The organism is Phenylobacterium sp., from assembly GCF_037189685.1.
Taxonomy (GTDB): domain Bacteria; phylum Pseudomonadota; class Alphaproteobacteria; order Caulobacterales; family Caulobacteraceae; genus Phenylobacterium.
In genome coordinates this window covers 56,196-112,222 of the sequence record NZ_JBBCIT010000003.1, presented here as the reverse complement: position 1 = coordinate 112,222, position 56,027 = coordinate 56,196, and the positions used below count along the sequence as shown (strand labels likewise).

Annotated in this window: 56 protein-coding genes (2 of these 56 cut by a window edge); 33 read left to right on the top strand and 23 right to left on the bottom strand. The window is 69.6% G+C overall.

The window, feature by feature from the left end:
* Positions 1–885, bottom strand: partial view of an anthranilate phosphoribosyltransferase gene (trpD, locus tag WG212_RS01920; protein ID WP_337185372.1) — the 5' portion only. Its footprint begins 144 nt before the window's first position; only the first 885 of its 1,029 coding nucleotides appear in the window; the start codon lies at positions 883–885; the stop codon falls past the left edge of the window.
* Between the two features lie 19 nt (positions 886–904).
* Positions 905–1,495, bottom strand: a complete 591-nt coding sequence (locus WG212_RS01915; RefSeq protein ID WP_337185371.1) for an aminodeoxychorismate/anthranilate synthase component II — start codon at positions 1,493–1,495, stop codon at positions 905–907.
* Between the two features lie 51 nt (positions 1,496–1,546).
* Between WG212_RS01915 and WG212_RS01910 the strand changes: the two genes are divergently transcribed.
* The gene (locus WG212_RS01910) at positions 1,547–1,750 is read left to right on the top strand and encodes a hypothetical protein (protein WP_337185370.1); all 204 of its coding nucleotides are present in this window, start codon (positions 1,547–1,549) and stop codon (positions 1,748–1,750) included.
* Positions 1,751–1,903: 153 nt separating this feature from the next.
* Positions 1,904–2,476: an AAA family ATPase gene (locus WG212_RS01905; protein ID WP_337185369.1), complete on the top strand. Its 573-nt coding sequence runs from the start codon at positions 1,904–1,906 to the stop codon at positions 2,474–2,476.
* Between the two features lie 49 nt (positions 2,477–2,525).
* Here the strand turns inward: WG212_RS01905 and trpE are convergent, their stop codons facing one another.
* Complete coding sequence (gene trpE, locus WG212_RS01900) at positions 2,526–4,058, bottom strand: anthranilate synthase component I (RefSeq protein ID WP_337185368.1); 1,533 nt, start codon at positions 4,056–4,058, stop codon at positions 2,526–2,528.
* Positions 4,055–5,995, bottom strand: coding sequence for a SurA N-terminal domain-containing protein (locus WG212_RS01895; protein WP_337185367.1), 1,941 nt, complete (start codon positions 5,993–5,995; stop codon positions 4,055–4,057). Before WG212_RS01895 ends, trpE begins: the two co-directional genes overlap by 4 nt.
* Before the next feature lie 142 nt (positions 5,996–6,137).
* Between WG212_RS01895 and tpiA the strand changes: the two genes are divergently transcribed.
* The gene (gene tpiA / locus WG212_RS01890) at positions 6,138–6,881 is read left to right on the top strand and encodes a triose-phosphate isomerase (RefSeq protein ID WP_337185366.1); all 744 of its coding nucleotides are present in this window, start codon (positions 6,138–6,140) and stop codon (positions 6,879–6,881) included.
* On the opposite strand, the gene WG212_RS01885 is transcribed toward tpiA, so the two are convergent.
* Entirely contained in the window at positions 6,878–7,273 is a 396-nt protein-coding gene (locus WG212_RS01885) for a VOC family protein (RefSeq protein ID WP_337185365.1), read from the bottom strand. The two genes, tpiA and WG212_RS01885, sit on opposite strands and share 4 nt — an antisense overlap.
* Positions 7,274–7,478: 205 nt before the next feature.
* Between WG212_RS01885 and secG the strand changes: the two genes are divergently transcribed.
* Together secG and WG212_RS01875 are read left to right on the top strand one after the other, a co-directional pair.
* On the top strand, positions 7,479–7,898 hold the full coding sequence (secG, locus tag WG212_RS01880; protein WP_337185364.1) for a preprotein translocase subunit SecG: 420 nt from the start codon (positions 7,479–7,481) through the stop codon (positions 7,896–7,898).
* Between the two features lie 77 nt (positions 7,899–7,975).
* On the top strand, positions 7,976–9,616 hold the full coding sequence (locus tag WG212_RS01875; protein ID WP_337185363.1) for a CTP synthase: 1,641 nt from the start codon (positions 7,976–7,978) through the stop codon (positions 9,614–9,616).
* A 6-nt stretch (positions 9,617–9,622) separates the two neighbouring features.
* Here the strand turns inward: WG212_RS01875 and WG212_RS01870 are convergent, their stop codons facing one another.
* Positions 9,623–10,030: an MAPEG family protein gene (locus tag WG212_RS01870; protein WP_337185362.1), complete on the bottom strand. Its 408-nt coding sequence runs from the start codon at positions 10,028–10,030 to the stop codon at positions 9,623–9,625.
* A 175-nt stretch (positions 10,031–10,205) separates the two neighbouring features.
* Positions 10,206–10,376, bottom strand: a complete 171-nt coding sequence (locus WG212_RS01865) for a hypothetical protein (protein WP_337185429.1) — start codon at positions 10,374–10,376, stop codon at positions 10,206–10,208.
* On the opposite strand from WG212_RS01865, the gene rpmF reads away from it, so the two are divergent.
* Positions 10,333–10,515, top strand: coding sequence for a 50S ribosomal protein L32 (gene rpmF, locus WG212_RS01860; RefSeq protein WP_293359783.1), 183 nt, complete (start codon positions 10,333–10,335; stop codon positions 10,513–10,515). The genes WG212_RS01865 and rpmF overlap by 44 nt on opposite strands.
* A 130-nt stretch (positions 10,516–10,645) precedes the next feature.
* Positions 10,646–12,082, top strand: a complete 1,437-nt coding sequence (locus tag WG212_RS01855) for an alkaline phosphatase PhoX (RefSeq protein WP_337185361.1) — start codon at positions 10,646–10,648, stop codon at positions 12,080–12,082.
* A 24-nt stretch (positions 12,083–12,106) separates the two neighbouring features.
* On the opposite strand, the gene WG212_RS01850 is transcribed toward WG212_RS01855, so the two are convergent.
* A complete protein-coding gene (locus WG212_RS01850; protein ID WP_337185360.1) occupies positions 12,107–12,880 on the bottom strand; it encodes an enoyl-CoA hydratase in 774 nt (257 codons plus the stop codon).
* Positions 12,881–13,062: 182 nt separating this feature from the next.
* Between WG212_RS01850 and eno the strand changes: the two genes are divergently transcribed.
* A complete protein-coding gene (gene eno / locus WG212_RS01845; RefSeq protein ID WP_337185359.1) occupies positions 13,063–14,343 on the top strand; it encodes a phosphopyruvate hydratase in 1,281 nt (426 codons plus the stop codon).
* On the opposite strand, the gene WG212_RS01840 is transcribed toward eno, so the two are convergent.
* Together WG212_RS01840 and WG212_RS01835 are read right to left on the bottom strand one after the other, a co-directional pair.
* A complete protein-coding gene (locus WG212_RS01840) occupies positions 14,340–15,167 on the bottom strand; it encodes a hypothetical protein (protein WP_337185358.1) in 828 nt (275 codons plus the stop codon). The two genes, eno and WG212_RS01840, sit on opposite strands and share 4 nt — an antisense overlap.
* Positions 15,168–15,220: 53 nt before the next feature.
* Positions 15,221–16,339 (bottom strand): helix-turn-helix transcriptional regulator, encoded by a 1,119-nt coding sequence (locus WG212_RS01835; protein ID WP_337185357.1) that lies wholly within the window; start codon positions 16,337–16,339, stop codon positions 15,221–15,223.
* 114 nt (positions 16,340–16,453) lie between these two features.
* Here WG212_RS01835 and WG212_RS01830 point away from each other — a divergent pair, with 114 nt between their 5' ends.
* The 7 genes from WG212_RS01830 (at position 16,454) to lpdA (ending at position 23,888) form a co-directional block, all read left to right on the top strand.
* Complete coding sequence (locus tag WG212_RS01830; RefSeq protein WP_337185356.1) at positions 16,454–17,638, top strand: hypothetical protein; 1,185 nt, start codon at positions 16,454–16,456, stop codon at positions 17,636–17,638.
* 112 nt (positions 17,639–17,750) lie between these two features.
* Entirely contained in the window at positions 17,751–18,047 is a 297-nt protein-coding gene (locus WG212_RS01825; RefSeq protein WP_337185422.1) for a septum formation initiator family protein, read from the top strand.
* Between the two features lie 51 nt (positions 18,048–18,098).
* Positions 18,099–19,175, top strand: coding sequence for a pyruvate dehydrogenase (acetyl-transferring) E1 component subunit alpha (gene pdhA / locus WG212_RS01820; RefSeq protein ID WP_337185355.1), 1,077 nt, complete (start codon positions 18,099–18,101; stop codon positions 19,173–19,175).
* Positions 19,172–20,620: a pyruvate dehydrogenase complex E1 component subunit beta gene (locus WG212_RS01815; RefSeq protein WP_337185354.1), complete on the top strand. Its 1,449-nt coding sequence runs from the start codon at positions 19,172–19,174 to the stop codon at positions 20,618–20,620. Before pdhA ends, WG212_RS01815 begins: the two co-directional genes overlap by 4 nt.
* Positions 20,621–20,771: 151 nt before the next feature.
* Entirely contained in the window at positions 20,772–21,179 is a 408-nt protein-coding gene (locus tag WG212_RS01810; protein WP_337185353.1) for a GFA family protein, read from the top strand.
* Positions 21,176–22,492, top strand: a complete 1,317-nt coding sequence (locus WG212_RS01805) for a pyruvate dehydrogenase complex dihydrolipoamide acetyltransferase (RefSeq protein ID WP_337185352.1) — start codon at positions 21,176–21,178, stop codon at positions 22,490–22,492. The genes WG212_RS01810 and WG212_RS01805 overlap by 4 nt, the downstream gene beginning before the upstream one ends.
* A 10-nt stretch (positions 22,493–22,502) precedes the next feature.
* Positions 22,503–23,888 (top strand): dihydrolipoyl dehydrogenase, encoded by a 1,386-nt coding sequence (lpdA, locus tag WG212_RS01800; protein ID WP_337185351.1) that lies wholly within the window; start codon positions 22,503–22,505, stop codon positions 23,886–23,888.
* Between the two features lie 23 nt (positions 23,889–23,911).
* Here lpdA and WG212_RS01795 read toward each other — a convergent pair whose 3' ends face one another.
* Entirely contained in the window at positions 23,912–25,465 is a 1,554-nt protein-coding gene (locus tag WG212_RS01795; RefSeq protein WP_337185350.1) for an AMP-binding protein, read from the bottom strand.
* A 151-nt stretch (positions 25,466–25,616) separates the two neighbouring features.
* Here WG212_RS01795 and lipA point away from each other — a divergent pair, with 151 nt between their 5' ends.
* The gene (lipA, locus tag WG212_RS01790; RefSeq protein WP_337185349.1) at positions 25,617–26,579 is read left to right on the top strand and encodes a lipoyl synthase; all 963 of its coding nucleotides are present in this window, start codon (positions 25,617–25,619) and stop codon (positions 26,577–26,579) included.
* 10 nt (positions 26,580–26,589) lie between these two features.
* Positions 26,590–27,072 carry an SRPBCC family protein gene (locus WG212_RS01785; protein ID WP_337185348.1) on the top strand — a complete coding sequence of 161 codons (483 nt, stop codon included), beginning with the start codon at positions 26,590–26,592 and terminating at the stop codon, positions 27,070–27,072.
* Here the strand turns inward: WG212_RS01785 and WG212_RS01780 are convergent.
* Positions 27,045–27,536: a CinA family protein gene (locus WG212_RS01780; protein WP_337185347.1), complete on the bottom strand. Its 492-nt coding sequence runs from the start codon at positions 27,534–27,536 to the stop codon at positions 27,045–27,047. The genes WG212_RS01785 and WG212_RS01780 overlap by 28 nt on opposite strands.
* Positions 27,537–27,608: 72 nt before the next feature.
* On the opposite strand from WG212_RS01780, the gene WG212_RS01775 reads away from it, so the two are divergent.
* The gene (locus WG212_RS01775) at positions 27,609–29,897 is read left to right on the top strand and encodes a fused MFS/spermidine synthase (RefSeq protein WP_337185346.1); all 2,289 of its coding nucleotides are present in this window, start codon (positions 27,609–27,611) and stop codon (positions 29,895–29,897) included.
* A 12-nt stretch (positions 29,898–29,909) separates the two neighbouring features.
* Here the strand turns inward: WG212_RS01775 and WG212_RS01770 are convergent, their stop codons facing one another.
* Complete coding sequence (locus WG212_RS01770; RefSeq protein ID WP_337185345.1) at positions 29,910–31,055, bottom strand: bifunctional 2-C-methyl-D-erythritol 4-phosphate cytidylyltransferase/2-C-methyl-D-erythritol 2,4-cyclodiphosphate synthase; 1,146 nt, start codon at positions 31,053–31,055, stop codon at positions 29,910–29,912.
* 100 nt (positions 31,056–31,155) lie between these two features.
* Here WG212_RS01770 and dusB point away from each other — a divergent pair, with 100 nt between their 5' ends.
* From dusB to WG212_RS01715, 11 genes are all read left to right on the top strand, one after another.
* Entirely contained in the window at positions 31,156–32,163 is a 1,008-nt protein-coding gene (dusB, locus tag WG212_RS01765) for a tRNA dihydrouridine synthase DusB (protein ID WP_337185344.1), read from the top strand.
* Positions 32,160–33,293 carry an ATP-binding protein gene (locus WG212_RS01760; RefSeq protein WP_337185343.1) on the top strand — a complete coding sequence of 378 codons (1,134 nt, stop codon included), beginning with the start codon at positions 32,160–32,162 and terminating at the stop codon, positions 33,291–33,293. Before dusB ends, WG212_RS01760 begins: the two co-directional genes overlap by 4 nt.
* Entirely contained in the window at positions 33,290–34,711 is a 1,422-nt protein-coding gene (gene ntrC, locus WG212_RS01755) for a nitrogen regulation protein NR(I) (RefSeq protein WP_337185342.1), read from the top strand. The genes WG212_RS01760 and ntrC overlap by 4 nt, the downstream gene beginning before the upstream one ends.
* Before the next feature lie 98 nt (positions 34,712–34,809).
* Positions 34,810–37,032 carry a PAS domain-containing sensor histidine kinase gene (locus tag WG212_RS01750; RefSeq protein WP_337185341.1) on the top strand — a complete coding sequence of 741 codons (2,223 nt, stop codon included), beginning with the start codon at positions 34,810–34,812 and terminating at the stop codon, positions 37,030–37,032.
* 3 nt (positions 37,033–37,035) lie between these two features.
* Positions 37,036–38,427, top strand: a complete 1,392-nt coding sequence (locus WG212_RS01745) for a sigma-54 dependent transcriptional regulator (RefSeq protein ID WP_337185340.1) — start codon at positions 37,036–37,038, stop codon at positions 38,425–38,427.
* A 226-nt stretch (positions 38,428–38,653) separates the two neighbouring features.
* Entirely contained in the window at positions 38,654–39,517 is an 864-nt protein-coding gene (locus tag WG212_RS01740; protein ID WP_337185339.1) for a D-amino-acid transaminase, read from the top strand.
* Positions 39,518–39,617: 100 nt separating this feature from the next.
* Positions 39,618–39,863, top strand: coding sequence for an RNA chaperone Hfq (gene hfq / locus WG212_RS01735; protein ID WP_111274395.1), 246 nt, complete (start codon positions 39,618–39,620; stop codon positions 39,861–39,863).
* Positions 39,860–41,179, top strand: a complete 1,320-nt coding sequence (hflX, locus tag WG212_RS01730; RefSeq protein WP_337185338.1) for a GTPase HflX — start codon at positions 39,860–39,862, stop codon at positions 41,177–41,179. Before hfq ends, hflX begins: the two co-directional genes overlap by 4 nt.
* Positions 41,180–41,288: 109 nt before the next feature.
* Complete coding sequence (locus WG212_RS01725) at positions 41,289–42,371, top strand: histidine kinase (RefSeq protein WP_337185337.1); 1,083 nt, start codon at positions 41,289–41,291, stop codon at positions 42,369–42,371.
* The gene (locus WG212_RS01720; RefSeq protein WP_337185336.1) at positions 42,372–43,172 is read left to right on the top strand and encodes a LytTR family DNA-binding domain-containing protein; all 801 of its coding nucleotides are present in this window, start codon (positions 42,372–42,374) and stop codon (positions 43,170–43,172) included.
* 111 nt (positions 43,173–43,283) lie between these two features.
* Positions 43,284–43,961: a PEPxxWA-CTERM sorting domain-containing protein gene (locus tag WG212_RS01715; protein WP_337185335.1), complete on the top strand. Its 678-nt coding sequence runs from the start codon at positions 43,284–43,286 to the stop codon at positions 43,959–43,961.
* Between the two features lie 8 nt (positions 43,962–43,969).
* Here WG212_RS01715 and mazG read toward each other — a convergent pair whose 3' ends face one another.
* The 3 genes from mazG to WG212_RS01700 form a co-directional block, all read right to left on the bottom strand.
* Positions 43,970–44,803, bottom strand: coding sequence for a nucleoside triphosphate pyrophosphohydrolase (gene mazG, locus WG212_RS01710; protein WP_337185334.1), 834 nt, complete (start codon positions 44,801–44,803; stop codon positions 43,970–43,972).
* Positions 44,804–44,903: 100 nt separating this feature from the next.
* A complete protein-coding gene (locus tag WG212_RS01705) occupies positions 44,904–45,407 on the bottom strand; it encodes a hypothetical protein (RefSeq protein WP_337185333.1) in 504 nt (167 codons plus the stop codon).
* A gap of 75 nt (positions 45,408–45,482) precedes the next feature.
* A complete protein-coding gene (locus tag WG212_RS01700; RefSeq protein WP_337185332.1) occupies positions 45,483–46,196 on the bottom strand; it encodes an SIMPL domain-containing protein in 714 nt (237 codons plus the stop codon).
* Positions 46,197–46,468: 272 nt separating this feature from the next.
* Here WG212_RS01700 and WG212_RS01695 point away from each other — a divergent pair, with 272 nt between their 5' ends.
* On the top strand, positions 46,469–47,455 hold the full coding sequence (locus WG212_RS01695; protein ID WP_337185331.1) for a PEPxxWA-CTERM sorting domain-containing protein: 987 nt from the start codon (positions 46,469–46,471) through the stop codon (positions 47,453–47,455).
* 127 nt (positions 47,456–47,582) lie between these two features.
* Complete coding sequence (locus tag WG212_RS01690) at positions 47,583–48,428, top strand: hypothetical protein (protein WP_337185330.1); 846 nt, start codon at positions 47,583–47,585, stop codon at positions 48,426–48,428.
* A gap of 17 nt (positions 48,429–48,445) precedes the next feature.
* On the opposite strand, the gene WG212_RS01685 is transcribed toward WG212_RS01690, so the two are convergent.
* The 7 genes from WG212_RS01685 to WG212_RS01655 form a co-directional block, all read right to left on the bottom strand.
* Positions 48,446–49,069 carry a phosphoribosylglycinamide formyltransferase gene (locus WG212_RS01685; RefSeq protein WP_337185329.1) on the bottom strand — a complete coding sequence of 208 codons (624 nt, stop codon included), beginning with the start codon at positions 49,067–49,069 and terminating at the stop codon, positions 48,446–48,448.
* Positions 49,066–49,887 (bottom strand): MBL fold metallo-hydrolase, encoded by an 822-nt coding sequence (locus WG212_RS01680; protein ID WP_337185328.1) that lies wholly within the window; start codon positions 49,885–49,887, stop codon positions 49,066–49,068. The genes WG212_RS01685 and WG212_RS01680 overlap by 4 nt, the downstream gene beginning before the upstream one ends.
* A complete protein-coding gene (locus WG212_RS01675; protein ID WP_337185327.1) occupies positions 49,884–50,660 on the bottom strand; it encodes a TatD family hydrolase in 777 nt (258 codons plus the stop codon). The genes WG212_RS01680 and WG212_RS01675 overlap by 4 nt, the downstream gene beginning before the upstream one ends.
* A gap of 17 nt (positions 50,661–50,677) precedes the next feature.
* On the bottom strand, positions 50,678–51,679 hold the full coding sequence (locus WG212_RS01670; protein ID WP_337185326.1) for a DNA polymerase III subunit delta': 1,002 nt from the start codon (positions 51,677–51,679) through the stop codon (positions 50,678–50,680).
* Positions 51,672–52,319, bottom strand: a complete 648-nt coding sequence (tmk, locus tag WG212_RS01665) for a dTMP kinase (protein WP_337185421.1) — start codon at positions 52,317–52,319, stop codon at positions 51,672–51,674. The genes WG212_RS01670 and tmk overlap by 8 nt, the downstream gene beginning before the upstream one ends.
* Before the next feature lie 68 nt (positions 52,320–52,387).
* The gene (locus WG212_RS01660; RefSeq protein WP_337185325.1) at positions 52,388–53,389 is read right to left on the bottom strand and encodes a septal ring lytic transglycosylase RlpA family protein; all 1,002 of its coding nucleotides are present in this window, start codon (positions 53,387–53,389) and stop codon (positions 52,388–52,390) included.
* A 173-nt stretch (positions 53,390–53,562) separates the two neighbouring features.
* Positions 53,563–54,456 carry an alpha/beta hydrolase gene (locus tag WG212_RS01655; protein WP_337185324.1) on the bottom strand — a complete coding sequence of 298 codons (894 nt, stop codon included), beginning with the start codon at positions 54,454–54,456 and terminating at the stop codon, positions 53,563–53,565.
* A 119-nt stretch (positions 54,457–54,575) separates the two neighbouring features.
* On the opposite strand from WG212_RS01655, the gene WG212_RS01650 reads away from it, so the two are divergent.
* Together WG212_RS01650 and WG212_RS01645 are read left to right on the top strand one after the other, a co-directional pair.
* The gene (locus WG212_RS01650) at positions 54,576–55,469 is read left to right on the top strand and encodes a LysR family transcriptional regulator (protein ID WP_337185323.1); all 894 of its coding nucleotides are present in this window, start codon (positions 54,576–54,578) and stop codon (positions 55,467–55,469) included.
* Positions 55,470–55,813: 344 nt separating this feature from the next.
* On the top strand, positions 55,814–56,027 hold the 5' portion of the coding sequence (locus WG212_RS01645; RefSeq protein ID WP_337185322.1) for a hypothetical protein. The gene runs 44 nt beyond the window's last position; only the first 214 of its 258 coding nucleotides appear in the window; its start codon is at positions 55,814–55,816; its stop codon lies beyond the right edge, outside the window.

The following is a 56,027-nucleotide window of genomic DNA, read 5'->3' as shown; positions in this document are numbered from 1 at the left end:
GGCGTTCAGGAGGACGATGTCGCGATAGGCGCCGGGCTCGCCGTCCAGCAGCCGGCGCAGGGCCTGCGCATTCTCGGCCGGGGAGCCGCCGGTGAGGTCGGCCAGCGCCGCGCGCTTCAGGCCCACGGCCTCGGGCGTGACGGTGAACAGTCGCACCTGGCCCTCGCGATACTCGGCCACGCTGGTCTCGCCCGTGGTGGTCATCTCGTCCAGGCCGCCACCGTGGACCACCCAGGCACGTTCCGACCCCAGCGCGCCCAGCACCTGGGCCAGCGGGGCCACCCAGCGCTCGGCGAACACGCCCACCACCTGCCGCTGGGCGCCGGCCGGATTGGTCAGCGGACCCAGGAGGTTGAAGATGGTCCGGTAGCCGAGCTCGGCGCGGATCGGCGAGACGTGGCGCATGGCGCCGTGGTGGGCCGGGGCGAACAGGAAGCAGATGCCGGCCTCGTCCAGCGCCTCGAGCTGGCGTTCCGGTCCCGCGTCGATGGCGACCCCCAGTTCCGACAGGACGTCCGCCGCGCCCGACTTGGACGACAGCGCCCGGTTGCCGTGCTTGGCCACCTTCAGCCCGCCGCCCGCCGCCACGAAGCCCACGGCGGTGGAGATGTTCAGCGTGTGCTGCCCGTCGCCGCCCGTGCCACAGACGTCGATCGTCGGGAAGGGCGGTTCGATATGCGCCGCCGCCCGGCGCATGGCGCGGGCGCAGGCGGTGATCTCGCCCAGGGTTTCGCCCCGCATCCGCATGGCCGTGAGCGCCGCGCCCACCTGGGCCGGCGTGGGCTCGCCGCGCAGGCAGGCCGCGAAGAACTCCCCGGCGTCCTCCTCGGACAGCGTGCCGCCGTCGGCGAGGCGCGACAGGAGGGGCTTGAAGGCGGCGGACATGGCGGGCGGGCCCGGACGGTCAGACCTGGGCCAGGCGCTTCACGCCAGCCCGGTCGAGGAAATTGGCGAGCAGCTCGTGGCCGCACTCGGTGGCGATCGATTCGGGATGGAACTGCACGCCGTGGATCGGACGGGTCCGGTGTTGCAGGCCCATGATCTCGCCGTCCTCGGTGCGGGCGGTGACCTCGAGCGCCTGCGGCAGATCGGCTTCCTGCACGGAAAGGCTATGGTATCGGGTCGCGGTGAAAGGGTTCTTCAACCCGCGGAACACACCTGTGTCGGTGTGATGGATGAGACTGGTCTTCCCATGCATGAGGGCGCGGGCGCGGACGACCGTGCCGCCGAACGCCTGGCCGATCGACTGATGGCCCAGGCAGACCCCCAGGATCGGCAGGGATTCCGGCGCTTCGCGGATGAGGTCGAGGCAGATGCCGGCCTCGTTCGGCGTACACGGCCCGGGGCTCAGCAGCACCGCCTCGGGCCGCAGGCCCACCGCCTCCTCGACGGTGATCGCATCGTTGCGATGGACAAGCGTCTCCGCCCCCAGCTCGTTCAGGAAGTGGACGAGGTTGTAGGTGAAGCTGTCGTAGTTATCGATCACCAGGATCATGGGCGTTCCATAGGCTTTGCCGGCGCGAGCGCCAAGTCGGATGCTGCGGATATGGCGCTGAGCGATTCTGCCCTGGATGTGGATGCGGTGGCCCGAGCGCGGAGTCTCGTGGCTCCGGCCCAGCGCCGCGATTCCCTCTGGCCGGTCCTGGCGGCGGCCACGGCCCTGGCGGCGACCTCGGTGGCCTTTGCGGCGACTATGGTGCTCGCGCCGCCGGTGACCACGGAGCCGGTGGCGCAGCGCGCGATGGATTAGGCTGTACGCGCCCGAGGGGCGGGGACAGGACGGGCTCGTGATCTGTCGAGGCGGTCATCCGCTCGTTGCGGGCGCTGCTCAAGCGCGTACGCTCGAAACGTGACGAACCGCCGGCCGCCCTGGTGTCTCCGGCGAGGGAACGCCGAGGGCGCAATGCAAAATGTGATCGTCTACCTCGTGGGCCCTCCCGGCGTGGGCAAGTACACGGTGGGGAAGCTCGTCGCGGAACGTCTCTCCGCCAAGCTCCTGGACAATCATTTCTGGAGCAACCCGATCTTCGAGGTGGTCGAGCCGGACGGGAAGACCCTTCCCGCGGGCGTGTGGGACAGGACCAACGACGTCCTGTCAGCAGTGCTGGAGACGGTCGCGCGCTTCGGGCCGCCGGGGCGGAACTATGTCTTCACCCATGCGGTCTCGGACCCGGGCGGACATCCGATCGACTGGGTCATAGCGGGTCAGCTTCTCTGGGTGGCCGAGCGGAGGCGGGCAAGCCTGCTCGTGGTCCGTCTCGCGTGTGACGAAGAACAGCTTCGGGAACGGATCGCCAGCGCCGGACGACGCGAAAGGTTCAAGACCACGGACGCCGGAAAGGCGCGTTCGCTGGCTTCCCTCGGTCCTTTCCCGATCCGCCACGACTGGATTCTCGACCTGAACACCAGCGGTCTGGGCGCAGCCGAGACGGCGGAGCGGATCGAGGGAGAGCTCATGTCCCGTTTGCATCCCTAGGAGCGGTCGGCGGACCACGAAACCGGGCCGTCCGCTCCGAAGGCCTCGGCTACACGAACCGCCAACTCTCCACGGCGGCGTCGCGAAGCGCGCGGGCCTTGTGCAGGGTCTCGTCGTATTCGGCGTCGGGGTCGCTGTCGGCCACCACGCCGCCGCCGGCCTGGACGTACATCATCCCGTCCTTGAACAGCGCCGTGCGCAGGATGATGCAGGTATCGACCGAACCGTCCGAGCCGAAGTAGCCGGCGGCGCCGGCGTAGCCCATGCCGCGCTTCTCGATCTCCAGCTCGTCGATGATCTCCATGGCCCGGACCTTGGGCGCGCCCGACAGCGTGCCGGCGGGCAGGGCGGCCATCACCACGTCCACCGGATCGAGTCCGTCGGGCGCGTCGCCCTCGACGTTGGACACGAGGTGCATGACGCGGGCGTAGCGTTCCACGAAGAAGCTGTCGGTGACGCGGACGCGCGGGACGTGGGACGCCTTTGGCGGCTCGTTGGCGCCGGCCTGCTTGAGCATCGCCACCCGGCCTACGTCGTTGCGGCCCAGGTCCAACAGCATCAGGTGCTCGGCCCGCTCCTTGGGGTCGGCGATCAGTTCTTCCTCGAGGCGCCGGTCCTCCTCGGGCGTGGCGCCGCGCGGGCGGGTGCCCGCGATCGGGCGGATCGTGATCTTTCCGTCGCGCAGGCGGACCAGGATCTCGGGCGACGAGCCCGCGAGCTGGAAGTCGCCGAAGTTCAGGTAGAACAGGAACGGCGAGGGGTTGGCCCGGCGCAGCGAGCGGTAGAGCGCGAACGGATCGTCCTCGAAGGGCGCGCGGAAGCGATGGCTGGGCACCACCTGGAAGATGTCGCCGGCGCGGATGTAGCCCTTCGCTTTCTCGACGATCTCCCGATAGGCCTCTCGGCTCACGGGCGTGGTGAAGCGGTCGGGCTCGGGGCGGGCGTCGCCGCGCAGCGGCGGCGCGGGCTTGCGGAAGTCGTCCGTGACGGCCTGGAGGCGCGCCCGGGCGGCCTCATAGGCGTCCTGCGCGGAGCCCTCGCCGGGACGCACGGGCGTCGCCAGCAGGATCTCCTGAGCGATGCCGTCGAAGATGGCGATCACGGACGGCCGCGTCAGCACGCCGTCCGGCAGGCCCAGGGGGTCGGGATTGACGTCGGGCAGGGTCTCGACCAGCCGGATGGTGTCGTAGCCCAGGGCGCCGAACACGCCGGCGGCCATCGGCGGCAAGCCGGGCGGCAGTTCGATCCGCGAGGCGGCCAGCACGTCGCGCAGGCTGTCCAGGGCGCCGCCGGGCTGGGGCGTGAATCGGCCCTGGGCGATGTCGTCGCCCGTGGCGATCTCGGCCCGGTCGCCGTGGCAGCGCCAGACGAGGTCGGGGTTCAGGGTGATGATCGAATAGCGCGCGCGGAACGCGCCGCCCTCCACCGACTCGAAGAGGAAGGCGTAGGGCCGGCCGTGGCCGATCTTCAGATAGGCGGAGACCGGCGTCTCCAGGTCGTCGATGAGGCGTGTCCAGACGACCTGGGGGGCGCCGCCGTCGTAAGTCGAGCGAAAGGCGTCGAACGGCGGCTCGGGCGTCACTTCTTCTTCTCCGCGTTCTTCCCGGCGGCCGCGTCGCCGCCCTTGGGCAGGGGCGGGAAGCCCAGGACCGTACGGGCCTTGTCGCGGTTGATGCGGACCTTCAGCTTGTTGCGCGCATAGACCTGGGCGGCCTCGCCCATCTCCCGGAACAGCACCTGGGTCAGTTCCCCGCGGCTGGCGTCGGCCAGGCGGGCGGTCGTGGGGCCGCCGTCGGCGCGGACGGCTTCGACCCGGCCCACGACGAGGCCCGTCGGCGCGCCTGCGGACCAGGCCTCGCCGGTCTTGGCGGAGAACGCCTGCGACAGCACCTGGCCGCCCAGCGCCTGCTGGTGCTGGCCGGCGTTCTGGCGCGTCAGGCCGGGCAGCCGCGACACGGACAGTCCGGACGAAGCCGCGACCGCCTCCAGCGTCTCGCCCTTGGCCATGCGATCGGTGAGCGACTTGGCCCTGGCCTCCAGGGCGCGGACCACCTCGCGCTGCATCCAGAACTGGGTGACCGGGCCACGGATGTCGTCCAGCGGCGGCACGCGGGCCGGGACGACACGTTCGACGCGCACGGCGAAGTACGAGCCGTCGCCGAGGTCGGTGAGGTCGCTTTCGCTGCCGGCGCCCAGGCCGAAGGCCGTCTCGAGGATCTTGGGTGGAAGGCCGGCGATGGGCTGGCCGTTCTCGTCCTGGCCCTGGGCCGTCACCGGACCGATCGCCAGGACGTTCACGCCGGCCTTGCGGGCCGAGTCGGCGAGGCTGGCGCCGCCCTGGTGGGCTTCCTCGTAGGCTTCGGTCTGGGTGTGGACCTTCTCGGCCACCATGTCCTTGCGGATCTCGGCTTCGAGCATGGGACGGGCGTCTTCCAGCGAAACCTCCCGGCCCGGGGTGACCGACAGGACCTTGACCACCGAAAGGCCCAGGTCGCCCTGCACCGCCGCCACCTGGCCGTCGGCCATCCGGAACGCGGCCTCGCCGACCTTGCGGTCGGACACCGCCGTCAGGGGCCGCTGGTCGAAGCGGACGGCCTCGACGCCGATCGACTTCGCGACCGCCGCGGGGTCCTCGCCCCGGGTCAGCCGGGCCGCGACCTGCTGGGCGCTCGCCTGATCCTTGACCGGCACCTGGACGATGGATCGCGTTTCGGGGGTCGAGAGCGTATCCTTGCGGAATTCGTAGCGCTTCTGCAGTTCCTCGGCGTCGATCGGGCCCAGGCCCGCCTGGGCGCCCGCCGTGGTGAACGGCGCCACGGTCAGCACGCGCATCTCGGGTATCGTCAGCCGCTCGGCGTTTTCCTTGATGAAGGCGTTGAGCTGTTCGTCGGTCGGCGCGGCCGGGCGCGGCACGCTGTTCGGATTCAGCGTCACATAGGCCAGGTCGCGCGACTCGGTCGCGAAGACGGCCGCCACGGCGCCGTAGGTGCGCGGCGCGGCCAGGCCGTTCTGGATCGCCACGATGAAGTGCTGGGCGGCCATCTGGTCGCGCAGTTCGTCGTCGAAGGCTTCCGGCGTGAGCCCGTTGTCCCTGAGCCTGGCCTCGAAGGTCTGGCGGTCGAACCGTCCCGAGACGGGATCGAAGAAGGCGGGGATCTGCTGGATCTGCTCGAGGATCAGCTTGTCGGACGGTTTTACCCCCATGCGCGAGAGGAGTTCGGCGAACGCCTCCCGGGTCGCGAGGCCGTTCAGCAGGTTGGCGTCGAGGTTGTTTTCCTGGGCGATCTCGGGGGTCACCGGCTGGCCGGACTGCTCCTCGAGACGGCGGCGGAAGTTGTCGTACTCGCGGCGGAACTCGAACGCGTTGACCGACCGGGAGCCGGCCTTGACGATCTGGTCGCCGTCCAGCGCCAGCAGGCCGCCCTGGTTCGCGCCCACTGTGACGAGGCCGAGCGCGAGGAGGATCAGCAGGATCCGGGCGGGCCAGGACTTCGCGAACTGGCGGGTGGCGGCGAGCATGCGGGTTCCTTCCCCGGCGACGACGTAGCGCGCCGGTATAGGGGAACGGGCTTCTGTCCCGCAAGCGCGCGACCGAGCGCGTGACAGGACGAGCGGCATGGCTTAACCGCCCGGCTCGACTGCGACCATTGCCGGAGGACCGATGACTGCGCCGACGCCCCTGATCGCCGGAAACTGGAAGATGAACGGCCTCGCGGCCTCGCTGGGCGAGGCGAGGGCGATCGCCGCCGGTCTGGCCGGCGCCCGGGCGCGCGTAGCGCTCTGTCCCCCGGCCGTACTGCTGCACCGCATGGCCGAGGCGCTCGCGGGAGGTCCGGTTCTCGTCGGCGGTCAGGATCATCATGCGGAAACGGCCGGCGCCTTCACGGGCGACATCTCCGCCGAGATGCTGGCCGACGCCGGCGCGACCCTGACGATCCTGGGGCATTCCGAACGCCGGGCGGGTCATGGCGAGACCGACGCGGTCGTGGCCGCGAAGGTCGGGGCGGCGTTGCGCGCGGGCCTGGAGCCCATCGTCTGCGTCGGGGAGACCCTGGACGAGCGGAAGGCCGGGGACGCCCTGACGGTCGTCACCGGGCAGGTGAGGGGTTCTCTGCCGGCCGACCTGGCCGGGCGGCCGTTCTCGGTGGCCTATGAGCCGGTCTGGGCGATCGGCACCGGCCTGACGCCCACGACGGCCGAGATCGAGGAGGTCCACCGGGCCATCCGCGCGACGCTGGTCGACCTGTTCGGTGAGGCGGGGCGGCCGGTTCCGATCCTCTATGGCGGTTCGGTGAAACCGTCGAACGCTGCCGAAATCCTGCATGCCGACGAAGTGGGCGGCGCCCTGGTGGGCGGCGCCTCGCTGAAGGCCGAAGACTTCCTGGGGATCGTGCGGGCGCTTTAGGCGGGCGGCCCCTTGAGTTCGACCATGTTGCCTTCGGGATCGAGGACGTACAGCGAGAAGCCGTCCCCCTCGGCCCCGTAGCGCAGGCCTTCCCCGACGACTTCGACACCGTGCGCGGCGAGATGGTCGCGGATGGCGGCCTCGTCGAACGGGCGCACCTGGAGGGCGAAATGGTCCAGGTTGCGGCCGCCGTCCGCAGGTTCCGAGCCGGGGTCGCGGACGACCAGGTCGATCATCTGGCCGCCCGCCCGGATATGGGTGAGGCCCAGTTCCGGCCGGTCGCGGTCGACCGACAGGCCCAGGACGCGCTGGTAGAAATCGAGCATCCGGGCCTTGTCGCGGATGCGCAGGACGATGTGGTCGAAGCCCGTGACGGCGATGGGATGGCTCATGGCCTCCACATAGGCGCCCCGGTCCCGAAGGGCCAATCGTCGTAGGGCGCGCGGGCGCCCTCAGGCCGCGAGTGCATCCTGTTTGTGCTTCGGGGTGCGACGCACTAGCTATGGCCTTGGGACGGTCGCGGTGATAGAGCGCCCGCTTCGTTTGCGTAGGATGTTGCGGCGTCAACTCGCCCTGGCGCGCCGGAAAGATGCAACCATGCTGTTGAACCTTCTGCTGGTGATCGAGGTCATCGTCGCCTTCTTCCTCGTGGTCGTGGTGCTGCTCCAGCGCTCCGAGGGTGGCGGCCTGGTCAGCGGCGGCGGCGGTTCGATGATGTCGGTGCGCGGCGCCGGCGACCTTCTGACCCGTACGACCTGGATCCTGGGTACGATCTTCTTCATCCTGGGCCTGCTGCTCACGATCCTGGCGGGCCGTGAACGGGGCGCCTCGTCGGTGGTCGACCGACTGAAGGTCAACGCCATCAACCCGGCCGAACTCACGCGTCAGCCGACCGAGACGCCCGCCCAGCCGCAGGGCCCTGCGCCGCTGCAGGCTCCGACCCCCACCATCAACAGCCCGTTCGGCGCCCTGCCTGCCGAATCCGCCCCCGCGCCGGCTCAGCCCGCGCAGAAATAGGCGCCGTCCAAGAAGACTGGGGACAGCGGCGATTCGCGCCGCGAAACGCGCGCGAATCGGAGCTAATCTGGACGCCCATGGCCCGGTACATTTTCATCACCGGCGGCGTGGTCTCCTCATTGGGTAAAGGTCTCGCGTCCGCCGCCCTTGGCGCGCTTCTTCAGGCGCGAGGATACAACGTCCGTCTCCGCAAGCTCGATCCGTATCTGAACGTCGATCCGGGCACCATGAGCCCGACCCAGCACGGCGAGGTGTTCGTCACCGACGACGGCGCCGAGACCGATCTGGACCTGGGCCACTACGAGCGGTTCACCGGCGTGAACGCCACCCGCGGCGACAACATCACCACGGGCCAGATCTACAAGACGATCATCGAGAAGGAACGTCGGGGCGACTACCTCGGTGCGACCGTCCAGGTGATCCCGCACGTGACCGGCGAGATCAAGGACTTCGTCCTGGCCGATCCCGGCGAGGGCGTCGACTTCGTGCTGGTCGAGGTGGGCGGCACGGTGGGTGACATCGAGGGCCTGCCGTTCTTCGAGGCGATCCGCCAGCTCGGCCAGGAACTGCCCCGCGGCCACGCCTGCTTCATCCACCTGACGCTGCTGCCCTACATCAAGACCGCCGGCGAGATGAAGACCAAGCCGACGCAGCACTCGGTGAAGGAGCTGCGCTCGATCGGCATCCAGCCCGATATCCTGCTCTGCCGCTGCGAGATCCCGATCCCGGAGAGCGAGCGCCGGAAGCTGGCGCTGTTCTGCAACGTGAGGCCCGGCGCGGTCATCCAGGCGATGGATTCGGCCAACATCTATGCGGTGCCGCTGGACTATCACGCCCAGGGTCTGGACACCGAGGTGCTGGACGTCTTCGGCCTGAAGGACACCGCGCCCGCGCCCGACCTGTCGCGCTGGCAGGACATCTCCCACCGTCTCAACCACCCCGACGGCGAGGTGAACATCGCCATCGTGGGCAAGTACACGGCGCTGACCGACGCCTACAAATCGCTGATCGAGGCGCTGGTCCACGGCGGGGTGGCGAACAACGTCCGGGTCAAGTTCGACTGGATCGAAGGCGAGGTCTTCGAGAAGGAGGAGGCCGTCATCGCCGAGCGGCTGAACAAGATGCACGGCGTGCTGGTGCCGGGGGCGTTCGGAGAGCGCGGCTCGGAGGGCATGATCCGCTCGGTCCAGTTCGCCCGCGAGCACGAGGTGCCGTACTTCGGAATCTGCTTCGGCATGCAGATGGCGATGATCGAGGCGGCGCGGAACCTGGCGGGCATCCGGCAGGCGTCGTCCACCGAGTTCGGCCCGACCTCCGAGCCCATCGTCGGCCTGATGACCGAGTGGGTGCGGGGGAACGAGAAGGAGTCCCGCAGCGAGGGCGGCGAACTGGGGGGCACCATGCGCTGCGGCGCCTATGACGCCGTTCTGACCCCCGGCAGCCGCGTCGCCGGGATGTACGGCGGCACCACGATCTCGGAACGGCATCGCCACCGGTACGAGGTGAACATCGCCTACCGCGAGGCCATCGAGAAGACGGGCCTGAAGTTCACCGGCCTGTCGCCCGACGGCGTCCTGCCCGAGGTGTGCGAACGCCAGGACCATCCCTGGTTCGTGGGCGTGCAGTACCATCCCGAGCTCAAGAGCCGGCCGTTCGACCCGCACCCGCTGTTCGCCAGCTTCATCGGCGCGGCGAAGGAACGCAGCCGGCTGGTCTGACCCGGGCTATACGAAGAACAGCACCCAGAAGGCCATCAGCGCCACGTTCGAGAGGGCGAAGGCTGTCAGACGGTGGATGACGTCGTTGTAGGTCAGGTGGATCACCGAGTGGATGGCCCGGAGCGCGACGTAGGTCCAGGCAAGCGTCAACGACGCCGGATCCAGGCGTCCGGCCACGTGGTACATCAGCCCCGCCACGTAGAAGAGCGTCGGCAGTTCCAGCAGGTTCATGTAGTTGCGGTTGGGGATCGCGACGTCCCCGGGCACTGAGGGTGATTCGCCGAACCTGAAGTCGTCGGCCTTTACGCGGCCGGCAAGCGCGGCCCCAAGCCGGCGGATCGGAATAAGGCCGAGGACTGCGAAGGTCAGAAGCGCCATCGCCGCCATCGGGCCGAAGATGAGGTCCTGCGACATGAGGGTCGCTCCCAGAGATAATGACGGCAGGCTATCCTAGTGTGGCGATTCAGAAATTCTCCGGCGCTCGTAGCGGGGCTCGGAGCGGATTTCCGGATCTTGAGCCACACCAGAAAGTCCATGTTTGCCAGTGTGCTTTCTGGACCTGAAGTTCGCTCCGCGCCCGATCCGACAATCAGGCGAACTTCAGATCCGGCCCACCAGCCGGCTTGATCGGATGCAGGGTTTCATGCATAAGCCCCCGCTCACGTGGCGGCCCCGTTTGGCCGCCGCTCTCGTTTTCACGCCGCAGAGATCCTCCGATGGCTGTTCCCAAAAGAAAAACTTCGCCGTCGCGGCGGAACATGCGCCGCTCGCACCACGCGCTCGGCCCCAACACCTTCCACGAAGACAAGGAAACGGGCGAACTGAAGCGCCCGCACCACGTCGACCTCAAGACCGGCATGTACAAGGGCCGTCAGGTCCTGACGCCGAAGGAAGACTGACCGCGCCCGTCGAGGGTTCGGAACTCCGGACGCCGGCCGCAAGGCCGGCGTTTTGCATTTCGCGCGCCGCGTTTTGTCATGCCCCCGAAACAGTCGCCGGGAATAAGGTGGCGCGCACGAGGGGATTTCCATGACGCTGTCTCGCCGCCACCTCCTGTCCGCCGCCACGGGCGTGGCCTTCGCCGGGCTCTCCCGAATGGCCGCCGCCCAGCCGCAGGCTCCGGCAGGTGATTCCTATCTCAACGAGGTCACGGGCTACGGCCCGCTGAGGGAGGACCCGCAGCGCATCTTCGACCTCCCGGAGGGGTTCTCGTACACCGTCGTATCGCGCGCGGGAGACCCGATGAGCGACGGTCTGGTCACGCCGCACAAGATGGATGGCATGGCGGCGTTCCCCCTGTCTCGCGGCCGGGTGGCGCTGGTGCGCAATCACGAGCTGCGCTTCACCGACTTCGACTATGGGCCTTTCGGCAAGGGCCAGGCGCTGGCCGGCAAGGTGGATCGCGCCAGGGTCTTCGACGCCGCCGCGGACGGCCGGCTGATGACCGGCGGCACCACGACCCTGGTCTACGACCCGAAGTCGAAGCGGCTGGAGTCGTCCTGGCTCAGCCTGACCGGCACGAACTACAATTGCGCAGGCGGCGCCACGCCCTGGGGGTCGTGGCTCACGTGCGAGGAGACCACCCGGGTCGGCGGCGCAGGTCCCGACAACCTCGACCTGGGCAGGTCGCACGGCTGGGTGTTCGAGGTGCCCGCGCGCCACAAGGGCCTGGTCGATCCGGTTCCCCTGACGGCGTTGGGCCGGTTCAAGCACGAGGCCGCCTGCATCGATCCGCGCACGGGGATCGTCTACCTGACCGAGGACGAACCCGACGGCCGCTGCCTGTTCTATCGCGTCCTGCCCGAGGACCGCCGTCGCCTGGAGCGGGGCGGGCGCATGCAGGTGCTGGGCTTCCCCGGCCGGGCCGACAGCCGCAACTGGACCGAGGTCACCTGGGCGCCGGGCGACTGGCGCGACGTGGTCTGGATCGACCTGGAAGGCCCCGAGAATCCCCACACCGACCTGCGCGACCGCGGCCACGCGAAGGGCGCCGCCTGGTTCGCCCGCGGCGAGGGCATCCATTTCGGCGACGGCGAGATGTTCTTCACCTGCACCAGTGGCGGCCCGAAGCGCCTGGGCCAGATCCTGCGCTATCGCCCCAGCCGTTTCGAAGGGGATGCGCGGGAGGCGGGCGAACCGGGGCGGATGCAGCTCTTCCTGGAGTCGTCGGACAACCGGGTGATGAACATGGCCGACAACCTCACGGTCGCGCCGTGGGGACACCTGATCGTCTGCGAGGACAAGGTGGAGCCGAAGGGCGTGAACTTCCTGAAGGGCGTGACGCCCGAGGGGAAGACCTATGCGCTCGGCCGGGTGGTGCGCTCCGAGACCGACGGGCCGCTCCTGCCCACGACCGAGCTGGCCGGCGCCTGCTTCTCGCCGGACGGCTCGACGCTGTTCGTCAACTCGTACTGGCCGGGGATGACCCTGGCCATCACCGGCCCCTGGAAGAGCTTCAGGACGTGATCTTCTCTCCCACGGCGTGGGAGGCTACTGACTGCGTCCCCGCGCCTGGACCTTCTCGCGGCGGGCGGCGACCATCTCGGGCGTGACCTCGCGGTTGTGGATGACCGATCGCTCGTGCTCCAGCTTCAGGCCGGCGCCCAGGGTCGTGTCGTAGCCGTCGTCGATCATGGCCTTGTAGGTGACCAGCATGTCGAGATCGATGTCGGCCATCTGGCGCGCCAGCTCCAGGGCGGCGGGCATCAGGTCTTCGGGCGCCACGACGCGGTTCACGAGCCCCCAGTCGTAGGCCTGCTGTGCGGACAGGAAGTTCCCGCTCAGCGACAGCTCCTTGGCGCGATAAGGGCCGATGCAACGGCTGAGCTTCTGGGAGAGGCCCCAGCCCGGCGTGATGCCGACGCGGGCGTGGGTGTCGGCGAAGCGGGCGTTGGTCGAGCACAGCAGGACGTCGCAGGCCAGGGCCAGTTCGAAGCCGCCCGTGATGGCCACCCCGTTGATCGCCCCGATGATCGGTTTGCCGCACGACAGCACCGCCTGGGCCGGGTTCTGCGCGGGATCGGTGGCGTTGGCCGCGCCCATGCCCAGCGGATCGGCGGACAGCTCCTTCAGGTCCAGGCCGGCGGTGAAGGCGCGCTCGCCGGCGCCGGTCAGCACGATGACCCTCACGGCGGGGTCTGCGTCCAGCTCGGCGATGGCGGTCTGCAAGGCCGCGCGCAGCGCGCGGGACAGCGCGTTCATGGCCTCGGGCCGGTTGAGGGTGACGACGGCGACGCCTTCGGACGGCTTCTCGACCAGGATCATGGAACGCTCCCTTTCAGCGGCCGACCGGATGGGCCGCTGACGCAGGGGGCGTCAAGATGGGTCGCCGCGACCGCCACGGCTCAGACCGTCGTTCCAGGCCGCCGTTCCAGGCCGCCGTTGCCCCCGGCGGGCGGCTTGCGCTAAGGCTCGCCCCCACTTCAGAGGAGCCCGCAGCCGCCGCCATGACCGAGATCGTCGATATCACCGCCCGCGAGATCCTGGATAGCCGGGGCAATCCGACCGTCGAGGTGGACGTGATCCTCGAAGATGGGTCGATGGGCCGCGCGGCGGCGCCGTCGGGCGCGTCCACGGGCGCGCACGAAGCGGTCGAGAAGCGCGACGGCGACAAGGGTCGCTATCTCGGCAAGGGCGTGCGCCAGGCCGTCGAGGCGGTGAACGGCGAGATCTACGACGCCCTGTCGGGCTCGGACGCCGAGGACCAGCGCCGCATCGACCGGCTGCTGATCGATCTCGACGGCACGAAGAACAAGAGCCGGCTGGGGGCCAACGCCATCCTGGGCGTCAGCCTGGCGACGGCCAAGGCGGCGGCCAGCTCGGCGGCGCTGCCGCTCTACAAATATGTGGGCGGCGTCTCGGCGCGGGTCCTGCCGGTGCCGATGATGAACATCATCAACGGCGGCGCGCACGCGGATAACCCCATCGACATCCAGGAGTTCATGATCCTGCCGACCGGCGCGGACACCTTCGCCGAAGGCCTGCGCATGGGCGCCGAGATCTTCCACGCCCTGAAGGCCCAGCTCAAGGCCGCGGGCCACAACACCAACGTCGGCGACGAGGGCGGCTTCGCGCCCAACATCGGTTCGGCCGAGGAGGCCCTGGCCTTCATCGTCAAGGCTGGCGAGAGCGCGGGCTACAAGGCCGCCAAGGACTTCCACCTGGGCCTCGACGTGGCCTCCACCGAGTTCTTCAAGGGCGGCAAGTACGTCATGGAGGGCGAGGGCAAGACGGTCGATCCCGCCGGCATGGTCGACTACCTGGCCGGCCTGGTGGCGAAGTTCCCGATCGTGACGATCGAGGACGGTTGCGGCGAAGACGACTTCGAGGGCTGGAAGCTGCTGACCGACAGGATGGGCGGCACGGTCCAGCTCGTCGGCGACGACCTGTTCGTGACCAATCCCGAGCGCCTGGGCATGGGCATCGGCAAGGGGCTGGCCAACTCGATCCTGGTGAAGGTCAACCAGATCGGCACCCTGAGCGAGACGCTCGACGCCGTCGATCTGGCGCATCGCAACAGCTACACGGCCGTGATGAGCCACCGCTCGGGCGAGACCGAGGACTCGACGATCGCCGACCTCGCGGTCGCCACCAACTGCGGCCAGATCAAGACGGGCTCGCTGGCCCGTTCGGACCGTACGGCCAAGTACAACCAGCTCCTGCGCATCGAGGAGGAACTGGGCGACCAGGCGATCTACGCCGGCAGGGGCGCGCTGCGGAACCTCTAGATTCCCCTCGGAAGGATGGCTGACGCGTCCAGGCCGGCGTCGCGGGCCAGCCGCTTCGCCGCCTCGGCTTCCAGCGCCGTGGGCCAGGGCGCGCCGCTCCGGGCGGCGAGCGCGCGGGCCCGCGAGAGGAACTCTATCGCATACCGCCGGTTGGCCTCGAGGATCTCGTTCCAGTCCGCGCGGGGGATCGGAAGCGCCGCCAGCAGGGCCACATCCTCCGCTGGAAGGAGCCGTGACAGGGACAGGGCGCCCATGGGCGCCGGCGGCGCCTGGGCCTCGACGAGCAGGTCCTGCAACAGACCGCGCAGCAGGGTCACGCCCGTCACCGCCAGCACCGGCTCGTCGCGGCCCATGGCCACCGGAAGCAAGCCGATGATGCGGAGAAACTCCTCCACCAGGCTCGCGATCTTCCGGGGATCGGGTTCCCGGGGCGGATAGGTGGCCGGCAGGCCGCCGATCAGGTCCTGTGGATCGTAGAGCGCCCGCACGCGGTCGCGCGCGCCCGTGACATGCCCGGGTATGGTGACGGTGACGTCCAGCCGGAGCCAGCCGGGCAGGACGGCCATGAAAAGGGGATGGGGCGGAAAGGTCTGTCGCCACAGGACGGGGCGCGCGATGGCCGACACCCAGGCCTGAAGGCCTTGCACAACGGCGGCGTGACGGTCCGGCGGGGTCACGAGGATGGTGTCCACGTCGCTCCACCGGTCGCCGCCGCCGGCGCCCAGGCTTCCGCCCAGCAACAGGGCGATCACGTCCGGATCGCGCGCGGCCGCCGCCTGGAGCGCCCGGATCAGTTCGTCGCGGGCCAGATCTTCGCGGGTCAAGAACGTGCCTCCGCCGATGGCGGGAGCAGCATGGCCCGGCGTGACGGCCGCCGCTAGCGGCGGATCAGCCCGGCGACCAGCGACACGAGCTCGGCCTGCCGGTGCGCGCCCGCCTTGTCGAGGATGCGCTTCAGGTGCGTCCTGGCCGTGGCCTCGGACATCTCCAGTTCGACCGCCGCCTCACGAGGGGAACGGCCCCGGGCCAGGACCGCGGTGAGCGCCGCTTCCCGTGGCGTGAGGCCGAAGGCGTCGGCCAGCGCGTCGGCGTCCGCCGCGAGGGCCGCGCCGGGGTCGTCGATGAAGATCCCCACACATGCGCCACCGGCCCGCAGGCCGGGTGTTTCCAGCCGCTCGACCTGCAGCAGGAGCGGGAAGGGGGACGTCGCGCGCGCGACGCGCAGGCGCAGCGGCCGGTCCGGAGGCGCCCGATCGCCGCCGGCCGCCAGCAGCATCGCCGAGAGTTCGCGCGCCGGCCGGGGCGACCGCAGCCGCAGGCCTCGCTCGTCGAGCGTGAAGACGTCCGACCTCTGCGCCAGCGCCAGCGCCTCGCGGTTGGCGAAGATCAGTTGCAGGCGACGGTCGAGAAGCACCACCGCACTGGAAAGGCGGTCGAGCATGCCGAACGCCGCGAAGAGGCCGTTCTCGGCCTCGGCCAGTCGCCGCGCCAGCCGGAAGGCGCGGGCCAGATGGGGCCGCACGCCTTCCAGCACCTGCATCGCCTCGGGCTCGTAGTCGCCGAGCCGCTCGGGCCGGAAGACGGAGAGGAAGCTGCGGGTTTCACCAAGGTCGACCGAGGTGAGGGCGGCGTGATGGCCGTCCAGGGGCTCGACGAAGTCGGCGTAGAAGCGGCTGGCGTAGAGCGCGCGGCTCAGCGGCGTCTGGGTGGGCACCAGCCGGCACATCCGGTCCCAGCCCGCCTGGGGGAAGCGGCTCAGCCAGACGCGCACCGGATCGCTGTCCAGGGCCCCGACCATCCGGCCGCTGAGCGCGGGATCCATGTTGCCGGCCACGGCGCCCCATCGGCCGTCACCATGCCCTTGCTGCGCCGTGACGGCGTGGTGGCCTCCCGCGGCGAGGGCCAGGGCCGTGAGGGCATGCGGCATGGCTTCAGGGTCCTCGACCGCCTCGTAGAAGCGGTCCGCCAGGCTGAAGACGACGTCGGCTGGGCCCATCGTTCCGCGCTCCACATCCCCTGATTGGGGTATTACCAACTTTAGATTGAGCTGTACGTCGCGTCATCGGGAGCTGCGCGGGCATCGCGCAAACTTGATGAACGGAGACAACCCATGCCCTCTGAAACCTTGACCCGCCCCGTGACCGCCACCCTGGCGCGATCGCCTTCACTCGTGGTCGTCGACCCCCAGCCGCCCGCGGCGCCAGAGGTCCGCGCTGTGCTCAACGACGTGGCCGACCGGCTGAAGCTGGGCTTCGCCATGGCCGCCGCCGGCGTGAAGCCCGCCGAGGCCACCGACGCGGATCGCCTGTTCCAGGCGATGGTGGCCAGCCGGCCGGCCGCCGCCCGCGAAAAGGGCCAGGCGCGGGCGCAGAGCATGCTGGCCGCCCCGGCCGCGACCCGCGCCAACTTCTTCGGGCGCTATGGGGTGATCGACAGCGCCCGTTACAAGGGCCTCGACGACGCCGGGCGCACCGTCGGCAAGGTCGCCGTCGACGGCGCCAGGCTGCAGGGCGCGCTCGCGAAGTTCGGCGACAACGACGCCGTGCGCATCGAAGGCGCGCCGAGCCTATTCAAGGCCCGCACGCTGAAGGCCATCGACCTCAAGGCCCTGCGCAAGCTGAAGGCCATCGACCCGGACGTCCTGGCGGGCGCGAAGTACAAGAAGCTGGGGCTCTTCCTGAACAGCGTCCACTGCCTGGAAGAGACCGACGAATGGTCGGCCTCGGACGAGATCGCGATGGGGGGCACGGCCACGGCTCCCGACGGGACCACCCGCAAGATCCCCGAGTTCATGGTCTCCAACGACTTCGACGCCGGCGAGAAGAAGGTCTACGGCGGGCGCGGGCGGCTGCTTCACGAATGGAGCATCTTCACCAACTCCAACTGGCCGCACGTCTATTCGGCGGTCCTCGTCATGGCCGAGAAGGACGAGGGCGGCTTCGGCAAGTTCCTCCAGGAACTCTGGGACAAGGTCGGCGCCGAGGTGAAGAAGGCGATCGCCGGGGCGGTCGGCAGCGCGATCGGCGCGGCCCTGGGCTCGTTCTTCGGTCCCCTGGGCGCGGGCCTCGGCGCTGCGGTGGGCTGGCTGGTCGGCCTGCTGGTCGACTGGATCCTGAGCTGGTTCAAGGACGACCTGATCGCCATGAAGGTGATCCAGCTCAGCCTGGGGGCGGCCACCAAGTCCTACTATGACTGGGCGGGGCTGACGGCCAATCCGGCCCGCCAGTTCAGCATGAACTTCAACGGCGACGGCGGCCGCTACCGGGTCTGGTGCAGCCTTTCGGTCTACCCGTAGCCGCCGGGCGGGTGGCGCGGCCGGCGGCCAGGTCGCGCCACCCTCTTTGCTGCAACGTTTCGTTAATCATGAGGGCCGCTATGGTCGGATGTCGGAAACCTTCGTGATTCCCGTGCTCGACCGCCTCCGCCCCTATCTCTCGACCGCGTTCCTGGCGCTCCTGATCGCCTATTTCGCCTATCACGCCTTCACGGGCGAGGGCGGCCTGCTGCAGTCCGACAGCCGGGACGCGGCCTTGGCGGCGAAACGCGCCGAACTGGCCGACCTGACCGAGCGGCGGCACGATCTGGAGGTTCGCGCCCGCCTCCTGCGCGACGAAAGCCTTTCCGCCGATCTCCTGGAGGAAAGGGCGCGCTCCCTGCTAGGCTTCGCCGACCCGAGGGACTATGTGATCCGCATGCAACCCTGAGGCTGGTTCGTCGGTCTTCAGGGGACGAATCAGGGATCACGGGAGCAACGCATGGCGCGCGGGCAGACCGCTTCGGCCGGTCGGCGGAAAACCACCAGCGCACCCCGCCGGGCCGGCGGGAAAGGGCACAATTCCAGCCCCGACGCCGGCAAGGACGAGCTGCTCGAATATTATCGCCAGATGCTGCTCATCCGCCGGTTCGAGGAACGCGCCGGCCAGCTCTACGGCATGGGCCTGATCGGCGGCTTCTGCCACCTCTACATCGGCCAGGAAGCCATCGCCGTCGGCTGCGAGGCGGCCAAGAACCCTGGCGACCAGTTCATCACCGGCTACCGCGACCACGGCCACATGCTGGTCGCCGGCATGGACCCGCGCGAGGTGATGGCCGAGCTCACGGGGCGCATCGGCGGCTCGTCCAAGGGCAAGGGCGGGTCGATGCACATGTTCTCGACCGAGGCGGCCTTCTACGGCGGCCACGGCATCGTGGGCGCGCAGGTGGCCCTGGGCACCGGCCTGGCGCTGGCCAACAGCTACCGCGAGGACGGCAAGGTCAGCTTCGCCTTCTTCGGCGACGGCGCCGCCAACCAGGGCCAGGTCTACGAGAGCTTCAACATGGCGGCGGTCTGGAAGCTGCCGGTCGTCTATGTGATCGAGAACAACCAGTACGCCATGGGCACGGCCATCGACCGGTCCACGTCCGAGGTCGAGCTCTACAAGCGCGGCATCTCGTTCAACATCCCCGGCGAGCAGGTGGACGGGATGGACGTGCTGGCCGTGAAGGCGGCGGCCCAGCGCGCCTGCGAGCACGCCCGCGGGGGCAAGGGGCCGTACATCCTGGAGATGAAGACCTACCGCTACCGCGGCCACTCCATGAGCGACCCGGCCAAGTACCGCACCCGGGAAGAGGTGGACGAGGTCCGCAAGACCCGCGACCCCATCGAGCATGTCGAGCACCTGCTGGAGACGAACGGCTGGGCCGACGCCGAGGCGCTCAAGGCCATCGACGCCGAGGTGAAGAAGATCGTCGCCGACGCGGCCGAGTTCGCCCGCACCTCGCCCGAGCCCGACCCGTCCGAGCTCTATACCGACGTCTACACGGAAGCTTCTGTCCAAGGAGTGGGCGCGTGACCGACATCCTGATGCCGGCGCTCTCGCCCACCATGGAGGAGGGCACGCTCGCCAAGTGGTTCGTGAAGGCGGGCGACACGGTGAAGTCCGGCGACGTGATCGCCGAGATCGAGACCGACAAGGCGACCATGGAGGTCGAGGCCGTGGACGAGGGCGTCGTCGCCGAGATCCTGGTGGCCGAGGGGACCGAGGAGGTGAAGGTCAACACGCCCATCGCCCGACTGGACGGCGAGGGCGGGACGGCCAAGCCCGCGCCCGAGGCCCAGGAGGCGCGGGCCGAGGAAGCGCCCGACGAGACTCCGGTCGCCGACGCGTCGCCCGGCAAGGGCGAGGGCAAGGCGTCCGCCGGCGACCCCGAGAAGAAGCCGCCGGAAGAGGCCGAGACCCGGCCGGAAGGCGAGGGGCCGGCCGCCGTCACGCCGAAGGAGACGCTCAAGGACCCCGAGCTGCCCGAGGGCGTGACCCTGGTGAAGACCACGGTCCGCGACGCCCTGCGCGACGCCATGGCCGAGGAGATGCGCCGCGACCCCGACGTCTTCCTGATGGGCGAGGAGGTGGCGCAGTACCAGGGCGCCTACAAGGTGAGCCGCGGCCTGCTGGACGAGTTCGGCGCCAAGCGGGTGATCGACACGCCGATCACCGAGCACGGCTTCGCCGGCCTGGGCGTGGGGGCGGCCATGGCCGGCCTGAAGCCGATCGTCGAGTTCATGACCTTCAACTTCGCCATGCAGGCGATCGACCACATCATCAATTCGGCGGCCAAGACGCTGTACATGTCGGGCGGGCAGATCCGGACGTCCATCGTCTTCCGCGGCCCGAACGGCGCCGCCGCCCGCGTGGCCGCCCAGCACAGCCAGGACTACGCCGCGTGGTACGGCCACGTCCCCGGCCTGAAGGTGATCGCGCCCTACGACGCGGCCGACGCCAAGGGCCTGCTGAAGGCGGCGATCCGCGATCCGAACCCCGTGGTCTTCCTGGAGCACGAGATGCTCTACGGCCAGGAGTTCGACGTGCCGGAGGTCGAGGACTGGGTCGTCCCGATCGGCAAGGCCAAGGTCCGGCGCGAGGGGAACGGCGTCACCCTGGTGGCCTACTCGCGGATGGTGGGCTTCTGCCTGGCCGCCGCCGAGGAGCTGGCGAAGGATGGGATCGAGGCCGAGGTCGTCGACCTGCGCACGATCCGGCCCATGGACATCGAGACCGTCGTCGAGAGCGTGAAGAAGACCAACCGCCTGGTGACGGTGGAGGAAGGCTGGGGCCCGATGGGCGTCGGCGCCGAGATCGCGGCCAAGGTGACGGAGCTGGCCTTCGACTATCTCGACGCCCCGCCGGCGCGGGTGCATCAGGAGGACGTGCCGCTGCCCTACGCGGCGAACCTCGAGGCGCTTTCGATGCCCTCGATCGAGCGGATCGTGAAGGCGGCGAAGGCGGTCTCGTACAGATGACCGCTCCACAAGATTCCGCTCATCCCCGCGCATGCCGGGACCCAGATCGCCGAACGCCGAGGCGGACTGGATATCTGCTGAGCCTCTCGAACCCACATCTGAGTCGTTCCATCTGGGTCCCAGCATGCGCGGGGATGAGCGGAGCTCGGGAATGACCGACAGCCCCTTCACCTGGCGCGCGGGCGGGTGCCACTGTGGCGGGGTGCGCTTCGAGGTGGCGTTGCCGCAGCGCGTCGAGGCCCAGAGCTGCAACTGCTCCATGTGCGCCAAGGCGGGCTTCGTGCACATCATCGTGCCGGAAAGCCGGTTCCGCATCACGCGGGGCATCGACCGGCTGGCCGAGTACACGTTCAACACGCGGGTGGCCAAGCACCTGTTCTGCTCGGAATGCGGGATCAAGAGCTTCTACCGGCCGCGCTCCAACCCGGACGGCTGGAGCGTCAACGCCCGCTGCCTGGATACGACCGACGGGCTGGACCTCGTCATCGAGGCCTTCGACGGCCAGAACTGGGAGGCCAACGGCGCTTCCCTCGCGCATCTCTCCAAGGAACACGCATGACGGACATCCTCATGCCCGCGCTTTCTCCGACCATGGAGGAGGGCATCCTCGCCAAGTGGTTCGTGAAGGCGGGCGACACGGTGAAGTCGGGCGACGTGATCGCCGAGATCGAGACCGACAAGGCGACCATGGAGGTCGAGGCCGTCGACGAGGGGGTCGTTTCCGAGATCCTGGTGGCCGAGGGAACCGAGGGCGTGAAGGTCAACACCCCCATCGCGCGGCTGGGGGAGGAGGGCGGTGCGCCGGCCAAGGCCGAACCTGCGAAGGCCGAACCCGCCAAGCCCGAGACACCGAAGGAGGCGCCGAAGGCCGGGCCCGAGACGCCCCGGAACGCCCCCGCCAGGGCGGAGGACAGCGGGAAAAAGCCGGCTCCGTCGGCCACGACGCATGACGGCGGCGGCCAGCGTATCTTCGCCTCGCCGCTGGCGCGCCGGCTGGCCGAGCAGAAGGGGATCGACCTGTCCGCCGTGAGCGGCTCGGGCCCCCACGGCCGGATCGTCAAGGCCGACATCGACGCGGCCAGGCCGGGGCAGGCCAAGGCGCCCCCTGCGGCCACCGCGGCGCCATCCGCCGCACCCGCGCCCCGCGAGCACAGGTCGCTGGAGCAGATGGGCATTCCGGCGGGCAGCTATGACCTGATCCCGCTGGACGGCATGCGCAAGACGGTCGCGCGGCGGATGACCGACAGCTTCCGCGACGTGCCGCATTTCCCGCTGACCGTCGACGTGGAGCTGGACGAACTGCTGGCCGCCCGGACCAAGATCAACGCCTTGCTGGAGAAGCAGGGCGTGAAGGTCAGCGTCAACGACCTGGTGCTGAAGGCCGCCGCCGTGGCCCTGATGCGCGTGCCCGAAGCCAATGCGTCCTACACGCCCGAGGGCATCGCCATGCACCACCACGCCGACATCGCCATGGCCGTGGCGGTGCCCGGCGGCCTAATCACGCCCATCATCCGGGCCTGCGAGACCAAGGGCCTGGCGCAGATCGCCACCGAGGCGAAGGACCTGGCCGAGCGGGCGCGGAGCAAGAAGCTGAAGCCCGAGGAGTTCCAGGGCGGCACCTTCTCGGTCTCCAACCTCGGCATGTTCGGGATCAAGACCTTCAGCTCGATCATCAACGAGCCGCAGGGCGCGATCCTGTCGGTGGGCGCGGGCGAGAAGCGGCCGATTGTGCGCGGCGACAAGATCGAGATCGCCACGGTGATGTCCGTCACCCTGACCTGCGACCACCGGGTGGTGGACGGCGCCACCGGCGCCCGCTGGCTGGCCGCGTTCAAGCCGCTGCTCGAAGATCCCATCACCCTGATCGTCTGAGGCCCGAAGCATGGATTTCGACGTTATCGTGATCGGCTCGGGTCCCGGCGGCTACGTCACCGCCATCCGGTCCAGTCAGCTCGGCTTCAAGACCGCCATCGTGGAACGCACGGAACTGGGCGGCGTCTGCCTGAACTGGGGCTGCATTCCGACCAAGGCGCTTCTGAAGTCGGGGGAGGTCTACGAGCAGCTCGACCACCTCAAGGATTATGGCCTTTCGGTCGAGAAGCGCGGCTTCGACTTCGACGCGGTCGTGCAGCGATCGCGGAAGGTGGCGGCCCAACTGAATTCGGGCGTGGCCTTCCTGATGAAGAAACACAAGGTCGAGGTGGTGGAGGGGGCCGCCCGGCTGGAGAAGGGCAAGGACGCCCCGACCGTGGTCGTCGGCGATCGTAAGCTGACCGCCAAGCACGTGATCCTGGCGACCGGAGCCCGCGCCCGGACCCTTCCGGCCATCGGCCTTGAACCGGACGGCGAGCGGGTCTGGACCTATCGCGAGGCGCTGGTCCCCAAGGCGGCCCCGAAGTCGCTGGTGGTGATCGGGTCGGGCGCCATCGGCATGGAATTCGCGAGCTTCTACAGAGCTCTGGGGTCGGATGTTACGGTTGTCGAGATGATGCCGCGCATCCTGCCGGTGGAGGACGAGGAAGTCTCGAAGGCGGCGCACAAGGCGTTCGAGAAGCGGGGCATCAAGTTCCGCGTGCCGGCCAATGTGAGGAAACTCTCGAAGTCGAAGACGGGCGTCAGCCTGGAGATCGAGGCCGGCGGCAAGGCCGAGATCCTGAGCGCCGATGTCGCCATCGTGGCCGTGGGCATCGTGGGCAACGTCGAGGACATGGGCCTTGAGGCCCTGGGCGTGAAGATCGAGAAGACCCACGTGGTCACCGACGGCCATGGCGCCACGGGCGTGCCGGGCCTCTACGCCATTGGCGACGTGGCCGGTCCCCCCTGGCTGGCGCACAAGGCCAGCCATGAAGGTGTCCATTGCATCGAGCATATCGCGGGGGAGGCGCCCACGAACCTGAGCGCGCCGATTCCCGGCTGCACCTACACCACGCCCCAGATCGCCTCGGTGGGCCTGACCGAGGCTCAGGCGAAGGAGAAGGGGCTGGAGCCCAAGGTGGGCCGCTTCCCGTTCCGCGTGAACGGCAAGGCCATCGCTGCGGGCGAGACCGAGGGGTTCGTGAAGACGGTCTTCGACGGCAGGACCGGCGCGCTCGTCGGCGCCCACATGATCGGGGCCGAGGTCACCGAGATGATCCAGGGCTTTGCCCTGGCCATGACCCTGGAGGCCACTGAAGCCGAGCTGCACGCCACCGTCTTCCCTCATCCCACCATGAGCGAGGCGATGCACGAGGCGTCGCTCGACGCCTACGGGAAAGTCCTGCACATCTGATCCCCCCATGAAGAGGGGAGGGACTACGCTCCCCGCTGCATCTCCGCGTCGACGATGCGCTGGAGCGCGACATAGTCGGTCTTGCCCGTGCCCAGCACCGGGATTTCGGGCACCTTGATGATCTTGCGCGGCACGGCGATCTCGGGCGCGCCGATGGTTTGCGCGTGCGCCAGCAACGCCGCGGCGTCAGCGTCGCGACGGTCGGTCACCAGGACGATCCGCTCGCCCTTCTTCGGATCGGGCAGGGCGATCACGGCGTGGCGCCCGTCCGGCCACACGGCGACGGCCAGGTCTTCGGCGGCGGTCAGCGACACCATCTCGCCGCCCACCTTGGCGAAGCGCTTCACCCGGCCCAGGATCCTGATCCAGTCGTCGTCGCCCAGCGAGACGACGTCGCCCGTATCGTGCCAGCCCCCTTCCGGCGGGTCGATGCCCCCGTCCGCCCGCAGATAGCCCGACATGATGTTGGGCCCGCGGACCAGAAGCTTGCCGCCGCCCGGAATGCCCTCCACCGGCTCCAGGCGGGCCTCGACGCCGGGCAGCAGGCCGCCCACGGTGCCGCGACGGTTGTCGGTGGGCGTGTTGACCGCGATCACCGGCGAGGCCTCGGTGGCGCCGTAGCCCTCCAGCAGCGGGATCGGCCCGAACCGTTCGTTGATCAGGTTGTGGGTCTCGTCACGCACCTTCTCGGCGCCGCAGACCACGAACGTCAGGCCCGATAGCTCGTCCGGCTCGGCCGAGCGCGCATACTGGTTGATGAAGGTGTCGGTGGCGAACAGCACGTTCGCCCGGGTGTCCTTCACCAGCGGCGGGATCTGCTTGATGTGCAGCGGGGAAGGGTACTGGAACGCCTTCATGCCCTCGAAGATCGGCAGCAGCGCGCCGCCGGTCAGGCCGAAGCAATGGAAGATCGGCAGCGGGTTGAAGAACACCCAGGTGGGGTCCAGCGGGATGTGCTGGGCCACCTGCCTGCAGTTGGCCACCAGGTTCGAGTGGCTGAGGACGACGCCGCGCGGCGCGCCGAAGCTGCCCGAGGTGAACAGGATCACGCCGGGGTCCGAAGGCTTCACCGCCGTCCGGAACGATTTTGGCAGGGCGCCGGCGGCGGCGGCGAACAGCTTGTCCGGGAGGCCGATCGTCTTGCGCACATCCTCCAGGTAGATGACCGAGGTCATGGTCTCGAGGGCGTCGATCAGGTCGTGGAGCTTGCCCTGCTCGACGAAGCGATGGGACGTCAGCACCGTCTTCACGCCCGCCAGTTCGCAGGCCGCCTTCAGGTTCCGGATGCCCGCCGTGAAGTTGAGCATGGTCGGGATGCGGCCGAAGGCGTGCAGGGCGAAGAACGTCACCACCCCGCCCGAGCTGGAGGGCAGCATCACGCCGACACGTTCGCCCCGGGCGGTGAAGGCCGCGATCTTCCGTCCCAGCGCGAAAGCGGCGCGGATCAGGTCGAGATAGGTGAGGGGGCTTCGTTCCTGGTCCTCCAGGATCGGCTTCTTGAGCCCGTGTTTCCGCGCCGACTGGATCAGGGCGTCGAAGATGGTGGACTGCGCCTTGGCGCTGTCGAACGCACGCAAGAGCGGCGCCTCCCTCTGTGTCTTGTTGGGGAAAGGGTATAGCCGCCCTCGGCTGCTGAAAAGATCGGTTACGGGACGTGACAGGCTTTGCCTTGGGCGTGCGGCGCGGCGACGGCTTGATCCGTGGCCGCGAAGGGACGATCTAGGGGCCATGGCCGTGGTCATCGACACGCTGGGCGGCAAACGCCCGCGGCACCCTGAGAAGCAGTCGCGTCCCGACTCGCCGATCCTGCGCAAGCCCGAGTGGCTGCGCGTCCGCGCGCCGGGCTCCCCCGGCTACAACGCCACCCGAGATATCGTGAAGGGCCACGGCCTGGTCACGGTGTGCGAGGAAGCGGCCTGCCCGAACATCGGCGAGTGCTGGTCGAAGAGCCACGCCACCATGATGATCATGGGCGAGATCTGCACGCGGGCCTGCGCCTTCTGCAACGTCGCGACCGGCAAGCCTGCCGCCCTCGATCCCACCGAGCCGGCCCGCGTGGCGGACGCCGTGGCGAAGATGGGCCTGCGCCACGTGGTGATCACCTCGGTGGACCGCGATGACCTCGCCGACGGCGGCGCGGCGCATTTCGCCGCCGTGGTCCGCGCGATCCGCGGGGCGTCTCCGGGCACGACGGTGGAGATTCTCACGCCCGACTTCCTGCGCAAGCCGCTGGAGGCCGTCCATGCGGTGATCGACGCCCGGCCCGACGTCTTCAACCACAACCTGGAGACCGTCCCGCGGCTCTACCTGTCGATCCGACCCGGCGCCCGCTACTACCACTCGCTCCGGCTGCTCGAACGCGTGAAGGAGCGCGATCCCGAACAGTTCACCAAGAGCGGCATCATGGTGGGGCTGGGCGAGGCCAAGGAAGAAGTCATGCAGGTGATGGACGACATGCGCTCGGCGGGCGTCGACTTCATCACCATCGGCCAGTACCTCCAGCCCACGCGCAAGCATGCGCCCGTCGATCGCTTCGTCCATCCCGACGAATTCCGCGCCTACGAGGAGATCGCCCGCGCCAAGGGCTTCCTCGTGGTCTCGGCCAGCCCGCTGACCCGGTCCTCGCACCATGCCGACGAGGATTTCGCCCGCCTGCAGGCCGCGCGCCGGGCGAGGGAAGCGGCGGCCTAGGCTTCCGCCCTTGCACCACCACGTCTCACGCGTGCTGCCCTACACGCCCGGCCAGCTCTTCGCCCTGGTGGGCGACGTGGCGCGCTATCCTGAGTTCGTCCCCTGGATCACCTCGATGCGGACCTGGAACGCCCGGGGGGCGGGCGAGGGTGTCGACAGCGTAGACGCCGAGGCCGGTGTCGGCTTCTCGTTCCTCAGGGAGCGGTTCGCCACCCGTGTGCGGCGCGACGCCGGCGCGCGGCAGATCGACGTGAACCTGCTGTCGGGGCCGTTCCGCAAGCTGACCAACCGCTGGCGGTTCCTGGACGATCCCGAAGGGACGCGGATCGAATTCGACATCGACTTCCAGTTCAAGTCGCGGCTGCTGGAAGGGCTGCTGGCCGCCAACTTCCACCACGCCGTCGACCGGCTGATGGGCTGTTTCGAGGATCGGGCGCGGACGCTCTACGGCTCCGGCGAGTTGGATCAGGCCAACCGGTCGCGCAGCATCTGAAGCGCCGCCTGCACCGCGGCGGCCTGGATTCCCTCGCGGGTGTCCTCCTCGAAGAAGAACTCCTCATGGACCAGGCGCTGGTTCGTGCGCGCGGTGGCGATGTGGACGGTGCCGACGGGCTTCATGGCCGTGCCGCCGCCAGGACCCGCGACGCCGGTGATGGCGACCGACAGGTGGGCGTTCGAGGCTTCCAGGGCGCCTTCGGCCATCATCCGCGCCACGGGCTCGGAGACGGCGCCCAGATCGGCGATCAGGTCGCCCGGCACACCCAGGAGTTCCTGCTTGGCGCGGTTGGAATAGGTGACGAAGCCCCGCTCGAAGACGTCGGAGGAGCCTGGAATGGAGCAGATCGCGCCCGCGACGAGGCCACCGGTACAGCTCTCGGCCGTGACGATCCGCAGCGACCGTTCCCGCGCCTCGTCGATGAGAAGCCGCGCCAGGGTCGTGATCTCCAGGTTGAACATCGGCTCGAAGGTCCCTCTACTCGCGCCGCTCACAGAGCATCGCGCGTCCGCTCCATCAAGGCGATTCGAGACATGACCACCGTGGCCGCCGTCGCACCGGCTCGCCAGGCGCCGCCGGCGCTGTTCGTCCTGACCGTGTTCACCAGCGCGGCGCTGGTGTTCATGGTCCAGCCGATGGTGGCCAAGCTGGTGTTGCCCCTGCTGGGGGGAAGCCCGTCGGTCTGGAACACCTCGATGGCGTTCTTCCAGATCGCCCTGCTGGCCGGCTACTTCTACGCCCATCTCCTTCAGCGCATCCCCTCGGTCCGGGGACAGGCGATCGCCCACGTCTCGGCCCTGATCGTCGCGGCCATCGCCTTGCCGCTGCGGGTGAACGGCCTCGCCGGCCCCCCGTCCTCCGAGCATCCCAACCTGTGGCTGCTGGCGGTTCTGGCCCTGTCCATCGGCGCGCCCTTCGCCGTCCTTTCCGCCACCGCGCCGCTGGTGCAGGCCTGGCACGCACGGACCATCGGGGTGGCGGAAGGCAAGGAGCCCTACGCCCTCTACGCCGCCAGCAACTTCGGCAGCCTGATCGCACTGCTGGCCTATCCCGTGCTGGTGGAGCCGCTGTCTTCGCTCGCTGGCCAGCGCTACGGCTGGAGCGCCGGCTACGCCCTGTTCGTACTGGTCATCGCGACGCTGGGCGTGGCCGTGTCGCGCGTCCGCGCCGCCGAAGTGGTGAAGGTCCGGGCCACGACGACGCCGCCCACATGGCGTCAGCGGGCGATCTGGGTCCTGCTGGCCGCGATCCCGTCCAGCCTGATGCTGGGCGTCTCGACCTACATCACGACCGACGTGGCGTCGGCGCCGTTCCTCTGGGTGCTGCCGCTGGCGCTCTACCTCACGACCTTCATCATCGCCTTCCAGGATCGGCCGCTGATCCCGCTGGGCGTCACCCTCGTGCTCCAGGCCGCGGCGGTAGCGATCTGCGCGGCGTTCCTGCCGTTCCGGGCCAGCTTCTTCGGCGTCCAGCTCTTCGTCCACCTCGCGGCCTTCTTCCTGACCGCGCTGATGTGTCACCAGCGGCTGGTGGCGCGGCGTCCGGACCCGGCGCACCTCACCGAGTTCTACCTCTGCCTGTCCCTGGGCGGGGTGGTCGGGGGCGCCTTCAACGCCTTCCTGGCGCCGGTGATCTTCAACGACGTCTGGGAATACCCGATCGTCCTGGCCCTGGCCTGCCTGGCGCGGCCGTGGGGCGACCTGAACCGGGTGCAGACCTGGACCTGGGCGATGCTGATCCTGGGCGTCATCGCGGCGGTCGCCACCCCGATCGCGGTCACCTTCGCCGGCTCGAGGATGACCACGGAATCCGTCGTGGGGTCGTTCGACCAGGCCGAACTGTTCGACATGGCAGTCAAGGGGCTGCTGGGTCTCGCGGTGATCGCGGCGTTCATGGTGCGTCGGCAGGCCCTGTTCTTTCTCGCCATCATCGCCGTGATGTCGTACGCGGCCGAGACCGCGGCCGACCGGACCGACACGCGCCAGAGCTGGCGCAGCTTCTTCGGCGTGCTGAAGCTCTCGCAGACCTATGTCCCCAGCCTCGACGGCCGGGTGAAGATGCTGGCCCACGGCACCACGCTGCACGGCGCCCAGGCGCAGAACCCCGAGTATGCGTGCCAGCCGATGGTCTACTATACGCCCAGCACGCCCATCGGGCAGGTGTTCGTCGCCCGGCAGAAGGAGAAGCCCGGCCTTCGCATCGGGACGGTCGGCCTGGGGACGGGCTCGGTCGCCGGTTACGTCCGCGAGACCGATCACCTGACCTTCTTCGAGATCGATCCGCTGGTGGTGCGGGTGGCGACGGATGCGGCGCATTTCACCTACACCACGCTCTGCGCCAAGAGCCTGGTCGACTATGTGATCGGCGACGCGCGCCTGACCGTGGCCGAGCAGCCGGACGCCAGCTTCGACATCCTGCTGATCGACGCATTTTCGTCGGACGCGGTTCCGGCGCATCTGCTGACCGTCGAGGCGGTGCGGGGCTACCTCAGGAAGCTGAAGCCCGACGGCGTGCTGATCCTGCACCTGTCCAACCGCAACCTCGATCTGATGAACCCCGCCCAGGCCGTCGCCCGGGCCGCCGGCGGCTACGCCATGGCCCAGAACTACCGGCCTGGCGAGGTCGATCCCAAAGGCACCTGGGAGTCGTCGGAAGACGCGGTCATCGTCGCGCGCAACCGGGAGGCCCTGGCCGCCTTCGCCGCCGACGGGCGCTGGCGGGACGCCGACCCCTTCAAAGCGCGCCCCTGGACCGACGACTACACCAATCTCGCCGGCTCGCTCTACGCCAACCTCAAGGGCCGGTGGACCTGGCTGCCCTAGAGGCCGGTCGCCCTAGAGAGGCGTCTCCACCGTCACGACGGCCTGGGCCATCAGGCCTTCGCCGCGGCCGGTGAATCCCATGCCCTCGGTCGTGGTGGCCTTCACGCTCACGCGATCGATCGGAAGCCCGAGGATCTCGGCGACGCGGGCGCGCATGGCGTCGCGATGCGGGCCGATCTTCGGGCGCTCGCAGATCAGGGTGACGTCGACGTTCAGGATCCGGCCGCCGCGCGCCGCCACACGCGCCGCGGCGTGCGCCAGGAAGCGGTCCGACGATGCGCCTTTCCACTGTGGATCGGACGGGGGGAAGTGCTGGCCGATGTCGCCGTCGGCGATGGCGCCCAGGACCGCGTCGGTCAGGGCGTGCAGGCCGCAGTCGGCGTCGGAATGGCCCACCAGGCCGTGGTCATGGGGAATCCGCACGCCACAGAGCCATACGGCGTCGCCGGGGCCGAAGCGATGGGCGTCCACGCCCTGGCCAAGCCGCACCATGCGCTGGCCGGCGGCGATATGTTCAGCCAGCAGGAAATCCTCCGGGTAGGTCAGCTTCATCAGGATCGGATCGCCGGACGCCAGGGCCACGCGGCCCCCCGCACGTTCGACGATCGAGGCGTCGTCGGTAGGCTCCTCGTCGGCCGGCCATGCGGCGTAGGCGGCGGCCAGGCGGCCACGCCGGAAGGCCTGCGGCGTTTGGGCGCGCCACAGGCCGGCCCGCGGCACGGTGGCCTCCACCACCGCATCCCCGCGCTTGAGCGTGTCCGCGACCGGCAGCGCCGGGACGGCGCCGTCCGCGTGGCTCAGGGCGTCGAGCAGGACCTCGATATGCCGGCGCGTCACGAACGGACGGGCGGCGTCGTGGACGAGCACCGGCTCATCCGGGCCGCCGTTGATCACTGCAAGACCGCAAAGAACGGATTCAGCTCGGGTTTTCCCGCCGGCCACGGCCTGCCAGCCGTTCAGCCCCGCCAAGGCTCCGGCCAGTGAATCGGCCCGATCCGGCGCCACCACCACCACGACCTGTCGCGCGCCCGAGGCCGTCATCGCCTCGACGGACCAGCGCAGGAGGGGACGCCCTCCCAGCGGTCGCCACGCCTTGGGCGCGCCCGGCCCGGCGCGCAGGCCTTCGCCCGCCGCTACGATCACGGCTGAGAACGTCATGCCCGCGCTAATAGGGAACTGCGGTTCGTTCCGCCAGCTTTCCCGCTTTACGGCGCCGCATCATTCTGCCTAGAAATACGGCGTTAGGATTGATTACAAAATGAGCAATACGGTCGACATCGGCGGTGTTCGGGTTGCGGGGCGGGTCTGGATCGCCCCGATGACGGGGGTCTCGGACCTTCCGTTCCGTCGCGCCGCCAGTCGCCTGGGCGCGGCGTACGTCTCGACGGAAATGGTCGCCTGCGCCGAGTTCGCGAAAGGGCGTCCGGACGTGGTGCGTCGCGCGGCGGTCGGCGAGGGGCTGCCTCTCACGGTGATCCAGTTGGTCGGCCGCGACCCGAGGGCGATGGCCGAGGGCGCGCGCCTGGCCGAGGCCGCCGGGGCGGACATCATCGACCTCAACTTCGGCTGTCCCGCGCGGGAGGTGACCGGGGGCCACGGCGGCTCGGCGCTGATGCGCGAGCCCGATCTCGCGGTCGAACTCATGGAGGCGGCCGTCGACGCGGTGGCGGCGCCCGTCACCGTCAAGATGCGGCTTGGCTGGGACGACGCCGCGCGCAATGCGCCCGGCCTCGCAGCGCGGGCCGAAGCGGCGGGCGTGAAGGCGGTGACGGTGCATGGCCGCACGCGCTGCCAGTTCTACAAGGGCGATGCGGACTGGGCGGCCGTGCGCGAGGTGCGCGAGGCCATCTCGCTGCCGCTGATCGTCAACGGCGACATCGTGGACGGCGGGACGGCCGCGCGCGCGCTTGCGGCCAGCGGCGCCGACGCCGTGATGGTGGGGCGGGGCGTCTACGGCCGGCCCTGGATCGCCGCCCAGATCGAGACGGAACTGGACGGGCGGACGTTCGCCGAACCCGACGCAGATGGGCGCCTGGCCATCGCCGTCGCCCATCTGCGCGACAGCCTGGAATTCTACGGCGAGCGCCTGGGCCTGCGGATCTTCCGCAAGCACCTGGCCGCCTACATCGAAAACGCCCCCTGGCCCGCCGATGCTCGGGCCCGGAGAGAAGCGCGTGCGGCTCTGTGCCGCCTGGAGGACGCCCGATCGGTCGAGCGGGGGCTCACCGCCCTCTGGACAACGCGGGACCACAGGCTGGCGGCATGACAGGAACGACCCGGTTACAGGCGAAGGGCGCGCAACTCGACACCCTGAAGGCCCAGGCCTTCGAACTCAGCCCCGACCCCTCGCTGGTCGTCAGCGCGGACGGCGCTCTGGTGGCCGTGAACGAAGCGGCGGAAGCCCTGTTCGGACAGGGGCTGGGCCTCCTGGCGCGGGGCCGGTTCCGCGCGGCGCTGCCGCCGGGTTCGGCCCTGGTCTCGCTTCTGAACCGAGCCATCGAGGAGGACGCCCGCGTGCGCGAGCGGGGGGTCCACATCAGCCTGTTCGGCCTTCCGCCGTTCGAGGCCGACGGCGCCGCCGCGCCTCTGAGCGATGGCTCGGTGCTTCTGACGCTCACGGTCCGCAACGGCCTGGGCGTGGAGCGCGGCGCGCACGAGGCGGCCGGCCTGCGGTCCCTGGTGGGCCTGGGCCGCATGCTGGCGCACGAGATCAAGAACCCTCTGGCCGGAATCCGGGGGGCGGCCCAACTCCTGAAGAGCGGCGCCAAGGCCGAGGATGCGCCCCTGGCTCAGCTCATCGTGGACGAGACCGATCGCGTGCGCCGTCTGGTGGATCGCATGGAGGCGTTCTCCGACGACGCCTTGCCATCGCTCACGCCGCTCAACATCCACCAGATCCTCGACCGGGTGCGGGCGCTGGCCGCCAATGGCGTGGCGGACGGCCTGGGCCTGAAGGAACGCTACGACCCCTCCCTGCCGCCCGTGATGGGCGACGAGGACCAACTGATCCAGATATTCCTCAACCTCGTGAAGAACGCCGCCGAGGCCGCCCATGCGCGCGGTGACGGCCGCGGCGAGGTCTCGATACACACGGCCTATCGGCATGGGGTGCGTGTGCGTTCGGCCAAGGGGCAGGCCCTGCGCGGGGCGCCGCTGGAGGTGCGCATCCAGGACAACGGTCCGGGCATCCCCGAGCATATCCGCGAAAGCCTCTTCCAGCCCTTCGTCACCTCCAAGGCCAACGGCGCCGGTCTGGGCCTGGCGCTGGTGGCCAAGCTGGTCACCGGTCACGGCGGTCTGATCGACTTCGAGTCCGAGCCGGGGCGAACCATTTTCCGCGTCCTCCTGCCGATCGCGGCCGGGGACGAAACCTTCACGTCAGGCGTCCACGCATGAATGCCGCTTCCAAGAAGATCCTGATCGCCGACGACGATTCGTCGATCCGGCTGGTCCTGTCCCAGGCCTTTACGAGGCTGGGGTATCAGGTCCGCGCGACGGGCAACGCCACGACGCTGCTGAAGTGGGTGACGGACGGCGAGGGCGACCTCGTGGTCACCGACGTCGTGATGCCGGACGAGAACGTGTTCGACGTCCTGCCGCGCATCAAGAAGAGCCGGCCCAAGCTGCCCGTCATCGTGATGAGCGCCCAGAACAACCTGATCACGGCCGTCAACGCGGCCGAGGTGGGGGCGTTCGAGTATGTTCCCAAGCCGTTCGACCTGGACGACATGACCTCGGCCGCGCGCCGGGCCCTGTCGCGTCCGGCCGACAGCGAGGCCGCCAAGGCCCAGGCCCGGGCGGTGCGCGACGACCGCCTGCCGCTGATCGGCCGCTCGGGGCCGATGCAGGACGTCTACCGGACGATCGCCCGCCTGGTCGGCGCCGACCTGACCGTGCTGATCACCGGCGAATCCGGCGCCGGCAAGGAACTGGTCGCCCGCGCCCTGCACGACATGGGCCGCCGCCGCGACGGCAAGTTCGTGGTCATCAACCTGGCCGCCACACCCCGTGAGCGTGTGGAAAGCGAGCTGTTCGGCAAGGAGGAGGGCGACTTCGGCAAGCTGATCGAGGCCGACGGCGGCACGCTGTTCCTCGACGAGATCGGCGACATGCCCCTGGACGCCCAGACGCGCCTGCTGCGGGTGATCGACGGCTCCGAACCGGCGCTGAATCCCAAGACCGGGCGGCGGCCGAACGTGCGGATCATCGCGGCGACCAACCGCGACCTTCGCGCCCTGATCCAGCAGGGGCTGTTCCGCGAGGACCTATTCTTCCGCCTGAACGTCGCGCCATTGCGCATTCCGCCGCTGCGTGACCGGGCCGAGGATATCCCGGACCTCGCCCGCGCCTTCCTGTTGCGCGCCAACCGCGAGGGCCTGCCCGCGAAGACCATCGATTCCAGCGCTCTCGAGCGGCTGAAGCGACACGCCTGGCCGGGCAACGTGCGCGAGCTCGAAAATCTGATCCGCCGCGTCTGCGCGCTCTACGGCGAGGACCTGATCACCGCCCGCATCATCGAGCGCGAACTGGCCGACCACCAGCCCGTGGTGCAGGGTCAGGAAGGACCGGCGACCCTGTCGCAGCTCGTGGAGCAGAAGCTGTCCGGCTACTTCGCCGACCAGCCCGACGGCATCCCGCCGCCCGGCCTCTACGACCGGGTCCTGGAGGAGGTGGAGCGCCCGCTGATCCAGCTCACCCTGGCCGCGACCCGTGGCAATCAGGTGCGCGCCGCCGAGATCCTCGGCCTGAACCGCAACACCCTGCGGAAGAAGATCCAGGACCTGGGCGTGGAGATGGCGCGCGGGCGTCGCTGAGCCTGTACAGCCCGTGCTGTGCAGGCGCGCCACATAGCTGTTGATTTCGGAGCACAGTCGCCTAGGCTCGCGGCCCCATGCCGTTGTCTGCGCAATCCGTGCTCAAACATCCGGTGGTCGCCCGGCTGCGGAGCGCCCTGAGGTCGCGCCTGGTGCTGGGTGTCGGCTATGGCGTGGCGGCCGCCCTGACCGGACTCGCGATCCTGCTGGCCGCCGCCCCGCCGGAAACGGGTCCGCTGGGGCCGGCCAGCCAGCTCATTCTCACGGTCCTCGGCCTGAATCTCGTTCTGATCGTCGGCCTGGTGGCGGCGGTGGGCCTGAGGGTCCTGGAACTGCTGAGGGCGCGCTCGCACGACGCCGGCGCCCGGTTGCACGTGCGTTTCGTCTTCCTCTTCGCGATGGCCGCCGCCGTGCCGGCGGCCGTGGTGTTCCTGTTCTACGGCGTGCTCGTCACCCGCGGCGTCGAGAACTGGTTCAGCGCCCGGGTCCAGACGATCGTCGAGAATTCGGCGACCGTCTTCCGCTCGTATGTGGAAGAACAGAACCGCTACATGGTGGACCACGTCCTGCCGATGGCGCTCGACCTCAACCGTGAGGCCGCCGCGGTGCAGTCGCGCGAACAGCAGGCCAATCAGTACCTGGGCGCCCTGGCGGCCTTCCACGCCTTCGACGCCGCCTACATCGTGAACCGCAAGGGCGAGGTGATGGCGCGGGCCGAACCCTCGGGTGCGCCGCCGTTCGTCACGCCCAGCCCGCGAACCTTCGACGCCGCCGACGAGGGCGACATCAGCGTTCCGGACTTCGCCGGCACCGACGTGATGCGGGCGGTCTACCGGCTCGAGGCCTATCCGGACGCCTACCTCTATGTGGTGCGGGAACTTCAGAAGGGCATCGTGGCCCAGCTCCGTGACGCGGAGGGGACGATCGTGTCCTACCGCGACGTGGCTACGAATCGCGCCCGCATCCAGACCATCTTCGCCCTGAGCTATGTCGAGACGGCGCTGCTGGTGGTCGTGGGCGCGGTCTGGCTGGGCCTGGCGGCGGCCAATGCGATCTCCGCGCCCGTGGCCCGGCTGGTTCAGGCGGCGGGCCGGGTGGCTGCGGGTGACCTCACGGCGCGCGTGGACGCCGAGTCCGATCCCGAGGAGATCGCGGTCCTGTCCCGGGCCTTCAACAGCATGACGCACGATCTCCAGGCCCAGCAGGAAGCCCTCAAGCGCGCCGGCGAGGAGGCCGAGGATCGCCGGCAGTTCATCGAGACGGTCCTGACCGAGGTCAGCGCAGGTGTGATCGGAGTCGATTCGGACGGGACGATCTCGGTGGCCAACCGGCAGGCCGAGACCCTGCTGGCGCTGCCGCCGGAGAGGGGCGTGGGCGACCGGCTGTCGGACATCGCGCCCGAATTCGTGGACCTCGCGGCCGCCGGCCGCGGCGGCGAGGCGGAGGAGGAGATCGAGATCGTCCGCGACCGCGACACCCGGCGCCTGCGCGTGCGGGCCCGCCAGAGCGAAGGCGGGCTGGTCCTGACTTTCGATGACGTCACCCGCCTGGTCGCCGCCCAGCGCAACGCCGCCTGGCGCGACGTGGCGCGGCGCATCGCCCACGAGATCAAGAACCCGCTGACGCCCATCCAGCTCTCGGCCGAACGGCTGCGGCGGAAGTACCGGAAGGACATCGCCGAGTCGGAACTGGAGACCTTCGATCGGTGCACCGACACCATCGTGCGGCAGGTCGGCGACATCGGCCGGATGGTGGACGAGTTCTCGGCCTTCGCCCGCATGCCGGCGCCGAAATTCGCGAAGATGGAGGCCGGCGAGCTCCTGCGCGCCGCGGCCTTCGCCCGCCGCGTGGCGAGCCCGGAGGTCGTGGTGGAGATGGAGGAGCCAGTCGCGGACGCCACGCTGTACGTGGACGGGCGGATGATCGGCCAGGCGCTCACGAACGTCCTGAAGAACGCGGCCGAGGCGATCGAGGCGCGCAAGGCCCGGGAGCCCCGGCTGGAAGGGCGGATCGCGGTGCGGCTGCTCGTCGATCCCGTGTCGGTGGTGTTCGAAGTCGAGGACAACGGCGTGGGCCTGCCCGACAAGGACCGCGACCGCCTGACCGAGCCCTATGTGACGACGCGCGAGAAGGGAACCGGCTTGGGGCTCGCGATCGTGAAGCGAATCCTGGAAGACCATGGCGGCGAACTGGAACTCACCGACGCCCGCAGCGGGGAAGGGGCGATGGCGATCCTGCGTTTGCCGGCCGCGCCCCCGCTGCGTGAAACGGGAGAGCGCGAGACGGCGGCGCCTGTGGCCGTGGCGGCCGAGCAGAGGTGATCGATGGCGTCTGATGTTCTTGTGGTCGACGACGAGGCCGACATCCGCGACCTGGTCGCGGGCATCCTTACGGACGAGGGGTACGACGTCCGCACCGCCAACGACAGCGAAAGCGCGCTGGCGGCCATCCGCGCGCGCAAGCCGGCGCTGCTGATCCTGGACATCTGGATGGCCGGGGGCGGCATGGACGGCCTGGAGCTTCTGGACCTGGTCAAGGGTCTGGACCCCGACCTTCCGGTGATCATGATCTCGGGGCACGGCAACATCGAGACCGCCGTCAGCGCCATCAAGCGGGGCGCCTACGAGTTCCTGGAGAAGCCGTTCAAGTCGGACCGCCTGATCCTGGTGGTCGAACGCGCGCTGGAGACCACAAACCTCCGGCGCGAGAACCGCCGCCTTCGCGCCCAGGCGATCACGCCCGAGGGCCTGCTCGGCAAGTCGATGGCGGCCCAGCAGCTACGCCAGATGATCGCCAAACTGGCCGGCGCGAACAGCCGCGTGCTCATCTCGGGGCCGCCCGGCTCCGGGAAGGAGACCGTCGCGCGCCTGATCCACGGCTCCAGCCACCGGTCGCGCAGCGAGTTCGTGCCGATCGGCGCCGCCGGCATGACGCCCGAGCGGATGGACCTCGAGTTGTTCGGCGAGGAGGGCGCCGGCGGACGCCCGGCGAAGATCGGCGTGTTCGAACGCGCCCACGGCGGCACGCTCTACCTCGACGAGGTGGCCGACATGCCGCGCGAGACCCAGGGCCGTATCCTGAGGGTCCTGGTGGAGCAGCGGTTCCGCCGGGTGGGCGGCGACGCCGACGTCCAGGTGGACGTGCGGGTGATCTCGTCCACCTCCAAGGACCTGCGCGCCGAAATCTCGGCCGGCCACTTCCGCGAGGATCTGTTCCACCGGCTGAACGTCGTGCCCGTGAACGTGCCGGGCCTGAGCGAGCGGCGCGAGGACATCCCGGAACTGATCGAGGATTTCATCGACCGCATCTGCGAGGCGTCGGGCCTGGCGCGGCGGCGCCTCTCGGACGACGCCCTGGCCATGCTCCAGGTCCGCACCTGGCCGGGCAACCTGCGCCAGCTCAAGAACAATGTGGAGCGGATGCTGATCCTGGCGTCCGGCGCGCCGGCGGACCCGATCACCGCCGACATGCTTCCCCCCGAAGCGGCGGTCAGCGAGCCCACGACGTCCCTGGGCGCCGAGCGGATCATCGCCCTGCCGCTGCGCGAGGCCCGCGAGGTCTTCGAGCGCGAGTACCTGAACGCCCAGATGCTGCGGTTCTCGGGAAACATCTCCCGCACCGCCGCCTTCATCGGCATGGAGCGTTCGGCCCTGCACCGGAAGCTGAAGTCCCTCGGCCTTTCCGGCGGCCGGTCTCCGGACGGCGAGGAGGTCTGAGACGTGGAAACCACACTCTTACCTCCCCCATCGCGGCAGCGATGGCGGGAGGGGGACCAGTCGCCGAAGAGCGACTGGTGGAGGAGGCAAGCCTCAAGCTCGGCGGACGGATCAAGCCGTCCCGAACCCACCGGAAGCGGCTTGCCCCCTCCACCCCCGCTCTACAGCCGGCTTGCGCCGGCTTCGGCGGGCGGTCCCCCTCCCGCCGCTTCGCGGGGGAGGTAAGATGAGCCGCATCGCCTACGTCAACGGCCGCTTCGTCCCGAAGGCCGACGCCGTGGTCCATATCGAGGACCGTGGCTACCAGCTCGCCGACGCCGTCTATGAGGTCTGGGCCCTTTTCGACGGCAAGCTGGCCGACCCGGAAGGCCATTTCGCGCGGTTGGAACGCAGTCTGTCGGAACTGCACATTCCCATGCCCATGAGCCGCGAGGCCCTGACCGTGGTGCTGCGCGAGGCCGTGCGCCGCAACCGCATCCGCGAGGGGCTCGTCTACCTCCAGGTCAGCCGCGGCGTGGCGCGGCGGGATCACGCCTTTCCGACGACGCCCACGCCGCCCGCCGTCGTCGTCACGGTGAGCCGCGTCGACCGCGCCGCCACCGAGGCGCGGGCCGCCGCCGGGGTGTCGGTCGTCACGACGCCCGAGAACCGCTGGGGCCGCTGCGACATCAAGACCGTCGGCCTGCTGCCGAACGCCCTGGCCAAGCAGAAGGCGCGCGAGGCGGGGGCCGCCGAGGCCTGGTTCGTCGACGACCTGGGTTTCGTCACCGAGGGCGCGTCGTCCAACGCCTGGATCGTGGACGGCGACGGCGTCCTGCGCACCCGCGACACCAACGCCAACATCCTTCGCGGCGTCACCCGGCTTTCGCTGCTGGACGTGGCGCGCGAGGCCGGGCTGAAGGTCGAGGAGCGGCCGTTCACGCCGGACGAAGCCGTCGCGGCCAGCGAGGCGTTCATCACGGGCGCCGGAACGCTCGTCCTGCCGGTCGTTGCGATCGATGGCCGAAATGTGGGCGACGGAAAGGTGGGTCCGGTGGCGATGCGCCTGCGCCGCCTCTATATCGAGCGTGCGAAGGCGACGGCGATCTGACGTCGCAAACGCGCGATTGCAACCGTCGCGGAATGCGGCATAGCGTGACCCTCGTGTGTGGGCGGATGGCCGCCCGAGCAAAATGAAAAGGCGGAAAGCCGTGAGTGACAAGAAACAGAACCTGCAGGACACCTTCCTCAACAGCGTGCGCAAATCGAAGACGCCGCTGACCATTTTCCTGGTGAACGGGGTGAAACTTCAGGGCGTGGTGAGCTGGTTCGACAACTTCTGCGTTCTGTTGCGCAGGGACGGGCAATCCCAGCTCGTCTACAAGCACGCCATCTCCACCATCATGCCGGCCCAGCCTGTGCAGCTCTACGAGCCGGCCGACGACGAGGCCGATTGAGTCCGACGAAATTCGTTGACCGCGAGGCGCCCGTACAGGGCGCCCTGGTGATCCATCCCGACCGGGAGGGTCGCGGCGGCGCGCGCCATCCGCAGGCGCGTCTGGAGGAGGCCGCGGGCCTCGCGCTCGCCCTCGACCTCGAGGTGCGGGAGACGCTGCTCGCGCCCCTGCGCAAGCTGACGCCGGCGACGTTGTTCGGCGCCGGCAAGGTGCAGGAGATCGCCACGCTGGTGGAGGTCGAGGACCTCGATGTCGTCGTCGTGGACGACGCGCTGACGCCGGTGCAGCAGCGAAACCTCGAGAAGGCGTGGAAGGCGAAGGTCATCGACCGCACGGGGTTGATCCTGGAGATCTTCGCCCGCCGCGCCCGCACGCGGGAAGGGCGGCTGCAGGTGGAACTGGCCCGGCTGACCTACGAGCGCTCGCGCCTGGTGCGGACCTGGACCCACCTTGAACGCCAGCGGGGCGGCTTCGGGGTCATGGGCGGCCCCGGCGAGACGCAGATCGAGACCGACCGCCGGCTGATCGCCGACAAGATCGGCAAGCTGAAACGGGAGCTGGAGGAGGTGCGCCGCACCCGCACCCTGCAACGCTCGGCCCGCCGCCGGGTCCCGTTCCCCAGCGTGGCGCTGGTCGGCTACACGAACGCCGGCAAATCTACCCTGTTCAACCGGCTCACCAACGCCGGGGTGGTCGCCCAGGACATGCTGTTCGCCACCCTCGACCCCACGCTGCGCAGCCTGAAGCTGCCCGACGGGCGCCCGGCGATCCTGTCGGACACGGTGGGCTTCATCTCCGACCTGCCGCACGAACTGGTCGAAGCCTTCCGGGCGACCCTGGAGGAGGTGCGAGAGGCCGACGTGGTGCTGCACGTCCGCGACATCTCCAGCGACGAGACCCATGCCCAGGCCGCCGACGTCCGCGAGGTCCTGGAGCGCCTGGGCGTCGACGTGGACGAACGGCGCGTCCTCGAGGTCTGGAACAAGGCCGACCTTCTGCCGTCCGAGGCCCGCGCCGAGGCGCTCAGCGACGCCCGCCGCGCCACCCCGCCGGCGGTCGTCGTCTCGGCTGCGACGGGGGAGGGGTGCGACGCCCTGCTGGCCGCCGTCGCCGCCCTGGTGGACGAGGCCCCGCCCGTGGACGTGGTCACCCCGGCCGGCGAGGGCGCCGCGCTGGCCTGGCTCTACCGCCACGGCCGGGTGATCGAGCGCGAGGAAGGCGACGACGGCCAGGTCCGCCTCTCCGTCAGCCTCACCGCCCAGGCCCTGGGCCAGTTCGAGCAGCTGTTCCCGCAGGCGCGGGTGGGCGGGCCCTGACCTCCGTTCGTCGCGGTCGCCGCGGGTTTCGTCGCACGACGGTCGCCGGCCGGCGTCACATCGGTGAGGCCCCGGAGCGCCGGTCCTGCGCCGGCCTGGGGGGCCAGGCTTGAAGATCGACTTCAATCGAAGCGCCACCGGCGTCGCGGTGGGGTTCGCCGTGCTGGTGTGGCTGATCGCCTTCGCCGGCTATGCGGCGCCCGGGGTGGCGGCGGGCAACTACGTGGGCCGCCACTTCGCATACCTGGTCGGGACGGTGGCGTTCGGCGCGCTGCTGTCGGTGGGCTTCTACGGCCTGATGACGGCCGTCCGGCGGCGTCCGATCGCCCTGCGCGTGGCCGTGGCCCTGGCCGCCGTTCCGACGCTGGCGGTCGTCCATTCGACCGCCGACCTCATCGCCATCCGGCTCTATCTGCGCGAGCTGTTCCAGGTGGGCCCCAACGCCCTGGTGAGCGGCGAGGGGATCATGTTCCTCAACAACATGATGATGCTGACGCCCACCCATGTGACCTACGCGGTCGGGGTGAGCCTGGGCTTCGCGTTGCGGGCCGTCGCCGAGCGCGAGCAGCGGCTGGCCGGGGCGCTCGCCGCCGCCCAGGAGGCCCAGCTCGCGGCGCTGCGCTTCCAGATCAACCCCCATTTCCTGTTCAACAGCCTGAACGCCGTGGTGGCGCTGGTGGGCGCCGGGCGAAGCCAGGAGGCCCGCGACGTCGTCACCCGGCTGGCCGAGTTCTTCCGCGCGACCCTGGCCGCCGAACCGAACGCGGTCGTGACCCTGGAGGAGGAATTCGACCTGCTGGCGGCCTACCTCGACATCGAGGCGGCGCGGTTCGGCGATCGGCTGCACGTGGCGATCGACCTGCCCTCCGACCTCGCCGAGGCGCGGACGCCGCACCTCCTGCTGCAACCGCTCGTGGAGAACGCGGTCAAGCATGCGGTGGCGCCCAGCAAGTCCCGGGTCACGATCCGCATATCCGCCCGGCGGGAGGGGACGCGGCTGGTGCTCGCGGTCGCCGACGACGGCGCGGCCGGAGGCGGGCCGGGGCGGAGGGGCCTGGGGGTCGGCCTGCGCAATGTCGAGGCGCGGCTGGAAACACTCTACGGCGACCGGAGCCGCCTGTCCGCCGCGCCGGGGCCCCGGGGCTATCGCGCGGAGGTGATCCTGCCGCTCGAACCGGACGGAGAGGCCTAGATGCGCGTCCTGGTGGTGGATGACGAACCCCTGGCGGTGGACTGGGTGATCCAGGGGCTGAAGGCGCTGGCCGACGTCGAGGTCGTGGGGTCCGCCACCGACGGCGACGCGGCGCTGGCACAGTGCGCAGCGCTGGCGCCCGACCTGGTCTTCCTCGACATCCAGATGCCCGGGCGCACGGGCCTGGAGGTCGCGCGCGTCCTGGGCGGGGAGGGCGGGCCCGACGTGGTCTTCGTCACGGCCTTCCAGGACTTCGCGGCCGAGGCGTTCGAGCTGGACGCCGCGGACTATCTCCTGAAGCCGGTCCGGCACGACCGCTTGGTCGAGGCCATGAACCGCGCCCGCCGCCGCCGCGCCGTGGATCGCGCCCACGAACGCCTGGCGCTCCTCGAAGCGCGCCTGGCCGCGGTGGAAGGGGACGGGGGGCCGGCCGCCGAGCCCTATCCGGCCGACTTCTGGATCAGCCACCGCACCGGTCGGGTCCGCGTCCCCGTCGCCGACATCCGCCGCATCGAGGCCGACAGGGACTATGCGCTGATCCACACCTCGGCCCGCACGCACATCCTGCGCACGACCATGCGCGAACTGGAGCGCCGCCTGAACCCGCGCCAGATCCTGCGCGTGCATCGGGGCGCCTTCGTCCGCCTGTCCTGCGTGGCGCGCGTCGAGCGGGCGGGGCGGGGGCTGACGCGCCTGCACATGGCGGACGGCGCCGTTGTGGACGTGGGCGCCAGCTATCTGGCCCGCGTCTCGGCGGCGCTGGGGCTGGAGGCCTCGGGCGACGACCGAGCTTTCCCCTGAGCCGGGAATCCGGAGACTTTCGACGCAGCGGCCGCAGGATTCGTCGCACCAGCTTTGCCGGGCGCGCCAGGCTTTGAGAGCTGGGGTTCCTCAAGTTCAGAGGAGCAAGACATGAAGAGCGTTCTTGGAGCCGCGTCGCTTGCGGCGGCCATTCTGGCGGCGGGATCGGCCCAGGCGGCGAAGATCATCGCCCCGGTCTCGGTGACGGCCAGCGCGGGTACGGCCGGCGCGCCCCTGTGGGTCCCCAGCCGCATGATCGACCAGACCGGCCTGTCGGTCACCTACATACCCGGCGTGACGGAGTTCGAGGACTTCATCGCCGCCGATCCGACCCATGCCTATGCGCCGGGCACCCCCTGGCTGAGCAGCGGGAACACAACGTCGGCGTTCCTGACCTTCGACTTCGGCCAGGTCGTCCGGCTGGGCAAGCTCGCGTACTTCGACGATCCGCGCACCACGGCGTCGACCTTGCGGCTGTCGGCCGCCGGCTGGACGGGCGCGGCCTTCGACGTGCTGGATCCCGACACGCATCCGGCCCGGGCGCAGGTCTTCGACTTCGGCTTCGTCGAGACGCGCTATCTCACGATCGAGATCACCGGGTGCAACCGGCCCGCCACGGGCGGCGGCCGCTGGACCGGCTGCGGTATCGGCGAGCTGGTGTTCGCGGAAGGCTCTCCTACCGCCGCCGTCCCCGAACCTGCCGCCTGGGCGATGATGATCCTGGGCTTCGGCGCCGCGGGCGCCGTGATCCGCCGCCGTCGCCCAGGCGCGGCGGCGCGGATGGCCTGAGCCCCAGCTCAGTCGGCGCTCTGGTCCGCGGCGGACTTTTCCCCGGCCTTCGCCTCGTCCCAGAGGGCGTCCATCTCCGCGAGGTCCGACTGGTCGGGCGTCTTCCCGCATTCGGCCAGCCGCCGCTCCACGTGCTGGAAGCGCCGCACGAACTTGGCGTTGGTGGCGCGGACGGCGTCCTCGGGGTCGATATCCAGCGTGCGCGCCAGGTTGGCCACCACGAACAGGACGTCGCCGATCTCGTCGCGCGCCTTGTCCAGGTCGCCGGCCTCCACCTCGGCCAGCATCTCGCCGACCTCCTCGTGCAGCTTGCGCACCACATCCTGGACGGTGGGCCAGACGAACCCGACGACGGCGGCGCGCTTCGAGAGCTTCACCGCACGGGTCAGGCCGGGCAGGCCCACCGGCACGTCGTCCAGGATGCTGGACGCCTTGCCCTTGCCGGCCCGCTCCTCGGCCTTCAGCGCCTCCCAACCCGCCTTCTGGGCATCGAGGCTGTCGTAGGATTCGTCGGCGAAGACATGTGGATGCCGCCGCACCATCTTGTCGTTGATCGCGCGGGCCACGTCGTCGAAGGCGAACACGCCCTGTTCCTCGGCCATCCGGCTGTGGAACACCACCTGCAGAAGCAGGTCGCCCAGTTCGTCCTTCAGGTCGGCGAGATCGTTCCGTTCGATGGCGTCGGCCACCTCATAGGCCTCTTCCACCGTATAGGGCGCGATGGTCGCGAAGGTCTGCTCTAGGTCCCACGGGCACCCGTCCTCGGCGTCGCGCAGGCGCGCCATGATGGCCAGCAGCCGATCGATGGGCCGCAGGTCGGCGGGCGGGGCAGGGCGGGGCATCCGGGCCTCGAAAGGTGGGAACTGGACCCGGAGCCGCCCGAGGGCGTCCCGGGAGACGACCGATCAGACCGCGCTGCGCCCCGCCGCGCAAGCGAGGCGATCAGCGCTGGGCCAGTTCGCCCCCTCGGGCCAGGCGGCGGGCGAACCGATCGAAGGTCCAGGTCGCGTCCGACCACACCCAGTTGCCATAGGCATTGCGCAGGTCGGTCTCGTACCACTTGTAGGCGACGGGCGTTTCCGTCCCGTCGGCGGCGACCACCCGGCCTTCGATGCTGGCGCCGCCGACACCGAAGCTCTCCATGGACAGGCCGGGCTTGTCCGAGAGCTGCTTGAACGTGGGCCGGTTGGGCTTGGCGTCCACGAGCGTCAGCTCGATCCGTGCGCCGTCGTAGGCGGGGGTCCGGGCGAGGGCCTTTTCCACCGCTTCACGCAGGTCGCTGGTCAGGAGGGTCGCTTCGCGGGTCCCGTAGGTCTTGTCGATCTTCTTCTGAAACTCGGGGCCGACGGTGATGTCGACCGAGGCGGGGGCCGCAAACACCGGGCCGGCGAGGGCCATGCCGGCCAAGGTCATGGACGCGACCGCCGTGAGAGCTGTCAGGCGCATGAGGAACTCCTCAAATCCAGTAATTACTTAACAGATAGTGCGCCGTTCCGGGAAGCACAAGGCGCCGAGATCGGCTCACCGGAGGCGATAGTTGATCGTCGTCACCACCCGGACCTTCTTGAAGACCTGGGACGATTCATCGCCGATATCGTCGCGCCCCAGAATCTCGAACGAGCCCTGGGTGGCCGAGCGGATGCCGCCCAGGTTCGCGCCGGAATCGCGGGCGAACTGCTGCGCGCCCGTGCGCGCGCTGGCCGTGGCCTGGCCGATCATCTCGGCCCGTACGTCGTTCAGCTTGGTGAACAGGTACGAAGGGCCGTTGTAGTCCTGGAGCACCACACCCTGGCGCAGCAGGGCGTCCAGGCTGCGGGTCGTGGCCTGCACCCGATCGACGTTCGTGGTCCTGACGATCACCGTCTGGGCTACCTGATAGCGCGCGCCGACGTTCGACGACTGGTACTCGCGCGCGTACTGATCGGTGACCTGCAGGCGGCCCAGGTCGATTTCGGCCGGGGTATAGCCTTGCTGGGCCAGGAACCGCCGGACGGCGGCCAGGTCCTGATCCACCTTGGCCTGGACCGTGGCGAGATCGTCTCCGGCCGACGCGAAGCGAAGCGGGAGCACAGCCAGGTCGGCTTTAACGATACGTTCCGAAAGTCCGCGGACCGTCACGCTGCGGTCTCCGACGTTGGCGTTCTCGACGCCGCGGCCGATCAGGAAGCCGGCGATCGCGACGCCCAGGGCGACGAGGACGGCGGGAACGAGGAAAGGAGGCGACGAAAGGCGCATGTTCGCCAAGGAATCGGGGACGAGAGGCGTGTGTCAAGCACAGCGGATGCCTGAGACGTTCTTCGCCTAAGGTACATTATCAGAAATCATGACGTCCACCTTCGTCGCGCGGGAGAATTAACCACCATCCCACTCGCCTGACAGGGGAAACTGCGGAAATATCGGGAGAATTGCTTTGCGCCGGCCGCCGCACTGTGCGCCTCTGTTAACGCTTACCCAGGATGCACGGACCTGGGACCGTGTTTCGAGTTCACAACCTGTGGGGCAATTTCATGCGGAAACTCCTTCTCCTGGCCGCGACCGCGGCCTTGGCCATGCCCGCCAGCGCAATGGCGCAGGCCATCATCACCAACGGCACCGTCGGCCTCGGCGTGGACAGAGGCGGTCAGCTCAACATCCCCGGGGGGCCGCTCAGCGCGGGCGGGGAAACGACCTACTATGGCCTGCGCGACATCGCGACCGGCTATGAATCCACCGCGCCCGGCTGCCTCTGCGAAGGCTGGGGCGCGGCCGTCCAGGGCTCCGGCGTCACGGTCTACGCCAACAACTCGTCGGGCAGCAGCTACAACGAGGTGTCGTTCGCCTCGACCGCTTCGACGGCCACGACGGTCGTCACGTCCGTGGGCGGCGAACTGACCGTCACGCATGCCTTCTCGCCGTCCTCGACGCCCTACCTGTACCAGGTCGAGGTGACCATCACGAACACCAGCGGGGCGGACTTCGCGGGATCGACCCTGTATCGCCGGACGATGGACTGGGACATCGAGCCCACCGCGTTCGACGAATACTCCACGATCCAGGGCACGACCGGCGCGACCAACGTCCTGTCTGCAAGCGCCGACGGCTTCTGCAACAGCAATCCGCTGGCCGCTTGCGACCCGTCCTATGCTCAGGGCGACTTCGTCGACGCGGGTCCGAACGACCACGGCGCCGAGTTCACCTTCATCTTCGATCCCCTGCTGGCAGGCGCCTCGCAGACCCTGACGATCTTCTACGGCGCGGCGCCCACCGAGGCCCTCGCCCTCGCCGCCCTCGGCAGCGTCGGCGCGGAAATCTATTCCTTCGGGCAGTCCGTGAACGACAAGCTCGGCGGCACGCCGGGCTACGCGACCTTCATCTTCGGCTTCAAGGGTGTCGGCGGGCAGGCCCTGCCCGATCCCACCGGCGGCATCCCCGAGCCGGGGACCTGGGCCCTGATGATCCTGGGCTTCGGCGCCGCCGGCTCCATGCTGCGCCGCCGGCGCGTCGCTTTCGCCTGAGACGAACAGGCTCCGTGAAAACCTTGCGCCGCCGGCCCTGCGCCGGCGGCGTTTTCATATTCGCGGCCCGAAGCTGGCTTCCCCCCAGCCGTCGCGCGCCGCGCGGATATCGGGAGGACGAGGGAAGATGCCGAAATTACTGCGCCACGGGCCGCTGGCGGCCATTGCCATCGTTGCGGCCATCACGCTCGGCGGGCTGGCGGGTTGCGGCCGGGCGGCAGACCCGGGCGGGACGCCGGATACCTCGGAGGTGCTGGCTCGGGTCCACGGCGAACCCATCACGATGAACGACGCGAAGGCCGAGGCGCCTAGCGCGGAAACCCAGGAAGCCCTGCGCGCCGTCGTGAACGGGATCATAGATCGCCGGCTGCTGGCCAAGGCGGGCGCCGACGGGAAACTCGGGCAGGAGCACCAGGTCGCCTATGAAACCGCCAGGGGCGGCGAGATCGCCCTGGCGAATGCGCGGGGGCGGCAATTGGCCCAGGGCGCCGCGCCGAGCGCCGAGGCCGTCGAGAGCTACATCGCCGCCCACCCGCAAGCCTTCGCCAACCGCCGGTTCCTCATCGTGGATCAGATCGAGCTGCGGGGCGGCGCCGGCCAGTTGGCGGGCGTCAAGCCGGCGAGGACGCTGGAAGAGCTGCAGGGGCAGCTCGATGCGGCCAAGCTCCTCTACCAGCGCTCGATGGGTGTCATCGACACCGCCAGCGCCTCGCCCGCGACCGTCCAGCGCATCCTGGCGACTCCGGCCGGCGGCGTGTTCGAGATCGACAACGGCCAGTTCAAGATCGTCGGCCGGGTTCACGAGATCCGCAGCGTTCCCTTCGGCGGGCCGTTCGCCCGGGAAGTCGCGTCAAACCTCCTGAAGGCGCAGACCCTGCGGGACGCCGTGCAGGGAGAGGTCCAGCGCCTGCGCACGGAAGCGGGCGACAAGATCGAGTATGTCGCGAGCTACGTCCGACCGGATGCGAAGTAGTCGTCAGCCTCCGGGACTCAGCCGTCTCCACGGCCCCGTCCCGGCAGCGTCAGGTCGCCTGCCGCCAGGCGTTGCAGCGTTTCCAGGAAGACGCCCGGCTCCAGCGCCTTGACGCGGGCTTCCAGCGTCTCGGGCGTATCGTCGCCTCGTACTGGCACCCTGCGCCGCGCGATCTCGGGGCCGTGATCGTACACCTCGTCCACCGCATGGACGACGATCGCACTCTCGGCCACGCCGGCCGCAATGACCGCGCGATGCACATTGATCCCGTACATCCCCTCCCCGCCGAACTCGGGCAAGGGACCGGGGTGGATGTTCAGGATGCGGCCCTCGTAGCGTCGCAGCGTCTGAGGGCCGAGCCGGCGCAGGTAGCCCGAGAGCACCACGAGCTCGACACCGTGCGATTCGAGGGCTTCGGTCAGGCGGAGGTCGGCGCCTTCGGGGTCGCTGGCCGTGGGAATGAACAGGCTGGGAATCCCCAGCGCCTCAGCCCACCCGAAGGCGGGGGTCTCGCGCCGGTTGCCCACCAGCACCCGTGCGTCCGCCGCCAGGTCCCCGGCCTGGATCGCGCGCACGATCGCCTCGGCGCTGGAGCCGTTTCCAGAGGCCAGGAATCCAATCTGAAGTCTATCTGAAATCAAATCTCTATAGCCGTAATTTCATGCTCGAACCGCATCCCGTCGTAAGCGGGTTCGACACCCGGCGGCAACTCGCGGACGAGCTGGTCGTAGTCCAGGTCGATGTGCAGGTTGGTGAGGATGGCGCGCCGGGGCCGCACGCGGGCGATCCACTCCAGGGCGAGGTCCAGATGGGCGTGCGTCGGATGCGGCCGTCGGCGCAGGGCGTCCACGATCCAGACGTCCAGGTCGGACAGCGCCTCGAACGCCGCCTCGTCCAGCCCCACCACATCGCTGGAATAGGCCACCCCGCCGAACCGGTAGCCGACCGAGCGGACTCCGCCGTGATCCTGGTCGAAGGTCCGGACGGGAATGGCGCCCGACGGCCCGTCGACGGTCCAGTCGATCCCATGCGCCGGAATCGCGCGCCGGTCGCAGATCGCCGGATAGCCCCCCTCGCCTTCGAAGATGTAGCCGAACCGGCGCATCATGCTGGCGTCGGTCGCCGCATCCATCCAGCAGGGGATCCGCGCCCGCTGGCGCAGGAAGAAGGCCCGCACATCGTCCAGCCCGTGGACCTGATCGGCATGGTCGTGCGTCAACAGCACGGCGTCGCACCGCGTCATGCCCGCCCGCGCGGTCTGGATGCGCAGTTCGGGCGAGGCGTCCACCAGCGCCGTCGTCACCTCGCCGCCCGCGCCGACCCGCCGGACGAGCATCGAGCACCGCGTGCGGAAGTTCTTCGGGTTGGCGGGGTCGCAGTCCCCCCAGTCGCCGTCGGCCCGCGGCACGCCCCCCGACGAACCGCACCCCAGGATGGTGATGTCGAGCCGCCCGCTCACGGCCGCGGGATCCGGTCGAAGAGGGCGAAGAAGGCGTCAGTGGTCCGCGCCTCCGCCTCGTTCGGCGACCATCCGCGGATATCCGCCAGCTTGGCCAGGACGTGGGCCACATAGGCCGGTTCGTTCCGCCGTCCCCGGTGGGGAACCGGCGCCAGATAGGGGCAGTCGGTCTCCACGATGAGACGCTCGGCCGGCATGTCGCGGATCACCGCGCGGACGTCGTCGGCCGCCTTGAAGGTGGCGATGCCCGAGACCGAGAACCAGGCGCCGAGCGCCGCGGCCCGACGCGCCAGCTCCGCGCCCGACGTGTAGCAGTGCATGAGCAGCCGGAACGGGCCCCGGGCATATTCCTCCTCGAGGATGGCCCCCATCTGCTCGTCGGCCTCGCGCGTATGGACCACCAGAGGGAGGCCCGTCTCTCGGGCGGCCGCGACATGGGCGCGGAAGACCCTGGCCTGGATGTCGCGCGGGCTGAGGTCATAGTGGAAGTCCAGGCCGCATTCGCCGATCCCCACCACGCGCGGATCGCCCGCCAGCGTGACGAGGTCGTCCGCGGACAGGCCAGGGTTCTCCTTGGCCTCGTGCGGGTGGGTGCCGACCGTGCACCAGATGTCGTCCGCCTCGGCCACCGCCCGGCAGGCGGCGAAGTTCGACACCCGGTCGCAGATGTTGACCATCAGCCCCACGCCCGCCGCCCGGGCCCGGGCGATCACCGCGTCGCGGTCCTCATCGAACTGCGGTGCGTGGAGGTTGACGTGGCTGTCGATCAGCATCGGCGGCGGCCGGACCTTCAGGCTTGGGCCGCCTGCTTCAGCTCCGCGAGGGCCGTGAACAGCGCGTCCGTTCGGTCGAGATTGAGCGCCTCCACCTCGCGCGGCAGGCGTTGCAGCGTCTCCCACGCCTCCGCCCAGCGATCAAGCGATCCGAATCCTTCGCGCGCCCGCGACGCCGCCAGCGCATGGACCCGCGTCGACAGGCGCTCGAAGAGCAGGGCGAATTGCCGGGGCCCCTCCCCGCCCCGGAAGGCGTCGGTGATCGCCAGGACGCGAGGTGCATCCAGGGCGGGCAGGCCGTCCAGGATCTCGCGGGCCGCATCGTCCATCGCCAGCGCGCCGGAGGCGGCCAGCGCCAGCGCGCGGCCCGGCGCACCGTCGGCCATGTGCGCCAGCCTGAGCGCCTCCTCGGGGTTCACGCCGGTCCGTCGCGACACGAAGGCGGTCGCCGCGTCCACCCCGGGCGCGGCGAAGGCCAGCCGCCGGCAGCGCGAGCGGATGGTCGGCAGCAGGCGTCCCGGCGCATGGGACGTCATCAGCAGCACGCCCCGCGGCGGCGGTTCCTCCAGGGTCTTCAGGATGGCGTTGGCGGCGTTGACGTTCAGGTCGTCGGCGGCGTCCACGATGGCCACGCGGTGCGGCGCGCTGGCCGGCGATTTCGAGAAGAACTCGGCCAGTCGCCGGGCGTCGTCCACGGGGATCACCCGCCGGGGCTTGCCGTCTGGCCCCTCGCGCTCCAGCACCAGGAGGTCGGGGTGACTGCGCGCGGCCACCTGGCGGCTGACCGGATGTCCGGGGTCGGCGCCCAGGACGCCATGTCCGGGCGAAGGCGGCGCGCCCAGCAGACGCCGTGCGGCGCGGTAGGCGAAGGTGGCCTTGCCGACCCCTTCCGGCCCGGTCAACAACCAGGCGTGATGCAGCCGGCCGCGCGCCCGCGCCGCCTCGAACGCCGTCTCCGCGGTCTCCTGGCCCTCCAGGTCGTAGACCTCCCGGGGGTGCGTGGGCGCGTCGTCAGGCATGGGCCGGCAGCCTGGCCTCCACCGCGGCCCAGACCGTGGCCTCGACCGCCTCGATGGAAGCGGTTGCGTCGATGACCGCGCATCGGCCGGGCTCGGCCGCCGCGATCGCCTGGAAGGCCTTCCTGAGGCGCTCATGGAACGCGAGCCCCTTGGATTCGAACCGCATCTCCGCGCCGGCCTCGACCTGGGCTCGCGCTTCGGCCCGCGCCAGACCTGCCTCGGCCGGCAGGTCGAACATCAAGGTCAGGTCGGGCCGGGTATCCTCCACGACGAAGGACTCCAGCGCCGAGATCAGGTCGGGGTCCGTGCCGCCGGCCGCGCCCTGATAGGCCCGCGTGGAGTCGGCGAAGCGATCGCAGACGACCCAGGCCCCGCGCGCCAGCGCGGGGCGAATCACGCGCTCGATGTGGTCCCGCCGCGCGGCGTACATCAGCAGCGTCTCGGTGACCGGGCTCCACCGGTCGGCCGACCCGCGCAGCACCAGGTCGCGGATGCTCTCGGCGCCGGGCGAGCCGCCGGGCTCGCGGGTGGCCACCACCTCGCGTCCCTGGGCCTTGAGGCGTGCGGCGAGCCGCTTGAGCTGGGTGGACTTTCCCGCCCCCTCCCCGCCTTCGAAGGTGATGAACCGGCCGCGCGTCACGTCGGCCAAATTGGCCGGTTCGCCGCGGAAGTCCAGCCGCCGCTGGAGCCGTCGCCCACCAGACGCCGCTAGAAGGTGCGGACGACCCGGGCTTCGGTGAAGCCGATCTCGGCCACGCGGTCGCGCAGGGCATAGGCCGCCGCCTCGTCCGCCGGCGCCGGCAGGACCACGCGGTAGAGGGTCCTGCCGTCCAGCTGCAGGGTCTCGATCGATGCGCTGCCCGCGGTGGAAAGCTGGTCGACCGCCCGCTGGGCGTTGACGGGATTCGAGAACGCTCCCGCTTGAATCCGCAAGGCGGACGACGCGGCCAAGCCAGGCGGCGCGGCGGCATACGCGCGATAGGGCGCCGGCGGGGTCGCGGGCGGGATCGGTGTGTCCGATATCGCCGCCCCGGTCACGGGCGGCAGCGCGTTCTCGGTGATCGCCTCGCGCGCCGGAGGGCGATAGGCTTGGGCGGGGGAAGGTTCCGCACGCGCCGTCGCCGCCCAGGGCGCCGCCGCGGGCGCGGCCGCATAGGGCGCGGCGCTGGCCACCCGCACGCCCTCGCCGCGGCCGGTCAGGGGCGCAGGCCCCACATATCGCACCCGCACGTTCGCCAGACCCTGGCGATGGAAGCCCAGCTGGATCGCCGCTTCCTGCGACAGGTCGATGATCCGGTTGTCGTGGAAGGGGCCGCGATCGTTCACCCGCACGGTCAGCCTGCGGCCGTTGTCGAGGTTCGTCACCTCCACCATCGAGGGCAGCGGCAGCGTCGTGTGAGCGGCCGACACGGCGTTCATGTCGAAGACCTCGCCGTTCGCGGTGGCCTTCAGATGGAACTGCTGGCCATACCAGGAGGCCACGCCGCGCTGGTCGTAGTCGGGCTGCTCGCGGGGCACGTACCAGATGCCGTTCACCTGATAGGGCTGGCCCACCTTGCGCACGCCCGTGCTCGCGACCGCGCCCGGTTTTCCGGCGCCGGCCTGGCTGGGATAGCGCGGCTGCACGCTGGCGCAGGCCGCCAGCGAGGCGCCGGCCGCCAGAATCACCGCCAGGCGCACATGCGGCGCCGCCTTCAGGCTCAAGATCATGCTCGCCTCCGACTCGTCATTCGAGGGTGGGCGCCTAACCTTGAAACAGGGTTAACCAGGCGTTGCCGGCGCAAAGGCGCGGCCCGCCCGCGTGGGTCGCGCCGGCCAATCCCCATTTGGGTGGAGGGGGCGGAGGGCGCAGGAGCGCGACTCTGCTCCCCTCCTCCACCTTGTCAGAGATGCTTCTTGTAGAACGAAGCCAGTTTCTCGACCGCCTTGGCGACCGGCTCGGGCTGGTCGTAGAGATCGTAGTGGGTCGCGCCCTCGACCACGAACAGGTCCTTCTCCCCCTTCACGCGGGCATAGAGTTCCTGTCCATCCTTCAGCGAACCGAACGCGCCCGGCGCGGCGCCGACGATGATCTGGATCGGCTGCGTCAGCAGGTCTTCCACAAGATGGAAAGCATCGAAGGCTATGACGCTGCCGACGCTGGTGAAGCGTAGCTTGTTGGGCGCGCAGGCGTTCTGCCCGCGGGGCGTGCGATAGTAGTCGACAGCCTGCGAGACATCGATATCGGTTATGCCGGCCGCGTCGCGTTCCTCCGTCGAGTTTGGAATCCAGTTGTTGATGAGCGGTTCGGCGCCCCGCGCCTCGGCGGTGCGCTGCTTGCCGATCGCATCGAGCGTGGCGATCACGTCGCCCTCGCGGTTCAAGCGGCCGATGTTCGCGCCGACCACCGTGCCCACGGCCTTGATGCGGCGCTCCGTCATGGCGGCGCTCACGGCATAGCCGCCGCCCGCGCAGACGCCGAGCACACCGATCTTCTCTTCATCGACATAGGGCAGAGTGACGAGATAATCGACGGCGCAGCGCACGTCTTCGACGCGGGTCGCGGGGTCTTCGATATAGCGCGGCTCGCCGCCGCTCTCGCCCTGGAACGATGCATCGAAGGCGATGGCGACGAAGCCCTGTTCGGCCAGCCTGGAGGCATAGAGACCAGCGGTCTGTCCTTTGCAGCTCGATCCGGGATGGACGCAGACGATAGCGGCGTACGTCTTGCTCTCGTCGAAGTCTGCGGGGACATGCAACTCGGCCGCAACATTCCAGGTGCGGTTCTTGAAGGTCACGGGTTTCACGTTCGATCTACTTTCCAAAGTGTCTTGGTTGGCGTCGAACCTAGGTAGCAAGACCGCATAATTTCGATTAGATGCCATAATGCGCATGCGCGGATTACCGAGGCTTATGAATGGTCGGCGAGAACCTGCGAGACCTGAACGCCCTCGTCCTCGTCGTCGAGGAAGGCAGCTTCACCCGCGCCGCCGCCCGGCTCGGCGTCTCGCAATCCGCGCTCAGTCAAACGATCCGGGGACTGGAGGAGCGCCTTGGCCTGCGCCTTCTCAACCGCTCAACGCGGAGCGTCTCGCCGACGGAGGCAGGAGATCGGCTGCTGGCCCGTGTCCAGCCAGCGATGCAGGAGATCCATGAAGGCCTGACGCAACTGACCGAACTGCGCGAGAAGCCCGCCGGCACGATCCGCATCACGGCGGACGAGTTCGCCGTCCACCACGTCCTCTGGCCCGCTGTCGAACGCTTCCTGCCGAGCTATCCGGATATCGGTGTCGAGATCATCACCGACTACGCCCGCACCGACATCGTCAGCGACCGCTATGATGCCGGCGTGCGCCGTGGCCGGCTGATCGCGCAGGACATGATCGCGGTGCCGGTCAGCGCGGATATCCGCATGGCGGTGGTGGGATCGCCTGCGTATTTTGCGAGCCGACAGCGGCCAAAGTCACCGCAGGATCTGATAGAGCATGCCTGCATCAACCTGCGCCTGCCCAATCATGGCGAGTTCTTCGCCTGGACGTTCCGGAAAGGCGGCAAGGAACATCGCATCAAGGTCCGGGGGCAACTCGTGTTCAGCACGTTGCCGGCGATTCTGACGGCGGCGATGGCGGGCTTCGGGCTGGCCTACATGCCGGAGCTGATGATCAGGCCCCACGTGGACTCGGGGCGGCTTGTCGAGGTTCTGGGCCCCTGGCGTCAGACCTTCGAGCGGTATCACCTCTACTATTCGAGCCGGCGCCTGGCGTCTCCCGCCTTTTCTCTGCTGGTGGATGCTCTGCGATACCGGGAGTAGGCCGGCCCCGGTCGCTGTACAGCTATCGGCGGCGCTCTCGCGCCGTGGAAAGCCCTGCGCGATGTCTGGTGGGCTGACGAGCATCGGCCTTTTCGAATGCCGCGACGTCGTGGGGTCAATGCGCTATGTGAAGTCGCGCGAGGACGCCAGGACATGCGCGTCGGCGTCTACAACCGCTGCATGGGCGCGAATCCCACGATCACCGCCGTTTCGAAATGGCCCGAAGAGTTCGACGATGTCGAAGCCTTCCTGTTTCATCAGCCTTGTCCGGGGCAGGGTCCGGTATTGCTTTCGGCGACGCGCGTCGCGGCCGAGGCGTTCAGCGCGAGAAGCGGTGCGAGCATATGCGTTTCCAGTTTCCCCACAGCCACGGTTATCCGAACGGCCGCGTCAGTGTCGAAGATGATGGGAAGGCCGCGCCGGATTGTCTGGTCGAGTTTGGTGATGGCGTCACCGTCATCGCGGAGTGGCGCCCCGACGGCGATGCGATCCGCCTTGCCGTTCCCGGCTATCGCACCGCACGCGGCGCCCTCGTTTCAGCGCGGACCTGGCGAGTGG

Bases quoted from the DNA above. Each gene is read 5' to 3' on its own strand.
- WG212_RS01850 (WP_337185360.1), bottom strand. From the start codon at position 12,880: ATGATCCTGGTCGAGAAGCCGTCCGAAGGCGTCGCCGTCGTCACCCTC.
- WG212_RS01690 (WP_337185330.1), top strand. From the start codon at position 47,583: ATGCCGAAATTACTGCGCCACGGGCCGCTGGCGGCCATTGCCATCGTT.
- secG (WP_337185364.1), top strand. From the start codon at position 7,479: ATGCTGTTGAACCTTCTGCTGGTGATCGAGGTCATCGTCGCCTTCTTC.
- WG212_RS01865 (WP_337185429.1), bottom strand. From the start codon at position 10,376: ATGTTCCGCCGCGACGGCGAAGTTTTTCTTTTGGGAACAGCCATCGGA.
- WG212_RS01905 (WP_337185369.1), top strand. From the start codon at position 1,904: ATGCAAAATGTGATCGTCTACCTCGTGGGCCCTCCCGGCGTGGGCAAG.
- rpmF (WP_293359783.1), top strand. From the start codon at position 10,333: ATGGCTGTTCCCAAAAGAAAAACTTCGCCGTCGCGGCGGAACATGCGC.
- WG212_RS01805 (WP_337185352.1), top strand. From the start codon at position 21,176: ATGACGGACATCCTCATGCCCGCGCTTTCTCCGACCATGGAGGAGGGC.
- WG212_RS01660 (WP_337185325.1), bottom strand. From the start codon at position 53,389: ATGATCTTGAGCCTGAAGGCGGCGCCGCATGTGCGCCTGGCGGTGATT.
- lpdA (WP_337185351.1), top strand. From the start codon at position 22,503: ATGGATTTCGACGTTATCGTGATCGGCTCGGGTCCCGGCGGCTACGTC.
- WG212_RS01760 (WP_337185343.1), top strand. From the start codon at position 32,160: ATGACAGGAACGACCCGGTTACAGGCGAAGGGCGCGCAACTCGACACC.
- WG212_RS01720 (WP_337185336.1), top strand. From the start codon at position 42,372: ATGCGCGTCCTGGTGGTGGATGACGAACCCCTGGCGGTGGACTGGGTG.
- WG212_RS01770 (WP_337185345.1), bottom strand. From the start codon at position 31,055: ATGACGTTCTCAGCCGTGATCGTAGCGGCGGGCGAAGGCCTGCGCGCC.
- tpiA (WP_337185366.1), top strand. From the start codon at position 6,138: ATGACTGCGCCGACGCCCCTGATCGCCGGAAACTGGAAGATGAACGGC.
- ntrC (WP_337185342.1), top strand. From the start codon at position 33,290: ATGAATGCCGCTTCCAAGAAGATCCTGATCGCCGACGACGATTCGTCG.
- WG212_RS01835 (WP_337185357.1), bottom strand. From the start codon at position 16,339: ATGGGCCCAGCCGACGTCGTCTTCAGCCTGGCGGACCGCTTCTACGAG.
- WG212_RS01870 (WP_337185362.1), bottom strand. From the start codon at position 10,030: ATGTCGCAGGACCTCATCTTCGGCCCGATGGCGGCGATGGCGCTTCTG.
- WG212_RS01780 (WP_337185347.1), bottom strand. From the start codon at position 27,536: ATGTTCAACCTGGAGATCACGACCCTGGCGCGGCTTCTCATCGACGAG.
- WG212_RS01695 (WP_337185331.1), top strand. From the start codon at position 46,469: ATGCGGAAACTCCTTCTCCTGGCCGCGACCGCGGCCTTGGCCATGCCC.
- WG212_RS01855 (WP_337185361.1), top strand. From the start codon at position 10,646: ATGACGCTGTCTCGCCGCCACCTCCTGTCCGCCGCCACGGGCGTGGCC.
- WG212_RS01715 (WP_337185335.1), top strand. From the start codon at position 43,284: ATGAAGAGCGTTCTTGGAGCCGCGTCGCTTGCGGCGGCCATTCTGGCG.
- WG212_RS01885 (WP_337185365.1), bottom strand. From the start codon at position 7,273: ATGAGCCATCCCATCGCCGTCACGGGCTTCGACCACATCGTCCTGCGC.
- mazG (WP_337185334.1), bottom strand. From the start codon at position 44,803: ATGCCCCGCCCTGCCCCGCCCGCCGACCTGCGGCCCATCGATCGGCTG.
- eno (WP_337185359.1), top strand. From the start codon at position 13,063: ATGACCGAGATCGTCGATATCACCGCCCGCGAGATCCTGGATAGCCGG.
- pdhA (WP_337185355.1), top strand. From the start codon at position 18,099: ATGGCGCGCGGGCAGACCGCTTCGGCCGGTCGGCGGAAAACCACCAGC.
- WG212_RS01670 (WP_337185326.1), bottom strand. From the start codon at position 51,679: ATGCCTGACGACGCGCCCACGCACCCCCGGGAGGTCTACGACCTGGAG.
- WG212_RS01915 (WP_337185371.1), bottom strand. From the start codon at position 1,495: ATGATCCTGGTGATCGATAACTACGACAGCTTCACCTACAACCTCGTC.
- lipA (WP_337185349.1), top strand. From the start codon at position 25,617: ATGGCCGTGGTCATCGACACGCTGGGCGGCAAACGCCCGCGGCACCCT.
- WG212_RS01650 (WP_337185323.1), top strand. From the start codon at position 54,576: ATGGTCGGCGAGAACCTGCGAGACCTGAACGCCCTCGTCCTCGTCGTC.
- WG212_RS01675 (WP_337185327.1), bottom strand. From the start codon at position 50,660: ATGCTGATCGACAGCCACGTCAACCTCCACGCACCGCAGTTCGATGAG.
- WG212_RS01810 (WP_337185353.1), top strand. From the start codon at position 20,772: ATGACCGACAGCCCCTTCACCTGGCGCGCGGGCGGGTGCCACTGTGGC.
- WG212_RS01910 (WP_337185370.1), top strand. From the start codon at position 1,547: ATGGCGCTGAGCGATTCTGCCCTGGATGTGGATGCGGTGGCCCGAGCG.
- WG212_RS01705 (WP_337185333.1), bottom strand. From the start codon at position 45,407: ATGCGCCTGACAGCTCTCACGGCGGTCGCGTCCATGACCTTGGCCGGC.
- WG212_RS01700 (WP_337185332.1), bottom strand. From the start codon at position 46,196: ATGCGCCTTTCGTCGCCTCCTTTCCTCGTTCCCGCCGTCCTCGTCGCC.
- dusB (WP_337185344.1), top strand. From the start codon at position 31,156: ATGAGCAATACGGTCGACATCGGCGGTGTTCGGGTTGCGGGGCGGGTC.
- WG212_RS01775 (WP_337185346.1), top strand. From the start codon at position 27,609: ATGACCACCGTGGCCGCCGTCGCACCGGCTCGCCAGGCGCCGCCGGCG.
- WG212_RS01745 (WP_337185340.1), top strand. From the start codon at position 37,036: ATGGCGTCTGATGTTCTTGTGGTCGACGACGAGGCCGACATCCGCGAC.
- WG212_RS01830 (WP_337185356.1), top strand. From the start codon at position 16,454: ATGCCCTCTGAAACCTTGACCCGCCCCGTGACCGCCACCCTGGCGCGA.
- WG212_RS01875 (WP_337185363.1), top strand. From the start codon at position 7,976: ATGGCCCGGTACATTTTCATCACCGGCGGCGTGGTCTCCTCATTGGGT.
- WG212_RS01740 (WP_337185339.1), top strand. From the start codon at position 38,654: ATGAGCCGCATCGCCTACGTCAACGGCCGCTTCGTCCCGAAGGCCGAC.
- WG212_RS01895 (WP_337185367.1), bottom strand. From the start codon at position 5,995: ATGCTCGCCGCCACCCGCCAGTTCGCGAAGTCCTGGCCCGCCCGGATC.